Origin of the sequence: Pseudomonas sp. M47T1 (genome assembly GCF_000263855.1) — a bacterium.
In the GTDB taxonomy this organism is placed as follows: Bacteria; Pseudomonadota; Gammaproteobacteria; order Pseudomonadales; family Pseudomonadaceae; genus Aquipseudomonas.
In genome coordinates, this window is sequence record NZ_AJWX01000004.1 from 336057 (window position 1) to 377932 (window position 41876).

Here is a 41876-nt window from a genome sequence, read left to right on the forward strand (position 1 = left end):
TGCCGGTACTGGCCAAGATCGAGCGCCAGGGCGCATTGGTCGATGCCGCCTTGCTGGGCGTACAGAGCGGCGAGCTGGGCACTAAGCTGGCTGAGCTGGAGCGCCAGTCTTTTGAAATCGCCGGCGAGGCGTTCAACCTGGGTTCGCCCAAGCAGTTGGGCGCCATCCTCTACGAAAAACTGGGCATGCCGGTGCTCAACAAGACCGCCAAGGGCCAGGCTTCCACGGCTGAAGCGGTGCTGGCCGAGCTGGCCGAGCAGGACTTCCCGCTGCCCAAGGTACTGATGCAGTACCGTTCGCTGAGCAAACTGAAAAGCACCTACACCGATCGTCTGCCCGAGCAGATTAACCCGCGTACCGGCCGTATCCACACCTCGTATCACCAGGCCGTGGCGGCCACCGGGCGGTTGTCGTCCAGCGACCCGAACCTGCAGAACATCCCGATCCGCACCGCCGAAGGCCGGCGCATTCGCCAGGCGTTCGTGGCGCCCAAGGGCTACAAGCTGCTGGCCGCGGACTACTCGCAGATCGAGCTGCGCATCATGGCCCACCTGGCCAAGGACGAGGGCTTGCTGCACGCCTTCCAGAACAACCTGGACGTTCACCGGGCCACGGCCGCGGAAGTGTTCGGCGTGGAACTGGACCAGGTCACCACCGACCAGCGGCGCAGCGCCAAGGCCATCAACTTTGGCCTCATCTACGGCATGAGTGCCTTTGGCCTGGCCAAGCAGATTGGCGTGGACAACAAGCAGGCCAAGGAATACATCGATCGCTACTTCACCCGCTACCCCGGCGTGCTGGCCTACATGGAGCGCACCCGCGCCCAGGCGGCCGAGCAGGGTTACGTAGAGACGCTGTTTGGTCGCCGCCTGTACCTGGCCGACATCAACGCCAAGAACCCTGCCCTGCGCAAGGGCGCCGAGCGCACCGCCATCAACGCCCCGATGCAGGGCACTGCGGCCGACATCATTAAACGCGCCATGGTGGCCGTGGACAATTGGCTGAGCGAATCGGGCCTGGACGCCCGGGTGATCCTGCAGGTACACGATGAACTGGTGCTGGAAGTGCGCGAGGACCTGGTTGCTCAGGTGAGCGAGCAGATTCGTCCGCACATGAGCAGCGCGGCCGAGTTGGACGTACCGCTGCTGGTGGAAGTGGGCGTGGGCGATAACTGGGACGAGGCGCACTGACAGCAATACGCAGGCCCCGCAGGCGCTGCGGGGCGGCCATCCGTCGCCAGGCTGCGAAAAAGTCCGCAGGACCTTCCTGCGGTGTTCAGCCGATCGCGGGCCCGCGCCCCGCAGGTCCTGCAGCTCGCCCGGTACCAGACGGCCGCCATGCGGGATATGGCCTAACGCGACACCTGCTTAGGAGAATTAGTTTTGAGCAGTTCGGGAACTAAACCTGTCAAACACGACTCAGAGTAACTGAATGGCTGGTGAAGCCGTTCGATGCTCCTATGTTGTGTTAAGTGTTGGCAGATATCTGGACCCCGCCCTAGCGGTCCGGAACTTGAACCCCGAACTTCCCCCTCCCCATACGAAGTCCGGGGTTTTTTTTGCCCGCGATTTGACTGATTTAGCGGTAGCCGCTACCGCAAGGCTGCGGCTACAAAGGTCGCCAATCAGCTTAAGCGTCAACCTTGTCCGGCAACTCCATCCAGCGCGCCAGCACGGCGTAGGCGTCTTCAAGGCCCATGCGCTTGGGCGCGGAGAACAGCTGGATGCTCACGGCATCGCCCCAGCCCTTGCGGATTTCCGACTGAACCTTGAGCAGCGTGTTCTTGGCCGCGCCGTAGGTCAGCTTGTCGGCCTTGGTCAGCAGGATATGCATGGGCATGTGGCTGGCCACCGACCAATCGAGCATCAACAGGTCGAAATCGGTCATGGGATGGCGGATGTCCATCATCAGGATCAAGCCCTTGAGGCTTTCACGGCTGCCCAGGTACGCCTCCAGGTGGCGCTGCCAGTGCTGCTTGAGCGGGATAGGCACCTTGGCGTAACCGTAACCGGGCAAGTCCACCAGGCGGCGTTCTTCGTCCAGCTCGAAGAAGTTCAGCAGTTGTGTGCGCCCCGGGGTCTTGGATGTGCGCGCCAGGCTGGCGTGGGTCAGGGTATTCAGGGCACTGGACTTTCCGGCGTTGGAGCGGCCGGCAAAGGCCACTTCAAAGCCTTCGTCGTCGGGGCACTGGTCGACCTTGGCGGCGCTGAGCGAGAAGGTAGCCTGTTGGCACAGACCGAGGATGGGGTTTTTGACTTGCATGTGATTTCCGCTGTGGGGCGACGCCGGGCAAGGGCCCAGGCAGGCGGGTCGTTTCCGCTTCGCTGACGTCGGTAGTATATAATGCCGTAGATTTCGTGTGTGCTTTGTCCTGCCGCTGGGGGGACGCACACCGGGGGCATTTTCAGTTGTCATTGCGCATTAGACCGCAAATTCCCCCAACCCTGAACCTCTCGTTTCAGGACGAAATAGCGGCTTGCTGCTAGCGTCTCTGATGTAACCCAGGGTTTCAAGGCTATGCCGCCACGTGAATTGTGCACGGACAGCAGTGCCGAAGACTACAAGACCGTAATCCAATGGATGAGCGGCCCAAGCCTGCGGCACCAAACTTTCACCCTTAGCCGTAGTTGGATTAGCTGATGAAAAAAATAATAGTGAGTCTGCTGTTGGCAGTAGGAATCACAGGTGTGGCCCAAGCGGCGGGTGACCCGGCCGCCGGGCAGGCAAAGGCGGCGGTCTGTGGTGCCTGCCACGGCCCCGATGGCAACAGCATGGCGCCCAACTTTCCCAAGCTGGCCGGGCAAGGTGATCGCTACTTGGAAAAACAGTTGCACGACATCAAGTCGGGCAAGCGCCAGGTGCCTGAAATGACCGGCCTGCTGACCAACCTCAGCGATCAGGACCTGGCTGACCTCGCCGCTTATTTCAATAGCCAGAAAGGCAGCGTCGGCGCCGCCGACCCCAACCTGGTGGGCAGGGGCGAGGCGCTGTTTCGCGGCGGCAAGCTGGACACCGGCATGCCTGCCTGCACCGGCTGTCATTCGCCCAATGGCGTTGGCAACCCCATGGCCGGCTTCCCGCACCTGGGCGGGCAGCACGCCCAGTACGTGACCAAGCAACTTACCGACTTTCGTGAAGGCAACCGCACCAACGACGGTGACACCATGGTCATGCGCAGCATTGCCGCGAAACTCAGCAACAAGGATATCGAGGCTATCGCTTCCTACGTGCAGGGCCTGCACTGATCGCGTTGTCGCGTCTTGAAATGAAACAATTAAAAAGGGCGGCCTTGGCTGCCCTTTTTCATGAAGTCTGCCGTTACACTAGCGAACTGAACCCTTCGGCGCCGAGTCTCAACGCTCGTCGCTGCTCGGCGATCCCTTTTTGCTCAGGAGTAAAGCATGCGTAATCTGATCCTCGGCGCCGCTCTGGTTGCTGCCACGCTGTTCGGCATGACCGCTCAAGCCGCCGATGCCCCGCTGGAAGCGGGCAAGCAGTACGTCGAACTGACCAGCCCGGTGCCGGTGTCCCAGCCTGGCAAAATCGAAGTCGTCGAGATGTTCTGGTATGGCTGCCCGCACTGCTACGCCTTTGAGCCAACCATCAACCCGTGGATCGAGAAGCTGCCGGCTGACGTACACTTCGTGCGTATTCCTGCCATGTTCGGCGGCCCTTGGGATCTGCACGGCCAACTGTTCATTACCCTGGACATGATGGGTGTGGAGCACAAGGTTCACTCCGCCGTGTTCGACGCCATCCAGAAACAAGGCAAGCGCCTGACCGATCCTAACGAAATGGCTGATTTCGTAGCCACCCAAGGCGTTGACAAGAGCAAGTTCCTGGAGACCTACAACTCCTTCGCCGTCCAGGGCAAGGTCAAGCAGTACAAGGAGCTGGCCGTGGCTTACGGTGTGCAGGGCGTACCGACCATGATCGTCAACGGCAAATACCGTTTTGACCTCGGCACTGCAGGCGGCCCTGAAGAAACCCTGAAAGTGGCCGATGCACTGATTGCCAAAGAACGTGCAGCCGGCAAGAGCGCTGCCAACTAACCTCAGGTGACACCGTGCGCCGCTGGAGAACCGAACGTGTCGTTGGCCTGCGTGATCCGCGGGTCAACGAGCATCATGTACACACCAGCGGCCTTCCCGAGGATGGCCGGCTGCGGCTGCTCAGTTTCAATATCCAGGTGGGCATCAGCACTGAACGCTATCGCCATTACCTGACCCGCAGCTGGCAGCACCTGCTGCCGCACACTGGCAGGGCCAACAACCTGCAGAAGATCGGCGAACTGCTCGGCGACTTCGACCTGGTGGCCTTGCAGGAAGTGGACGGCGGCAGTATTCGCTCCGGTTACGTCAACCAGGTCGAATACCTCGCCCAACTGGGCGGCTTTCCGTACTGGTACCAGCAACTCAACCGTAACCTTGGCCGCCTGGCCCAGCACAGCAACGGTATCCTCAGCCGTCTGCGCCCCTGGAGCCTGGAGGATCACCCATTGCCCGGCCCTGCCGGCCGTGGTGCCATCCTGGCGCGCTTTGGCGAGGGTGAAGACGCACTGGTAGTGGTGATGATGCACCTGGCCCTGGGTACCCGTACCCGCGCCCGCCAGTTGGCCTACATTCGTGAACTGATTGGCGGCTACCGGCACCAGATCCTGATGGGTGACATGAACACCCACGCCAGCGACCTGCTGCTGCATTCGCCACTGCGTGATCTGGGCCTGCTGGCACCGCAGGCGGAAGCCACCTTCCCCAGCTGGCGCCCCCAGCGTTGCCTTGATCATATTTTGCTCAGCCCCGGCCTTACCCTGGAACGGGTGCGGGTGCTGGCCCAACCGATTTCCGATCATCTGCCCGTGGCGGTAGAGATCCGTTTGCCTGACTCCCTGGTAGCCGACTCGCTGCCGGCGCTCCTCCCCTCCTCTCGCAGACCCTTGGCATGACAGAAGAAGCCCAGCGCTGGAAAGAAAAGTACCTCAAGAGTATTGAACAGCAAGAGAAACTGGAGCGCCGCTGGAATGCCCGGCTCGACCTGTTGCGCCGCGGCCTGGTGCGCAGCACGCTGGCGGCCGAAGGTACCGACAAGGCAGTGGACCTGTGCATGAAGGAAATGCGCGAGGTGGTGCGCACCGATGACATGGACGCAGGCCTCGCCGCCCTGATCCCGCGCCTGGAGAAGGCCGTGCTCGATTCCGAGCAGCGCCGGGAAACACGGGTCACGCAGATCAGCACTGCGCTGACTGCGCTGGTGGACCAATTGCAGACATTGCCGCTGTCGCGAGATGTCAGCAAGCCATTGAAGAAATTTGCCAAGCAAGTGGAGGAACGTGCCGGCCAGGCGCGGGAGATCCCGTTGCTGCTCAGTGAGCTGAGTGGTTTGCAGGGACAGGCCATCGCTGGCATCGAAGCGAATTCGGAAGGCCATCGCCCGGGCCTGTTCCAGCGCCTGTTTGGTGGCCGTGATGTAGAGGGTGAGCCGCAAGCGCAGCCAGAGTCGCAGCCACCTGCCCCGGTACCTGCCCCGGAGCCGGCGCCAGCGGCAGTGCAAACCGCGCCCGAGCCGGCGCCGCAACCCGAGGTGCACCACGAAGTACCGGCCCAAGCACCGGTAGTGACTCACGCACCAGAACCTGCACCGCAGTCAGTGCCTGCGCCAGAGGTCAAGTCACCGGAGCCCAGGGCCGTGCCCGCGCCTCAGCCGGAACCGGAGCCGCCGGCCGTCGTCGAAGCGGCCGTCGAGCCACCGACCCCGATCCTGGAGCCGACAATCGAGGCCGTGGCCGATCAGCTCCGCGCGCCCGAGCCCCACCTGCCACCTGCGCTGGCGAAAGCGCCGACGGTCGGGGCTACTGCGCGGGTCGTTGTCGAAGCCGACGCCGCACCGCCGGTCTACATCGACCGCTTGCCCTTGCCTGCCGTCATGGCCGAAGCCATAGCCGCCATTGATCCCGAGGCACCCGGCGAGGACGTGCTCTACGCCCTGCCGCCTTCACCGGAGCCCTCCTACAGCTCGGTGGCCGCGCACATCGAAGAGACCCTGCTGGGCCTGCTCAACGACCTGGCGCTGCCCGAACGGCACCGCCCGCAGGCCGAGGCCATGCGTGACCGCTTGCAGCACGGCCTGAACTGGTACGAACTGCTGCCGATACTCGATGACCTGGCCACGCTGATGCTGGCGATCAACGACAGCGGCCAGCATGATTTCGAGTTGTACCTAAAGCAGCTCAATGAGCGCCTGGACACCTTCCAGAGCCACTTGCAGGCCGCCAGCGAGGGCCACGCCGACAGCCGTTCGGCGGCGCGCGACCTGGACAGCCAATTGCGCGAGCACGTGGGCGGTTTGCAAAGCAGCATGAAGGGCGCCACCGACGTGGCCAGCCTCAAGCAGATTCTGGAGCAGCGCCTGGAAGGCCTGATCGGCACCATCGATGCCCACCAGCAGCAGCGCGACCAGCGCGAGCAGGAAATTGCCACACGCCTGCAAGGCCTGGCCGAGCGGGTCGCCAGCATGGAAGGCGAAGCCCAGGGTTATCGAGAACACCTGGAAGAGCAGCGGCAGAAAGCGCTGATCGACCCATTGACCGGCCTGCCCAACCGCGCCGCTTGGTCCGAGCGCCTGGAGCAGGCCGTGGCCCTGCGCCAGGAAGACGGCAGCGAGTTGCTGCTGGCCATGCTTGACCTGGACCACTTCAAGTCCATCAACGACAGCTATGGCCACCTGGCCGGCGACAAAGTGCTGAAGATCATTGCCAATGAAATGCGCAAGCGCCTGCGGCCGTTGGACTTCATGGCCCGTTTTGGCGGTGAGGAGTTTGTTCTGCTGATGCCCCAGACGCCCATGGCCGAAGGCTTGCGTCTGGTGGAAGCCCTGCGCGCGGCGGTGGAGTCGTGCCCGTTCCACTTCAAGGGCCAGCGGGTAACCATCACCATCTCCATCGGCATTGCCGGTTTGCGCGGCAGCGAGCGCAGCGAACTGGCGCTCAAGCGCGCCGACGAAGCGCTATACCGCGCCAAGGACGCCGGCCGCAACCGCGTGCTGGGTGCGTGAGCGCAACGCATCTCGAAAAACCGCCAAACGCAAAAACGCCGAGCTATAGCCGCTGCCGCCCGGCTGCGGCGACAAGTGGCGCGTTTTGATGGCGCGTTTCACCGCAGTGGCCCAGCAATCCCTCGCAACGGACCGTTCAGCGAGGCGCGCAAGCGATGTGTTATACTATTGCATTACTGCCCACCAAGTTGTCGTCCCTCCTATGAAACTCCTCGGCTGCGCCCTGCTGTTGCTCGTCCTCACGGGCTGTACCAATGGCCTTCGCATTGATCGCAGTCACCCCTCGGTCAACCATGACAGCCGGATCCAGTTCGTGGTGCTGCACTACACCTCGGCATCCGACGAGCGCTCGCTGGCGCTGTTGACCCACGGTGAGGTCAGCGCCCACTACCTGGTGGGTCTCAACCCACCCAAGGTCTACCAACTGGTGGATGAAAGCCAGCGCGCCTGGCACGCCGGGGAAAGCCAATGGGAGGGCCGCACCTGGCTGAACTCCAGCTCCATCGGCATCGAGATCGTCAACCCCGGCTACACCGATACGCCCAACGGCAGGCTCTGGTACCCTTACAGCGAAGCGCAGATCAAAGCCGTGGAGGCCTTGGTCAAAGACATCGTCAAACGCTACAACATCGAGCCACGACACATCATCGGCCACAGTGACATCGCCCCATTGCGCAAGCAGGATCCGGGCCCGCTGTTCCCCTGGAAGCGCCTGGCCGACGATGGCCTTGGCATCTGGCCGGACGCAGGCGCGGTGGCACGCAACAAGGCCCGTTTCGACGTCAACCCGCCCAGCATGATCTGGTACCAGCAGCAGCTGGCGCATCTGGGCTACGCGATCGACCTGACCGGCGAGTTGGACGTCACCACTCGCCATGTCATCTCGGCCTTCCAGATGCACTTCCGCCCGGCCCGTTTCGACGGCGAGCCCGATGCGCAAACCGCAGCCATCCTGCAGGCCTTGAACAACCAGCGCTAACCCCCTCCGCCCAACGGCGAGGCTAAAACCCAGCCAGTTGCTATACCTCATGGTGAGCAACTGGATATTTACCCATGTCATCCGCCTACGTGCGACTTCGCAGCGCCCTTTATCGTCCGTGGTTATTGGCGACGATAGCGGCTGTGGGTTGCGCCGTGTTGCTGCTGAGCGCCAGCTTCGGCCTGGTGGTGCACCAGGTGCAGCAGACCGAAATCGAACAGATGAATGCTCGCGGCGAGCGCTTTCTCAACCGGCTGGAGCAGATATTCGGTCAGTTACGCGAAAGCGTGGACCTGCTCGACGAGCAGGCGTTGCGCGGCTGTAACCCGGCGATGATCACTGCCCTGCAGCAAGTGGGGTTCGATAACCGCTTCGTCTACGACGCGGCTTACAACGATGGCCAGCAACGTTGTTCCAGCCGTCCGGGCGAGTCGGATGGCAGTGAGCTGCGCGCGCCGGACATCAAGGGGCCCACCTACAGCTACTGGCTCAACACTACCACCCAGCCCGACGACAACCTGGCCGCGCTGCGCTTGGGTCGGGGGCCGTTCACGGTGTCTACCTCGCGCGGCCACCTTACCGACGTAGTGGACCTGGCGCCGGGCGGCAGCCTGCTGGTGGTGCTGGATCGCGGCAAGCGTGCCGTCCCGGTATTGGGGCCGGTGCAGCCGTGGCCGCCTACCCGCGATTGGCCGCCGCCGTCCCAGCAGCCTCTGGTGGTGACCCGCGATAACCTGGTGTACCGCATGTTCACCAAGTCGCCCGATTACCAGCTGGTGTTGATCGCGCCCCGTACCAGCCTGCTGCCAAAAATGAATGGCGCCTTGTGGGCGCTGTTTCCTGCGAGCCTGTTGCTGGCCTGGAGTGTGGGCTGGATGGTGCTGCAACTGGTGCGCGAGCGGCGTTCCTTGAGTGCCGAGCTACAGGGCGCGTTGCGCCGTAACGAATTGAAGGTGTTGTACCAGCCGATCTTCGACCTCACCAGCCGACGATGTGTGGGCGCCGAAGCGTTAGTGCGCTGGCGGCGTCCGGATGGAACCTTGACCAGCCCCGACCTGTTTATCCCCATGGCGGAAAACACCGGCCAGATCCGCGAGATAACCGATTTCGTCCTGCAGCAATTGCTTGAGCAACTGGGGCAATTGCTGCGCGCCAACCCCCACCTCTATATATCGGTGAACCTGGCTGCCTGCGATGTCATGGTGCCGCGCATCGGCCGCGTGGTTGCACGCCTGCTGGCCCAGCATCGGGTCGCGGCCCATCAGATTGCCTTCGAGGTGACCGAGCGCGGCCTGATCGATGTGGTGGTGGCCCGCGACAACCTCCAGGCCCTGCGCGATGTAGGGCATCAGGTATTGATCGATGATTTCGGCACGGGTTATTGCAGCCTCGCCTACTTGCAGACGTTGCCGGTGGATTGCCTGAAAATCGACAAGGCGTTCATCGACGCATTAGGGCACGACGCGGCCAGCAGTGGCGTGGCGCCCCACATCATCCGCATGGCGCACGCCTTGCAGCTTAGGGTGATTGCCGAGGGCATAGAACTGGAAGCCCAGGCGTTGCTGTTGACCAGCGAGGGCGTCAACTACGGCCAGGGCTGGTTGTTCGCCCACCCGCTCAATGCCCATCAGTTCACCGAGCTGGTGACCCGCGGCCGGCGCCTGGCCGGCCGGCGCATTGACGACGAGGCTTAACCTGGGTGGGGGCTGGCTTGCCAGCTCCCACATGCATCATCAAAGCGGGAGGGTCATGTAGAACTGGGTGCCCTGCCCCGGACGGGAATACACACCCATGCGCCCACCGTGCAACTGCACGATCTCCTTGCACAGCGCCAGCCCCAGGCCCGCGCCGCCCTTCTTGCGGCCAACCTGTACAAACGGCTCGAAAATGCGCCCCTGTTGCCCGTAGGCGATGCCTTCGCCATTGTCTTCCACGCTGATGATCACCCGCTCCGCATGGCGACGGGCTTGCAGGCGGATTCGTCCGCTGTGTGGGGTGTGGCGCAAGGCATTGTCCAGCAGGTTGTCGAGCACGCGATCCAGTTGAGCCTGGTCGGCATGCAGGTGGGGAAGCGCCTCAGGATGCTCGATGATCAGGTCGATCTGGTTTTCCCGGGCCAGTTCGTCGAAGCGCAGCCGCGCGCGGTCCAGCAGGTCGTCGATGGCGCACGGCACGCGGGTCAGTTTCTGCAGGCCGTTCTGGTAGCGCGAGAAGTTCAGCAGGTCGTTGATCAGTTGCATCAAGCGCTGCATTTCTTCCTTCACGGTTTCCAGCAGGTCCGCCTCGCGCGAATCGGCGGCAAAGTGCACCCGCTCCTGTAGCAAGCCGAAGGCCATGTGCATGCCGGTCACCGGCGTGCGCAGTTCGTGGGAGGCGCGCAGCACGAACTCACTGCGCACGCGCTCGAAGGCGCGCTGTTCGGTCACGTCGTGCAGCACCATCACGGCGCCGAGGATATGCCCTTCGGTATGGGTGACCGGGGTCAGGCTGTAGGCCAGCAATCGGGTTTCGCCATCCACCTCGAAACTCAGGTCTTCCAGTGCCCGCTCAAGGCTGCCACCGCGCAGGATCAAGGCCAGTTGCGTGTCCATTTCCGGGCGCTGCAAGGCCTCTCCCAAGCCCATGCCCACGCGGTCGTCCTCCCAGCCCAACTGGCGCTGCGCCACTGGATTGAGATGCTCCAGGTGGCCCTGGCGGTCGATCATCAGCAGGCCGTCATCAATGCTGTCGAGCACGGCTTGTAATCGTTGCTGCCCGGCCAGCAATTCATCCACGTTGGTTTCCTGGTGCTTGCGCAGCACCTGGGCCATGGTGCCGAAGCGCTGCGTCAACTGGGCCAGCTCTGCCGCGCTGGACTGGGGCAGCGCCACGTCGAAGTTGCCCTGGCTGATGTTGTCGGCCGCGGTGGCCAGTGCCTCGATCGGCTCACCGAAGCGCCGCGCAATGCTGTGCGCGGTGAAAAAGCCGATCACCAGTACCGCCAGCCCCACCAGCCCCAACAACAAGGACACCAGCACCGCGCGCTGATGCGTGCTTTCCTGGGCGGCATTGATGTTGTCCAAGGCATGCTTGTGGGCGTCTATCAGGCCATTGCGCAGCACATTGAAGGACTCGCTCAGCGCCTGGTTGTCGCTGAAGCTGGTGCCCGTGGCAGCGCTCTGCTGGTAGGCGGCGAGGAATTTCTGGTAATCGCTGGCGGTCTGGACGAAGCCGGCCGGGTCGTTGACCTCCTGCTCATGGGCCAGGCCCTGGCTGATCAAGTCCTGAAATTGCTGCTGTTCACCAGCCAAGGCGGCCTTGTCGCCATGCTCGTTGAGCATGATCACCAATTGGTCGCCCAGGTTCTGGCGCAGCTTCAAGCCCAGGTCCAGCGTCGCGAAGTTGGACTCGATCAGCCCTTCCTGGGTTTTGGCCAACTGCATGACGCTGACCAACCCCAGGGCAAGCCCCAGCAACGCCACGGTGATCAGGGCCGAGAAGCTGAGAAACAGCCGGGTCCGCAACTTCATCGGCAACCTCACAGGTTGTATTGTTTGCGTTTGCGGTACAGCGTCGATGCGTCGATGCCCAGGGTCTTGGCGGCCTGGTCGAGCGTGTCGCTGGTGGCCAGTACCGCGCCGATATGAGCTTTTTCCAGTTCGTCCAGGCTCAACGCCGCGCCGATGCGGGGTGCGTTGTTGGCAGGCTGCTCGGCCATGCCTAAGTGGCTGATTTCCACGCGCTCCTGAGCGCAGATGATGCTGGCGCGCTCCACCACGTTGCGCAACTCTCGGATATTACCCGGCCAGCGGTAATTGAGCAGCGCCGCCCGCGCCTCGTCGCTGAACGCTCGCGCGGGGCGTGCGTATTCCTTGACGAAGCGGGCCAGGAAGCGGTCGGCCAGGGTCAGGATGTCCTCACTGCGCTCGCGCAAGGGCGGCAGGTGCAGGGTGATGACGTTCAAGCGGTACAGCAGGTCTTCGCGAAAGCGCCCGTCGCGCACCATGTCTTCCAGGTTCAGGTTGGTGGCGGCCAGAATGCGCACGTCGGCGCGACGGGTCACCGGGTCCCCCACACGCTCATACTCCTTGTCCTGAATGAATCGCAGGAGTTTTGGCTGGAGTGTGAGTGGAAAATCGCCAATCTCGTCAAGAAACAGGGTGCCGGCGTCGGCCTGGTTGACCCGGCCCAGGGTACTCTCGCTGGCGCCGGTGAACGCGCCGCGGCTGTGGCCGAACAGTTCGCTTTCCATTAGTTCGGCCGTCAGTGACGGGCAGTTGATGGTGACGCAGGCTTTTTTCGCACGCTTGCTCCAGCCATGAATGGCCCGCGCCAGTTCGCCCTTGCCGGTGCCCGACTCGCCAAGGATAAGGATGTTGGCGTCGGTACCAGCCACCTGCCGCGCGGTTTCCAGCACCACCATCATCGCCGGGCTGTGGGAATCCAGGCCGTCCTTGGGTTTGCGAATTTCGCCTTCCAGGGCTTCAAGCCGTGCGGAAAGCTGACGCACTTCCAATTGCTTGGCGGTGGCCAGGCGCAACTGGTCGGGGCTGCAGGGTTTCACCAGGTAATCGGCGGCGCCAGCCTGAATGGCGTCCACCGCCGTGTCCACCGCCGAATGGGCGGTGACGATCACCACGCGCATCCAAGGCGCCTGAATGCGCATCTGCGCCAATACGTCCAGGCCGTTGTCTTCGCCCAGGCGCAAGTCCAGGAAGCACAGGTCGAACACCTGGCGCTGCATCAAGGCATCGGCCTGCGCCGCGCTGTTGGCGGTGGCCACGCTGTAGCCTTCGTCTTCCAGGCAATATCGGAAGGTGCGAAGGATGGCGGATTCATCATCCACCAAAAGGATTCGGCCTTGATGTTCCGTGCCAGCTTCCATTTTCCTACGCTCCTTAAAGAATGATCTTGGTTAGTGTCAGAATAATCGGGCAAGTTGCATGGTCAATTCTGATTGATTCGGCGACCTGCATGGTAACTATCTGTTGATAACTGCACTAACCAACTGGTTCCAAAACAAAAAATAGATAAAAACGCGCTGGCATGGCTGTTGCGGGGGTTTTCCGAATGTGTGCAACAAGGAGACCCGAGATGATTGCGTTCAAACGACTTACCCTCGCCTGCTCGCTGGCCGCAGCCCTGGCGCCAGCGCTCGGTCAGGCGGCGACAGCGCAAACCAGCCCAATCAGCAGCCAATTGCAGGCGGCCCGTCAGGAAGGTTCGATCTGGACCTCCTTTGCGCTGAACCGCCACCTCAGCCCATTCAAGATTGATGTCAGCGTCAGCCAGGGCGTAGCCACCCTCAAGGGACGGGTGGAGAACGACGTCGACCGTGACCTGGCCGAGCAAATCGCCCTGCAGACTTCGGGCATCGACAAGGTCGACAACCAGTTGGCCGTGGACCCGGCCCTGGCCGATCAGCCGCCCGTACAGAAGCAGATAGCCCAGCGTTTCGATGACGCGACGCTGACCGCCACCATCAAATCCAAGCTGCTGTGGAACAGCGCCACCCAGGCGCTGGACACCGAGGTGAGTACGCAGGGCGGCGTGGTGACGCTCAAGGGCCACGCACAGACCGCCGAGGCCAAGCAGTTGGCCGGCGACCTGGCCACCAATACCGAAGGCGTGACACAGGTCAACAACCTGATCAGCCTGAGCGCCGCCGATACCCAGACTACCAAGGCCGAAACCGAAGCCAAGGCCACCGAGGCATCGCTGAGCGACGCCTGGATCACCAGCAAGGTCAAGGCCAGCCTTCTATATAGCCGCAACCTCGACGGCCTGAACATCAACGTCGACACCAAGACCGGCATGGTCACTCTCACGGGGGTGGTTGCCAGTACTGACGAGAAGACTCAGGCCGTGGACATTGCGCGCAACATTCGTGGGGTGCGTGGCGTGGACGCCGACCTGCTGAAGGTGGCCGGTAAATCCGCCCTGTAAGCCGATCGTGCAAATCGCCCGAGCCACCGGTGGTCATCGTGCAGGTTGCTCGCCATACCCCTTCCGCCATAGTGCGCAACATACTGATTTTATTGGATTTTATTTGCAGTTAAAGCTGGCACGGTGTCTGCAATATCCCTCACAGGCAGAGTTGATCATCAGACCAAGAGGAGTTACCGGATGAGCCGCCAATGTTTAACCCACTTGTCGATCTCGTCCCAACAGGTCCAGCAGGGTCTGTCGGTGACCTTGGCGCTGATGATCACCCTGCTTGCCGGCCAGGCCTATCAACACTGGCATGACAGCCACGAGGCCCAATTGGCCCAGGCGCGGCCGGCAATCAGTTACCAGCATTTCAATGCCGTCAGTTCTAACGGCACGCATCTGTCGCAAGACCAGGCCATGTTGCGCCGGGCCGAAAGCAGCGACCAGATGGTGCGCCACCAGAGCTGGGTGTTCTAGATGACAGTCTCGCCACTGGCGGGCATCGCGGTAGGCAGCACCCACATTAAAAAACGGTAAGGAGAGTCACCATGTTGAGTTGGGCAGTCACATTCCTGATTATCGCCATCATCGCTGCAGTGCTGGGCTTCGGTGGTATCGCTGGCGCCGCGACCGGGATCGCCAAGATCCTGTTCATTGTTTTCCTGGTGCTGTTCGTGGCTTCCTTCTTCTTTGGCCGTCGTGGTCGAGGCTGACGCTAATGAATAGCACGACCTTCAAGGCTGCCACCGTGGCCCTGCTGTTGGGCTGCGGTGGCACGGCGATGGCGGCCAATGACGGCCAGGTGCAGGTCAACGGCTTGTTGAGCAGCGACCCGCAGTATCGCGAGACATGGCAAGGTGTCGTCAAGAAAGAGGAGCGAGTGCCCGACTGGGTACTCAACCTCACCGGCGAGTCCGAGCAACAGATGTCGGCCGTAGAAGAAGATGGAGATAAGTACCTTGTGGGCCCGCTGTGCGAAAGCCAGCAGGTCTGCAAGAACCACCGCTTGATCGTGGCGTTCAGCTGGAACAAGAAACATGCTTACGCCATGTTGGTGGACGTGCCCGAGGGCTTGCCCACGGACAAGTCACCTACCCGCCACGCCACGTATCGCTGGCTGGGCAAGCCGGACCAGGGCATGCAAACCCTGTTGATGGAAGAGTTGAAGAAGGACCCGAACTGGTACTGACCAGTGGTTTTGCCAGAAGCTGAACCTTTTCAAGGATTTAGCTTCTACTACCTGCGTGCGCTCGAGGAGGGCCAGCGCATGACCAAGGGGCCGGGACGTTCTGATTGCTTATGATTGGAGTGACCTAGGGGTACAGGGAGTGCCCCCGCCAAGGGCCAGGTCAGGAGAAAGCTGCGACGCAAGCCCGCGCGCCAGAAATGGCCGGGCTTGCGGCGAGCTTGAAGCCGGTGTGATGGTGAATCGGCTGTTGAAAGGAACCGCCCAGGCATGACTCGGCGGTTTTTTTGCATTTGGTCGCTGAACCGTTTCTTTCCGCAGGGACTTTTTGTCGCACTGGCGCTGACCGTATATCGTGATTTTTTCGCTTCTGCTTCCAAGCACCGGTGGCCGAAATGGCGTTCGGATTGTCGAACAAAGCCGCGTCGATGCCACGAATCAGTAGGCGCCGTGGGTTATCGGGCATCGCTTGCAGTGCTTTCGATAATCCGAACGGGTGTAGAGCAACCCGTTGTGACGTCCGTTCGACACAAAAAATATCATGCCGATTCGGCATAGGGTAGGCGTTTACGGCATTAGACGTCGCGAGCCCGCATCGGAATAGTTGCGCCTTTTTTCGCTGGCAAGCGCCTCCCAGGCTATGCCGCGAATACCTTCTACGGGGGCATCCGCAGACCTGGCACAAGAGCTTCCAAAGGCTCAAGCCTGCGGGTTCTGACGGATCAAACGCAGATGTCCCGGATTCAACCGAAGCAAGGGTAATAATATGAAGAAGGCAAAACTCAGCCTCGCCTGGCAGATCCTGATCGGTCTGGTACTGGGCATTGCACTAGGCGCACTGCTCAACCACTTCAGTGCCGAAAAGGCCTGGTGGATCAGTAATGTCTTGCAACCGGCTGGTGACATCTTCATTCGCCTGATCAAGATGATCGTTATCCCGATCGTGATTTCGTCACTGGTCGTGGGTATCGCCGGAGTGGGCGACGCGAAGAAGCTGGGCCGTATTGGCCTGAAGACCATCCTCTACTTCGAGGTGGTGACTACCATCGCGATCGTCGTGGGCCTGTTGCTGGCCAACGTGTTCCACCCTGGAACGGGCATCGACATGAGCACCCTGGGCACCGTGGACATCTCGCAATACGAGAAGACCACCTCCGAGGTGTCCCATGATCACGCCTTTATCGCCACCATTCTCAACCTGATCCCGTCGAATATCTTCGCGGCCATCGCCCGTGGCGACATGCTGCCGATCATCTTCTTCTCGGTGTTCTTCGGCCTGGGCTTGTCCAGCTTGCCAAACGAAACCCGCGAGCCGCTGGTGAAAGTGTTCCAGGGCGTGTCGGAGACCATGTTCAAGGTCACCCACATGATCATGAACTACGCGCCAATCGGTGTGTTCGCGCTGATCGCGGTGACAGTGGCCAACTTCGGTTTCGCCTCGCTGCTGCCGCTGGCCAAGCTGGTGATACTGGTTTACGTGGCAATCCTGTTCTTTGCCATCGGCGTGCTGGGCCTGGTGGCCCGCCTGTTCGGGTTCTCGGTGTTCAAGCTGTTCCGCATCTTCAAGGATGAGCTGGTACTGGCCTACTCCACCGCCAGTTCCGAAACCGTGCTGCCGCGCGTGATCGAGAAGATGGAAGCCTACGGCGCGCCGAAGGCCATCAGCAGCTTCGTGGTACCCACCGGCTACTCGTTCAACCTCGACGGCTCCACCCTGTACCAGAGCATTGCGGCCATTTTCATCGCCCAGCTGTACGGCATCGACCTGTCGATCAGCCAGCAGGTGATGCTGGTACTGACCCTGATGGTCACCTCCAAGGGCATCGCCGGTGTACCGGGCGTTTCCTTCGTGGTACTGCTGGCCACCCTGGGCAGCGTCGGCATTCCGCTGGAAGGCCTGGCGTTCATCGCCGGCGTGGATCGCATCATGGACATGGCCCGTACGGCCCTGAACGTGATCGGCAACGCCCTGGCCGTGCTGGTCATTTCCCGCTGGGAAGGCATGTACGACGACGCCAAGGGCGAGCGCTACTGGAACTCGCTGCCGCACCTGGGCCGCAAGCAGGCCCCTGCCGGCAAGCCAGTAGCCGAGTAATCGACAGCCCGCTTCCGCCACTCAAAAACCCCGGCCATCGCGCCGGGGTTTGTTGTTTCCGGACCCTGGCCGCTATCATTCGCGGCATCTTTCTGGGGGTGTGACTGATGCTCAACGGCCTTTGGCTCGGTTTTTTCGTGGTGGCGGCGGTTTCCGCACTGGCCCAGTGGTTGGTGGGCGGCAACGCCGGCATCTTCGCGGCCATGGTGGAAAGCATCTTCGCCATGGCCAAGCTGTCGGTAGAGGTCATGGTGCTGCTGTTCGGCACCTTGACCCTGTGGTTGGGCTTTTTGCGCATTGCCGAGAAGGCCGGCATCGTCGACTGGCTGGCCAAGGTGCTGGGCCCGCTGTTCGCCCGGCTGATGCCCGAGGTGCCGCGTGGGCACCCTGCGCTGGGCTTGATCACCCTGAACTTCGCCGCCAACGCCCTGGGCCTGGATAACGCCGCCACGCCCATCGGCCTCAAGGCCATGAAGTCGCTGCAAGAGTTGAACCCCAGCAGCACAACCGCCAGCAATGCGCAGATTCTGTTCCTGGTGCTCAACGCCTCGTCGCTGACGTTGTTGCCCGTGACCATCTTCATGTACCGCGCGCAGCAAGGCGCCATGGACCCGACCCTGGTGTTCCTGCCCATTCTGCTGGCCACCAGCGTGTCGACCCTGGTGGGCCTGCTGTCGGTGGCCGTTATGCAGCGCCTGCGGTTGTGGGACCCGGTAGTGCTGGCTTACCTGATTCCCGGCGCGCTGCTGCTGGGGGCGTTCATGGCCCTGCTGGCGGGCATGTCGGCGGCGGCGCTGGCCAGCCTGTCGTCAGTTCTCGGCAATCTCACGCTGTTCGGCCTGATCATGCTGTTCCTGGTGGTGGGCGCGCTGCGCAAGGTCAAGGTGTATGAAACCTTCGTGGAAGGTGCGAAAGAAGGCTTCGACGTGGCCAAGAACCTGCTGCCTTACCTGGTGGCCATGCTGTGCGCCATCGGTGTGCTGCGTGCCTCGGGGGCGCTGGAGTTCGGCCTGGACGGCATTCGCCACGTGGTGCAGTGGCTGGGCATGGACACGCGCTTTGTCGATGCCTTGCCCACCGCCATGGTCAAGCCGTTTTCCGGCAGCGCGGCACGCGCCATGTTGATCGAGACCATGCAGAGCAAAGGCGTGGACAGCTTCCCGGCGCTGGTGGCCGCGACCGTCCAGGGCAGCACCGAAACCACGTTCTATGTGCTGGCCGTGTACTTCGGCGCCGTGGGCATCCAGCGCGCCCGCCACGCGGTAGGCTGCGCTTTGCTGGCGGAGTTCTGCGGCGTGGTGGCGGCTATCTCCGTGTGCTACTGGTTCTTCGGCGCCACGGCGGCCTGAGCCAGGGTCCAGTCAATCACCTGCGCGGTCAGCCGGTCGCTGGCCTGACCGAAACCGGCCACCACGTTCGCCACGGACGTGCCGGACACCGGCTGGCTCACCTCGAAGCGGCGGCTGGCGACGATACGCTGGCTGCGGCCATCCACCAGCCGCGCATCCAGGCGCACACGCACGGTAACCCCACCGGCCGCGTATTCGCTCTGGAAGGCTTGCAGCTCGCCGCCCAGTTCCAGGTCCCCTTGCACGTTGGCGTCATCGTTGCTCACCCCGCGCAAGCGGCCGTCGCTGATGAAGCCATCGAGCAGGCGGTTGCGCAGCAGCACCGGCGCCGGATCGCTCCAGCGCGCGCCCTTGTAGCTGCTGATCAGGTCGCCCTGAGGCACCACAGCGATGCGTGGGCTGTTCAGGGCATCACTGGCCTGGGGTTTGCCTATTCGCAGCGTCCTGGCCAGGCTGGGGCCGTTGTGCGGGCTTGCCGCCTGGGTGGCCACGGGCAGGCGGTAGACATCGGCCGGCTCGGCCTTGGGCAATATCGAGCAGGCGGGCAGCAGCACACAGACCAGGCCCGCGGCCAGGCGGCGAAGGGCTGCACTCATGGTTCAAACTCCTTGTTCTGGTCGCGACCCAGCAAGTAACCGCCGGGGTTGGCCTGCAAGCGCTGCGTGATGATTTTAAGCGACGTCAGGGTTTCCCGCAGTTCGCGGATGGCCGGGGCCAATTGCCCCAGGCCCTGCAGGCCGCCGTCCACTGCGGTGCGGTTGCTGGCCAGCAGGCTGTTGAGGGTGGCGGCGCTCTGCTGCAGCGACAGCATGGCCTGCTGCGCGCTGCTCAGTGCCTGGCGGCCCTGCTTGTCGAGCAGGCCGTTGGCGTTGTGCATCAGCTCGTTGGTCTGCTTCAGGGCGCCGGACGCCTGGCTCATCACTACTGCAATGTTCTCACGTTGGTCGGCCAGGGCCGCAGTGATCTGGTCCACATGCTCAAGGGTGGCGCTGACGTGTTCGACATTCTGTGGCGAGATCAGCCGGTTGGCGTTGGATAGCAGTTGGTTGACGCTGGCCATCAGGTCATTGCTGTTGTTCAGCAGGCGGGCAATGGGCGAGGGCGAGGCGACAATAATCGGCAGTGCGCCCTTCTCGCCCTTCAGTGTGGGGCTTTGCGGTGTGCCGCCGCTGAGCTGGATGATCGAGGTGCCGGTAATGCCGTTCAGCGCCAGCTTGGCCATGGTGTCCTGCTTCACCGGGGTTTCGCCAGCCAGGCGGATGCGCGCCAGCACCCGGCGCGGGTCCTTCGGGTCGAGCCGCAGCTGCGTTACATCGCCAACCTTGATGCCGCTGTACTGCACCGAACTGCCCCTCGACAGCCCGGTCACGGCCTCGTTGAACACCACCTCGTAGTCGTTGAAGGCGCTGTCGACGCTGGATTTGGCCAGCCACAGGCCGAACAGCAGTGCCCCAACCACCACCAGCACGGTGAACAGGCCAATCAGCACATGATGGGCTCGGGTTTCCATGTCAGACCTCTTTTTGCACTGAAGCAGCCAGCCACGCTGCCCGGCCGCGGGGGCCGTGGAAGTATTCGTGAACCCACGGGTCTGGGGTGGCGGCGACCTGGGCGATCGGCGCCGCCACCAGCACGCGCTTCTGCGACAGCACCGCCACCCGGTCGGTGATGGTGTACAAGGTGTCCAGGTCGTGGGTGACCAGGAACACACTCAGGCCCAATGCATCGCGCAGGGTCAGGATCAGTTGGTCAAAGGCGGCGGCGCCAATGGGGTCGAGGCCGGCGGTGGGTTCGTCAAGGAACAGGATGTCGGGGTCCAGCGCCAGGGCGCGGGCCAGTGCGGCGCGCTTGATCATGCCGCCGGACAGCGACGCCGGGTATTTGTTGGCCGCCGACAGCGGCAGCCCGGCCAGTGCCAGCTTCACGCAGGCCAGGTGCTCGGCGTCGGCGCGGTCAAGGCCGGCGTGCTCTATCAGTGGCAGGGCAACGTTCTCGGTGACGGTCAGCGACGAGAACAGTGCGCCCTTCTGAAACAGCACGCCGAAGCGCCGTTCCACCTGCGAGCGAGCGTTGTCGTCGAGGTTTGCTAAGTCCTGGCCAAGCACCTGTATGGCCCCTTCATCCGGCCGGCGCAGGCCGACAATGCTGCGCAGCAGCACCGATTTACCACTGCCGGAGCCGCCTACCACGGCGAGGATTTCGCCGCGGTTGAGGTCCAGGTCAAGGTTCTGGTGCACCACCTGGCGGCCGAAGCGGTTACCCAACCCGCGAACCCTGATCACCGGAATATGGGGGGCTGTTATGCTCCAGTTCACCAGCGCATCTCCATGAAAAACAGGGCGGCCACAGCGTCCAGCACAATCACCACAAAAATCGACTGCACCACGCTTGAGGTGGTGTGGGCACCCACCGATTCGGCGCTGCCGCTGACCTTGAAGCCTTCCAGGCAGCCAATGGCCGCGATGATGAAGGCAAACACCGGGGCTTTCACCAGGCCCACCAGAAAGTGCTGCACGCTGATGTCGGCCTGTAGCTTGGACAGGAACATCGCTGGCGAAATCCCCAGCGACAAGGCACACAGGGGACCCCGCCGCCAATGATCCCGCACAACATGGCCAGGAACGTCAACGCTGGCAGCGCCACCAGCAAGGCCAGCACGCGTGGCACCACCAACAGTTCCATGGGGTCCAGGCCCAGGGTGCGGATGGCGTCGATCTCTTCGTTGGCTTTCATGGAGCCGATTTGTGCGGTGAAGGCGCTAGCGGTTCGCCCGGCCATGAGGATGGCGGTCAGCAGCACGCCGAATTCGCGCAGGAAGGAAAAGGCGACCAGGTTGACGGTGTAAATGCTGGCGCCGAAGTTGGACAGGATGGTTGCGCCGAGAAAGGCCACCACGGCGCCCACCAGGAAGGTCAACAAGGCCACGATGGGCGCGGCATCCAGCCCGGTCTGCTCTATGTGCGCGACCACGGCAGTGACGCGCCAGCGCTTGGGGCGCAGCAAGCCGCGCGCCAGGGTTTCAAGAATCAGGCCGACGAAGCCAAGCAGCTGCAAGGTGTCCTGCCACACGGTGCTGACGGCGGTGCCGATGCGACTGAGCAACTGAATACCGACGTTGAGTTCCGGCTCTTTGAGCGGCTCGCAGAAGTCCTGCATGGAGCAGTACACCGTTTGCAGCAAGGCGCGGCTGGAGCCGGGCAAGTGCACGGCGGTATCGGCCAGGCGGCCCAGCCGTTCCGCGCCCAGCAGCTCCACCAGTAGCGAGGCACCGGCAGTGTCGATGGCCCCCAGTTGGTCGAGGTCGATGGGGGTATTGTGGTCGTACCGGCCGGTCAGTTGCCGGGCCAGTTGGCGTAGCCGGGCATAGTGCGGGAGTGTCCAGTCACCGGCGATACGCAGTCGCGCGGGCTGTGTACTGGTGTCCAGGTGGGCTTGGCCGGCGCCGGCGGAAATAGTCATAGTTCCGAGCTTAGACGCTTTTTATCGACTTCCCGCAATCGGTATTTCACCACTGAAGGTCCTGCGCCCTTTTCGCTGCCTTGCGGCAGCGCCTGCATCGGAAGTGGTAGAGGCTGCCGCCAGGCGGCGGAGGCGCGCGCAGCCGGCCCACGATAGTCGCTACTGCGATGGGACGCTGTCGTCGGTCACCCTGAAACGCAGCACGCCGATCATCTGCCCGTCTTCGGTGAGGATCTGCACCTGCCACTTGCCCACCGGGTTGGCCGGCAGGTTCATCTTGTGGGTCCAGGCCCGGTAGCCTTCGTCGCGGCCGCCGTGGATGTCCAGCGGGATGCGATCGACTTCCTGGCCGTTGAATTTCCACACGTGATAAATGCGCTCTTCCAGGCCGCGCGGTGCGTTGATGGCGGTGTAGGCGTACAGGCCGTTGGCGCGTACCTGGCTGGCGGCGACGTTTTTGATGCTGTCGCCGTGGGTGCGGTTGGCGTTGTCCATTTCCAGCGTGACCGCCGATTCGGTGATCCACAGGGTGGCCGGCGGTACCCAGGAACGCATCATCCAGCCGCAACCACCGATGGCCAGGGTCGCCACCACCAAGGCTACCGCGCGGCGCCAGTGGGTGATGGGAAAACTGGCGGCCAGGCTGGGGAACGACAGCAGCATGGCCGTACCCAGGGCCCACTCGTAACTTTGCGAGGTGGTGAGGTGCAGGATGATCGGCAGCGCGGTGAGCATCGCCGCGAACAGCGTCAGGGTGTGCAGGGCCAGGAACAGCCAGCGCCGCGGCGCCACCAGTTTGTAGTACAGCGGGTCGGTGATGGACACCAGACCGGCGATGGTCAGCAGCCCGGTGAACACCAGCTGGCCGCTGTTCCACGTAGTGGTGGTGTAGAAGAACGGTAATACGAAGAACAGGCTTTCCTGGTGGATCATCTGCGTCGCGTAGCGCAGCAGAGGTTCAGGTATCTCGCGCTGGAAACGGCGACTGAACCAACGGGTGGCGCTTTGCTCCACCATCAGCCACACCCAGCTGACCAGCATCATTACCGCGATCCAGCTGGCCAGCTTGGCCTGGCGGTCTACCAGGATGAAGCTGCCGATACCCGATATGAAGCCGCCCAGGGCGATCACTCCCGGGTAGCGCTTGATGAGTTCGATGATGCGCAGGATCAGTGTGGGCATTTCGGCAATTCTTGGCAGCTGCTGGAAAAAGCGCCGCCAAGGATACGCCCTTGATTCCCCGAATGCGCGCGACTAATGGCGTTTGTGCCGCAATGCCCCCCAGCCCAGCAGGCTCAAGCCACACAACACCAGTAGGACAACGCCCAGGCTGTAGAGTTGGTCGACACTGAGCAACGGTTGTTCGATACGCACATAGCCGCGCCCGGAAAACACCTGGCGCATGGCGGCGTTGGCCTGGGCCAGGGTCACTTTCCTCAGGTCGCGGGCGGGGTCTTCGAAACGACCCTTGTCGTAGGTGGGCAACGCGTTCCAGTAGAAGTCAGCCAGTTGGCTGTTGCCCTGCACGCTCCAGCCCTGGCGGGAAATGGTGGCCTGGCGCAGCCGCTCGAAGGTGGCGGCGTCCAGGCCATCCTTTTTCAGCCGGCCAATCAGTTCGGCCATCAGCTCATGGGCCTGGTCCACGTCGTTACGGTCAAGGTCGGCATTCAGGCTCAGCAGGCCGGTGTCGCCAAAGGCTTCGCGCTGGCTCCAGGGGCCGTACGACAGCTCATGGTTGAGGCGCAGCTCCTTGTACAGCGCCCACTCCATGTACACCTGCACCATGTCCAGGGCCGCATCGGGCACGTCGTCATCCAGGGCCGGCTCGGGGAAGAACCAGTGCAGTTTGGCGCCGTCGCCCAGCCAGCCGTGGGTAAGGGTGCGCTCGTAGGCAGCGCTGTGCAGCGTGACGGGGATGTCTGGGTGGTCGGTGGGTTTCACTGCGTCCAGGCTGGCCCAGGTGCGCTCCAGGTAGGCGGGCAATACCTTGTCCAGCCCGCCCACCACAATCAGGGTCATGTTGTTGGGGGCGTACCAATTCTTGCGCACCGCTTCAACCTGGGCCAGGGTCATGTCGGCTACCGGCGAGCGCTCGATGCATTTGAGACCCAGCTCCGTGGCCAGTTGGTCACTGGCCGCGTGGCCCACGCCCTGCTTGTCCAGCCAGCGTTGCAGGTGCGAGTAGTGGCCGCCGTCCTCGCGCTCGACGATGCGCTTGGAAATATCCAGGGCCTTGGTGTCGATGGCGGTCTTGGTCACCACCTCCAGCAGTAGGTCCAGCACCTTGCGCTGGTTGGCGGCGGGGGCTTCGATGACGAAGGTGGTGTCGCTGTCACTGGTGAACGCGTTCCACTCCCCGCCCAGGGCCTGCATGCGTTCTTCCAGGCCGCCTTCGCCGCTGCCGTCGATGCCGCTGAACAGCAGGTGCTCCAGCAGGTGCGGCAGTTCACGTTCGTTGCAGGCAAAGTCATCGAAGCCTACGCCCACCACCAGGCGGATGGCGATGTGGCTGCGATCGTCACCCGGTTTCATCAGCACCTGCAGGCCATTGGGCAGCAGGTAGCCTTCTACCTTGTAGCGATCCAGCGCCTGGCTTTGGGTGCAGATGAACAATAGGCAAAGCAACAGCAGACAACGCATGGGTAGCTTCCTGCGGGAACCGGCTCAGACTGTGGAACAGACTGCCGGAGGCAGCGGACGTTCAAGGCGAATGCGCATCGTCGGGAACGGCATCGGTTTGCATGGCTCCGGTTTCGGTGTTTTCCAGCACCACGTAGGCACTGCCGCAGAACAGCGAGTTCAGGCGCTTCATGTCGGCTATCAGCTCCAGGTGCAACGAGCTGGTTTCAATGCTTTGTACCACCTTGCGCTGCAAGCGGCTCACATGGGCATGGGCCAGGCGACGCTCCTGGGCACGGAAGCGACGTTTTTCCCGCAACAACTGCCGCGCACTTTCCGGGTCGCCACTGAGGAACACCGACAGGCCCAGGCGCAGGTTGGCCATCAACTGGCTGTGCAGACCGGACAGCTCCTCCAGGCCCATCTCGGAGAACTCCCGGCGCTGGGCGGTTTTCTGCTGCTGCACCTTGCGCAGCATGCGCTCGATCACGTCACTGGCCAGCTTGAGGTTGATGGCCAGTTCGATGATCTCTGCCCAGCGGCGGCTGTCTTGCTCGCTGAGGTCTTCACGTGGCATCTGCGCCAAGTACAGCTTGATGGCACTGTAGAGCACCTCGACGTCTTCACCCTGGGTGCGTATCGCTTGGGTGACGGCAGTCTGGGTGCCACGCAGGGCGCCCAGCGTATTACCCAGCATGTTTTCCACCAGGTCGCCGATGCGCAGGGTTTCGCGCACGGCATTGGCCAGGGCCAGGCTGGGTGTTTCCAACGCGGTCAGGTCCAGGTGGCGAGGCTTGGCACCGCCGTTAATGTCTTCACGCTCTGGCAACAGCCAGGTGCACAGCCGCGACATGGGGCCTACCGTGCCCAGCATCAACAGGCTGCGAACCGTGTTGTAGAGCAGGTGGAAGCCGATCACCAGGCCCGTGGGGTCGTAGCTCAGGGTATCCATCCAATGCGCCAGCGGGTCCAGCACCGGCACAATCAGCACCAGGCCGATCAGCTTGTACAGCAGGCTGCCCAGCGCTACCTGGCGCCCGGCAGTGTTCTGCATACTGGTGGACAGGAACGCCAGCAGGCCGCTGCCGATGTTGGCGCCAATCACCAGGCCGATGGCCACGGGCAGGCTGATGACGCCTGCTTCGGCCAAGGTGGCGGTAAGCAGTACCGCCGCCAGGCTGGAATAGGAAATCATGGCAAACAGCGCGCCCACCAAGGCGTCGAGCAGGATGTCGCCGGTCAGCGAGGCAAACAGCACCTTCACGCCCTGGGCGTGGGTGATGGGCGCAGCGGCTTCGACGATCAGTTGCAGCGCCAGCACGATCAGGCCCAGGCCTATGCCTACACGGCCCATTTGCCCTGCGCGCGACTGTTTGCGCGACAGGAAGAAGATCACCCCAAGGAAAATAAGCAGCGGCGATAGCCACGACAGGTCGAATGTCAGCACCCGCGACATCAGCGCGGTACCCACGTCGGCACCCAGCATGATCGCCAGCGCCGGAATCAGGGTCATCAGGCCCTGGCCAACAAACGAGGTAGTGAGCATGGCGGTGGCGTTACTGCTCTGCACCACGGCCGTTACCAGGATGCCGGCGATGAACGCCAGCGGTCGCTTGGACATGTTCTGGCTGAGCAAGCGCCGCAGGTTGGAACCGTACACGCGCAGAATGCCCGTGCGCACGATGTGAGTGCCCCAGATCAGCAGTGCCACTGCCGATAGCAGATTGAGCAGGGTCAGCATAAGAAAGGCCCCCTGTAGAAGCTCCCCCAATGCGGGGGTGGATGGATGTGCAGCAGCGCCGCTGTTTGGAGAAATCTTTTATGCAGCGCTTACTTAAGCTTTAGTCGGCCATGGGCCAGGACGCCAGCATGGCACAGGAAATAGCCGACTGAAACAAAACTGTAACATTTTACTTGTGGTTGCCCTGTAGCCGCTGCCGCAGCCTGTCGGCAGCGGCTACACGCAAGAAAAAGGGGCCGATCACAGCCCCTTTTAGTTCGCAGCGTCCTGGGTTACTGACCCGGAACGTCCTTGCGAAGTTTCACCGGCCCGCTTTGTTTCCTCTTTTTGGCCATGGCCGTGCGCATCTTGATGTTGATGGCCTCCACCGCCAGCGAGAAGGCCATGGCGAAGTACACGTAGCCCTTGGGCACATGCACGTCGAAGGCTTCGGCAATCAGCACGGTGCCCACCACCAGCAGGAACGACAACGCCAGCATCTTCAGCGACGGGTGCTTGTCGATGAAATTGCTGATGGCGCCGGCGGCCAGCATCATCACCAGCACCGCCACGATGATTGCCGCCACCATCACCGGTACATTGGAGACCATGCCCACGGCGGTGATCACCGAATCCAGGGAGAACACGATGTCGATAATGGCGATCTGGATGATGGTGTAGAGGAAGTTGCCGCCCTTGCCTTTCGGCTCGTCGCCCTCCTCCTCTTCGCCTTCCAGGCCGTGGTAGATCTCCTGGGAGCTTTTCCACAACAGGAACAGGCCGCCGAAGAACAGGATCAGGTCGCGGCCCGATATGCCTTGGCCGAACACCACGAACAAGTCGGCGGTGAGGCGCATGACCCAGGTGATCGACAGCAGCAACAGGATGCGCGTGAACATCGCCAGCGCCAGGCCGAAGATTCGCGTGCGCGGCTGCATGTGCTTGGGCATGCGGCTGACCAGGATGGAGATCATGATGATGTTGTCGATGCCCAGCACGATCTCGAGTGCGGTCAGGGTGAAAAAGGCAACCCAGAGTTCCGGGTTGGTCAGCCATTCCATGTTTTTTCCTTCGAGCGTTGTGAGGCGCATCGTACGGTGCGATGCGTCTTCGGTAGTTGAATCGTCAAGCGGCCAGGCTGCCGAACAATGGGAAAGTGCCCAGCAGCAGCGCGGCGAGCATTATGCACAGGCACACCAGCACTGCCCACTTGAGGGTAAAGCGTTGGTGGTCACCGAAATCGATGCCTGCCAGGGCCACCAGCAAGTAGGTGGAGGGTACCAGCGGGCTCAGCAAATGCACGGGCTGGCCGACGATCGAGGCCCTGGCCATGTCCACTGCACTGATGCCGTAATGACTGGCTGCTTCAGCCAAAACCGGTAACACCCCGTAATAAAATGCATCGTTCGACATGAAAAAAGTGAACGGCATGCTGACCAGCGCCGTAATCACCGCCAGGTACGGCCCCAGTGCGTCCGGAATCACTGCCAGCAGGCTCTTGGACATGGCATCCACCATGCCGGTGCCGCTGAGGATGCCGGTGAAGATGCCCGCCGCGAAGATCAGCCCAACCACCGCCAGGACACTGCCCGAATGGGCGGCGATGCGCTCCTTCTGCATTTGCAGGCAAGGATAGTTGACGATCATGGCAATACTGAACGCGATCATGAACAGTACCGGCAGCGGCAGCAGGCCGGCGATCAGCGCCGCCATCAGCGCCAGGGTCAGCGCGCCGTTGAACCACAACAGCTTCGGCCGGCGGGCCTCGGGGTATTGCGACACGCTGATCTCACTGTGGTCCGGCCCATCGCCTGGCAGGTCCAGTTCACCCAGGCGGGCGCGCTCTTTCTTGCCGTAGCCATAGGCAATGGCCAGGATCGCCAGTACACCGGCCAGCATCGCCGGGATCATCGGCACGAAGATCGCCGACGGGTCCACGTGCAAGGCGCTGGCCGCGCGGGCGGTGGGCCCACCCCAGGGGGTCATGTTCATCACCCCGCCGGCCAGGATGATCAGCCCGGCCATGATCCGCGGGCTCATGCCCAGGCGGCTGTACAGCGGCAGCATGGCCGCCACGCAGATCATGTAGGTGGTGGCGCCATCGCCATCCAGCGACACCACCAGCGCCAGCACCGCGGTACCTACCGATACCTTTAGCGGGTCCCCCTTGACCAGCTTGAGGATCTTGCGCACGGCGGGGTCGAACAGCCCCGAGTCGATCATCAGGGCGAAATACAGGATGGCAAACATCAGCATCACGCCGGTGGGTGCCAGCTTGGTGATGCCGTCGAGCATCATTGGGCCGATTTTCGGGGCAAAGCCACCGAACAGGGCGAACAGGATAGGGATGATGATCAGCGCGATCAGCGCCGACAGGCGCTTGGTCATGATCAGGAACATGAACGCAATCACCATGGCAAAGCCAAGGAAGGTCAACATAGCGGTACTCCGGGCAGGCGCGACTTAGCGCAGGGCTTCGTGGCGGTGGAGTACGGGCGTGGGTATAGCGCGAACGGAAGGCATGCACGACATCTAAATCACCATTGTTGTTTTGTTAGCGCCGGTCTTTGCCGGTGGTGATGGCGATGCTAGCGGTCGAAGCTTTCAGCAACCTTTCGGAAATTTCTTACCGGGTTTTCAGAGGTATGGCGGCAAAATGGGCACGCTGTGCGAGCCTTCGCTGCCTGGCGGCAGCCTACGAGGTTCACAGACCTTCCTACGGCAGGATCAGCCCGCCCGCGGCCTTGTGCAGCGCACGCAGGTGGTCGGCAATCACCTTGATGTTGGCCTCGGTGGCCGAGATTTCTGCCTGGCGCTTGGGGTCGAGCAAGGCGCGCACTTCCTTGTCCAGGTCCACGCTCAGGGTTTGCAGCTGCTTCTGGCGCTCGGCGCTTTCCGATTCCAGGCGCTTGAACTCGTTCTTCTGTGGCAGCCCGTAGCCGCCACTGTCGAGCAACTCGGCCGGGCGGCTGAGGAAGCCACTGTTGGCCAGCATGGCCTGCAGGGTCTTGTTGGCGTTGACCAGGCTGGCGTCGTTGGCAGCGCGGCCATTGAGGTAGCGTTGCTTCACTTCGTCCTGGGCCAGCAGCAGTTGTCGGCGCAGGCTGGCCTGCTCCAGCAGCAACAGGGCGGCGCTGGTGCGCAGGTCGGCCTTGGCAAACCATGGCGCGCGTTCCTTGGGTTCCAGGGCCATCCAGTCTTCAACCTTTTCCTGCGGCACCGGCAGCTGCTTTTTCAGGATGTCGAACATGGCCTGGTAGCGGTCACGGTAGGAATCGAAGCGGTAGCCCAGGCGCAGGGCCTCGCGGGGGTCCTTGAGCACGCGGGTATCGGCGATGCCGCGCGCTTCCATCACTTGCAGCAGGCCGTTGGGCACAATGCTGTCCAGGTCATCGAAGCGCGGGTCATGGGTACCGGCGCGCAGCAGCTTGAGGGTTTCCACCGCGCAATTGTTGGACACGAAGTAATAGTTGCCGTCGTAGCTCCAGTGCATTTCCGCCGCGTGGCGCACCAGCGAGTCGATTTCGTTGCGGGTCAGTTTCAGCGGCACCGAAGCCAGGCTGCGCAGCTCGGTCTTGGTGTATTCGTCGATCACCTGCCCCAGGGGCAGCACGAACAGGCGCGATGGGTAGCCGCCGGTCAGGCCGCTCCAGGTCGATAGTTGAACATCGTTGACGAAGGCGCGGTACGACAGCACCAGGCTGCGATCCAGGTCCAAGCGGCAGTCCGGCCCGCGAGGGCGGCCGGGTGCGCAGATCACCAGGCGCAGCATGCTGTGGCCCCAACGGCTCACCCAGTTCTGGTTGGCCTCGGCCAACAGGTAGTCCACCTCGTAGACGCGCTCGGGGTCAATGCTGCCCAGGGGCGTGCGACCGAAGTCGTTGCCGGCGTTGAGGAACGGCAACGCGGTCTGGCAGCTGGCAGGGTTGGCCGGAGCCCAGCCGAAGTGGTTCTTCAGGTATTCGTAGAGTTCCGGGCGACGGCAACCGTACTCGGGGTCCAGCAGGAAGTACTCCATGTTCACCGCCACGAATTCCAGCGGGTTGGTCACCTCGTAGATGTCGGGGCTGCGCACGATCTGGCGGTTGGGGTCGTTGCGCTCGCCGCGCTTGCCCACCGACTGCGGCCAGCCGGCCAGGTCCAGCAGGCGTGGGTCGTCGCTCAGGGTGAAGCGGCGATCGGTTTGACCGCGGCATTCACCGGGCAGGCCCACGTCGCCCAGGCTGGTGTTGTAGCGCTTGCAGCGGTTGAACAGGATGCGATCGGCCTCGGGCCAGAGCCGGGCGCGATCATAAATATGGGTTAGTTCATGCAGCACGGTGGCCAGCAGTTCTTCACGCACGGTGCCGTGGGGGCGGTGCGTCTGCGTGGTGGCTGCGGTGCCGTCTGTCAGGCTGGCCAGCAGCTTGACGTTGAGGTCCAGGCTGGACACGGCAGAAGCTTGCCCGTAGGCGTTGTCGGGCATGTGAGACGACCAGTCGACGTCGATCTGGCGGTCCAGTCGCTGGACGAAGCTGGGCGGCAAGTCGCCCATGGCCTCGTCCAGCAGCGCCTGGCTGGCGTGTTGCTGTTGCGCTGTCAGTCCGTCGGTCTGCAAATGCAGACGCAACGCGGCCTGCGCACCGGTACCGGCCAGCAGCAGGGCAACGGTCAGCAGCCAGGCGCTCAGGTACCTCACAGAGCCAGGATGGCCTGGGCGAGTTCCTGGTCGCTGGCGTCCTTGGCTTCCGGCACCTGGGCGCGCACGGCCACGAAGGCCGCTTCCAGTTGTGCGCCACGGATGTTGCCGTTGCTGGCTACATAGCTGGCGGCATCGTCCTGGGCGTCGCGAACCACTTTCGAATCACGGATCGAGGTGGTGGTGTCGGAGGTGAAATTGATCGTGCGGTTGGAGGCGCGGACGATCATGTTGCTGGTTTGCTGCAGGGTATGCGCCGAGGCCACATCAGCCAGCAACAGCAGGCCGAGGGTGGCGGCAATCAACGGGGTACGCATGGGGGTGTCTCCAGGGACAGGGAGTAATTATTGGACGAGAATTGCCTGCGCCAGTTCAAGGTCGCTGGCATGCACGCCGGCGTGATGCTGGCGCAGATAGCTCAGCGCCGATTCCAGGCGGGCGCCTTGAATCTGACCGTCCGTGGCGACATAGGCGGCCGCATCATCCTGGGCGGCGCGCACGAGCTTGCGGTCGAACGGGGCCGCGGTCACCTGGCTGGTGATGTACCCGGTGGCGACAATGCTCTGGGTGGTGGTATCGAAGGCCAGCGCCTGGCAGGACCAGGCACACGCAATCAACGAGGCAACGGCAAACTTGCTGGGGAACGGAAAACGCATAGGTTGTTCAGGCTACCAGGTAACGGACTCGGTCAGATGGCGACAATGGCCTGGGCCAGTTGGGCATCCGAGGCGTGCAGAGTCGGGTTCTGTTGGCGAATGTAGGCAAAGGCGCATTCCAGGCGGGCACCGCGCACGGCGCCTTGGCTGGCGACAAAACTGGCCGCGTCATCACGGGCTTCCAGCACGACTTTCTTGTCGCGCAGCGAAGCGGTGGCATCGGAGGTAGCGTCACTGGTGGCCTTGGTGGCATCCACCAGGGTATCGGTGGTCACGATGAAGCTGGACGCCTGGGCGCCGCAGGAAAGGGCCAACAGCAAAGAGGCGCCAAGCAGACGGGAGCGGAACATGGTCATTCTCCTGAGCGGACTATGGTCAAAGCGCAACATTTTATATCAGACGCACGTTGTACCGGCCGCGTTACGTCGCGGGTCACGCGCATGTCAGACAATTGTTGCCCATTTAGTTCCTCGGGTGGAGAGCAGAAACAGGAAGTTTCATAAATACCAAACTGTACCGTACTAATATAGTTTCTAAGAAGCTGTACCTATTTTTGTGGAGGCTGGCTTGCCAGGAGCTTTTAAAGCCGCAAAGCTCGCTGGCAAGCCGGCGCCCACAGGGCTGCCCCCCTTCAAAAACGACAAAGCCCGTCATTGTTGCCAATGACGGGCTCTGTTCGAAATTCAGGTTGCTGGCAAAACGGGGGCCAGCGGGTGTTGCATTAACGCCAGAAAGGCTTGCTCAGCTCTTCGCAACGTTGGGCTTCGCTGATACCGGCGTCAGCCAGCAGGCGAGCGTCCAGACGGGCCAGTTGATGGCGGCTGGCAATGCGGCGCTGCCACAGCATCAGGTTGCTGATAACGCGCAGTGGAAACGAAGTGCTGTTGGCTTCGGAGCTGTTCTGGAAAAGCAGGTCGGAACTGATTGTACGTTCCATGGTTGACATCCTTCCGCTTGTGGCGGGCTTGGCTAGTTGGTTTCTACTGGTGCCAATGATCCTCCTGATCAGTCAACATTTGCAGGCACAGTTCATTTGTATTGTGAGGGTTCAGTTAACTGTTTAAGGGCACTGTTCGACCGAAAATGAGGCTAACTGTATTGGTCGGCACCTGAATGGTGCATTTTTGATCAATTTGGGTGTTTTGACAGGGTATAAGGCGGGGTTTTTACCGGTACAGCAGTACAGATTTAGGTTGGAACTTCGAACCGCTGGGCAACTGATACGCCGAACACTCGTATCAGCTGCCAGCGGTTGTGTTTTACACCGCCAGCATGCGACCGGTTTCTTCCAGGTTGCTGTGCCATTGCAGTGCATCGCGCAGGATGTGCGGAGTATGGCCGCCACGGGCGCAGGCTGCTTCGAAGTACTCGTTCAGCGCGGCGCGGTAGCTTGGGTGCACACAATTGTCGATGATCACCCGGGCCCGCTCGCGTGGCGCCAGGCCGCGCAGGTCGGCCAGGCCGATCTCGGTGACGAGGATGTCCACGTCATGCTCGGTGTGGTCCACGTGGCTGACCATGGGCACGACGCTGGAGATGGCGCCGCCCTTGGCAATGGACTTGGTGACGAAGATGGCCAGGTGCGCGTTGCGGGCGAAGTCGCCCGAGCCACCGATGCCGTTCATCATGCGGGTGCCACACACGTGGGTGGAGTTGACGTTGCCGTACAGGTCGAACTCAAGCGCGGTGTTGATACCGATGATGCCCAGGCGACGGATCACCTCGGGGTGGTTGGAGATTTCCTGTGGGCGCAGTACCAGGCGCGACTTGTAACGGTTGAAGTCATTGAACACTTCTTCGTGCTTCTTGGCCGACAGGGTCATGGAGCTGCCCGAGGCGAAGTCCAGCTTACCGGCGTCGAACAGGTCGAAGGTGGAGTCCTGCAGTACTTCGGAGTACATGGTCAGGTTCTCGAACGGCGAGTCCACCAGGCCGCACATCACTGCGTTGGCAATGGTGCCGATACCGGCTTGCAGCGGCATCAGGCTGTTGGTCAAGCGACCTTCGGCCACTTCGCTCTTGAAGAAGTCCACCAGGTGGTCCGCGATGGCCTGGGTGTCATCATCGGGCGGCAACACGGTGGACGGCGAGTCGGGCTGATTGCTGATGACGATGCCGACGATCTTGGCGGGGTCGATCTTCACCGCACCGCTCCCAATGCGAGTATCGGACTTGAGCACCGGGATGGGCAGGCGTGTAGGGCGGTAGCTGGGGATATAGACGTCGTGCAGGCCTTCAAGCTCCAGTGGCTGCGACAGGTTGATCTCGACGATCACTTCCTTGGCGAGGATGGCGAAGCTGGCCGAGTTGCCCACGGAGGTGCTGAGCACCAGGTGGCCTTCCTCGGTAATGGCCACGCACTCGATCACGGCCAGGTCCACTGCCTTGATCTGGCGGTTGCGCAGCTGCTCGACAGTGTCGGACAGGTGCTGGTCGATGAACATTACCCTGCCATCGTTGATGGCCTTGCGCAGGGTGCTGTCGACCTGGAACGGCATGCGCCGGGCCAGAACACCGGCCTCGGTCAATTGCTTGTCCAGGTCGTTGCCCAGGCTTGCGCCGGTCATCAGGGTGATCTGCAGCGGCGTCTGCTTGGCGCGTTCGGCCAGCGCATGGGGTACGGCCTTGGCTTCGCCGGCGCGGGTGAAGCCGCTCATGCCGACGGTCATGCCGTCCTTGATCAGGGCAGCGGCATCAGCCGCACTCATCACCTTGCTTTGCAAGGCGTCCAAGCGGATACGGTCACGGTACATGTTGTGTTATCTCGGGTAGCGGATGCTGTGCGCAGTCTAGTGATTTCAAAAAAATTCGGCGCCCGACTTAGGTCGTATGCGGGGGCTGGCTTGCCAGCGAGCTTTTAGGCCCCCTAAAACTCGCTGGCAAGCCAGCTCCCACGCCAATAAAAAACCCCAGCCTAACCAGCGCCGGGGTTTTGGGTATTGCCGTGGATCAAGCTGTCAGTCGACAGCCTTGACCATGTCTTCGATGACTTTCTTCGCGTCGCCGAACACCATCATGGTCTTGTCCAGGTAGAATAGTTCGTTGTCCAGGCCGGCGTAACCGCTGGCCATCGAGCGCTTGTTGACGATGATGGTCTTGGCCTTGAAGGCTTCCAGGATCGGCATGCCGGCGATCGGCGACTTCGGGTCGTTCTTGGCGGCCGGGTTGACCACGTCGTTCGCGCCCAGTACCAGCACCACGTCGGCCTGGCCGAACTCGGAGTTGATGTCGTCCATCTCGAACACCTGGTCGTACGGCACTTCGGCCTCGGCCAGCAGTACGTTCATGTGGCCAGGCATACGGCCAGCAACCGGGTGAATCGCGTACTTCACGGTCACGCCGTTGTGGGTCAGCTTCTCGGTCAGCTCTTTCAGCGCGTGCTGGGCACGGGCCACGGCCAGGCCGTAGCCGGGAACGATGATCACGGTGTCGGCGTTGTTCAGCAGGAAGGTGGCGTCGTCAGCTGAACCGGATTTCACCGGCCGAGCCTCTTTCGCACCGGCCGGGCCGCTAACGTCGGTAGCGCCGCCGAAGCCGCCGCCAATCACGTTGAAGAACGAACGGTTCATGGCCTTGCACATGATGTACGACAGGATCGCACCCGACGAACCCACCAGGGAACCGGCGATGATCAGCATCGAGTTGTTCAGCGAGAAGCCGATACCGGCCGCCGCCCAACCCGAGTAGCTGTTAAGCATCGACACAACCACTGGCATGTCGGCGCCGCCGATCGGGATGATGATCAGCACGCCCATCACGAACGCCAGTGCCAGCATCAGCGCGAAAGCGCCGTAGCTGCCGGTGAACATGAAGGTCAGGCCCAGGGCCAGGGTGGCCAGGCCCAGCACCAGGTTCAGCTTGTGCTGGCCGGCAAACTGTACAGGCGCGCCCTGGAACAGGCGGAACTTGTATTTGCCCGACAGCTTGCCAAAGGCAATCACGGAACCGGAGAAGGTGATGGCACCGATGGCCGCGCCCAGGAACAGCTCCAGGCGGTTACCGGTAGGAATGGCATCGCCCAGGGCCGGGACGATACCCAGCGACTGAGGCTCGACCACTGCGGCAATGGCGATGAACACTGCGGCCAGGCCGATCATGCTGTGCATGAAGGCGACCAGCTCAGGCATCTTGGTCATTTCCACGCGCTTGGCCATGATCGAACCGGCAGTGCCGCCGGCCAGCAGGCCGACGATCACGTAGGCGATGCCGCCGGTGGCCAGTTCGGAACCAAGCTTGTAAATCAGGCCTACCGTGGTCAGCACGGCCAGGGCCATGCCCAGCATGCCGAACAGGTTGCCGCGACGCGACGTGGTCGGGTGCGACAGGCCCTTGAGCGCCTGGATAAAGCAGATCGAGGCAACAAGATACAGAAGAGTGACGAGGTTCATGCTCATGTTACTTTTTCACCTCGGCGGACGCTTTCGGCGCCTTCTTCTTGAACATTTCCAGCATGCGGCGCGTCACCAGGAAGCCACCGAATACGTTCACCGCAGCCAGGGCCACGGCCAGGGTGCCCATGATCTTGCCCAGCGGGGTCACGGTCAGGGCGGCAGCCAGCATGGCGCCGACGATGACAATGGCGGAAATGGCGTTGGTCACGGCCATCAGCGGGGTGTGCAGCGCAGGCGTAACGTTCCAGACCACGTGGTAACCGACATAGATAGCCAGTACGAAGATGATCAGGTTATAGACGCCGTGGGAGATCAGCATGTCTTCCATTGTTATTGTCCTCAGCCGTTCTTGCGGATGACTTGGCCGTCGCGGCACATCAGGCACGCGGCGACGATGTCGTCTTCAAGGTTGATCGTGAACTGGCCTTCCTTGTCGAACACCAGCTTCATGAAGTCCAGCAGGTTGCGTGCGTACAGTGCCGAGGCATCGGCACCGACCATGGCGGCCAGGTTGGTTGGCCCGCAAATGATCACGCCATTCTCGACCACTACCTGGTCGGCCACGGTCAGCGGGCAGTTGCCGCCTTGTGCAGCGGCCAGGTCGATGACCACCGAGCCAGGCTTCATCTGCGCCACGGTTTCGGCGCTGAGCAGCGTTGGCGCCTTACGGCCCGGGATCAGGGCGGTAGTGATGACAATGTCCGAAGCCTTGGCGCGTTCGTGAACGGCCTGGGCCTGGCGCGCCATCCAACTGGCGGGCATGGGGCGGGCGTAACCGCCAACACCTACGGCGCACTCGCGCTCTTCGTCAGTTTCGTACGGCACATCGATGAACTTGGCGCCCAACGACTCGATCTGCTCCTTCACCGCCGGACGCACGTCCGAGGCCTCGATCACCGCACCCAGGCGCTTGGCCGTGGCGATGGCCTGCAGGCCGGCAACGCCAGCACCCAGGATCAGCACGCGGGCGGCCTTCACGGTACCAGCGGCAGTCATCAGCATAGGCATGAAGCGCGGGTAGTGATGGGCTGCCAGCAGCACAGCCTTGTAGCCGGCAATGTTGGCTTGCGAGCTGAGCACGTCCAGGCTCTGTGCACGGGAAGTACGAGGGGCAGCTTCCAGGGCAAAGGCGGTAATGCCGCGTTCGGCCATCTTGGCGATGGTTTCGTTGTTGAACGGGTTGAGCATGCCGACCAGAACGGTACCGCTCTTGATCTGCGCGAGCTCTGCGTCGTTGGGGGCAACCACCTTCAGAATCAGCTCGGCACCGTAGGCATCGCTTGCGCTGCCAATGGTGGCGCCAACGGCCTCATAGGCGCTGTCGGTCACGCTGGCATTGATGCCGGCGCCACTCTGGACAGTGACCTTGTGGCCTTGGCCGATCAGTTTCTTGATGGTTTCCGGGGTTGCAGCAACCCGTGTTTCGCCCGTCTGCGTTTCGAGAGGAACACCAATGTGCACGTCAAATCTCCTGCTTGATCTTATTGAGTTAACCAGCGCACTACGGATGGCGCAGCTGGGGCGGCCGATCAGCACGATCCCGCCTGAAAACAGCGGGGCGCGGCATTTTGCAGGCGTTGTGGCAGGCCTTCAACCAGTTATGAAGGGTGACGGCACAATCACTACAAGTCACCCTGTGACCGATTGCCGCAACATACCCCTTCAAGCCCCGGTGGCTCGGGCTTTCCAGCTTTTTTGTAGGGTTTTAATATTTTTTTACATTAGCCCGATGAATGGGCCACGACAGGCCGCTGAACTGGCTGTAGGCCATGTAGAACGGGGTGTTCAGCAAATTTTACAGAATGGCGTAACAGTCTGCGCAAATACGACATTTACTTATATCTGTAGGCGTATTGCAAGGCTCACTACATTGTTACCTAGGTCAGTTTCCCTTCGTGATCAGTGACATAGCGAATCGATTCAGCCATTAGCCAGTCACGAAATGCCTTAAGTGATGCCGATTCCACTTTGCGCTCCGGAATCATCAGGTAATAAGCCTTGGCGCTGGCCATGGCATGAGCGTTGGCAATCACCAGCCTGCCCTCCTCCAGTTCTCGCTGGATCAGGAACGGCGGAATCAACGCAATGCCCATCTCATGCATGGCTGCCTGGGAAAGCATGGAGAATAGTTCATAGCGCGGGCCTGTCATGTCGCGGCTCACATTCATGCCCAGGCTGTTGAACCACTGCCGCCATGCATAGGGGCGCGTGGTCTGTTGCAGCAACGGCAGATTGGCGATGGTGGCGGCGTCCAGTTGACTGTACTGGTGCAGCAATGCGGGGCTGCACACTGGCACCGGGTTCTCCCCCATCAGCCGATGGGACTGGGTACCGGACCAGTCGGCGTCGCCAAAGTAGATGGCGGCGTCGAAAGCCGTGTCGGCAAACAAGAACGGCCGGGTGCGGTTGGTGAGGTTGACCGTGACTTCGGGATGTTGCTGCTGGAAGGCTTTCAGGCGCGGCAACAGCCATTGGGTGCCGAAGGTCGGCACCACGGCCAGTTCGATCACATTGGCACCCTGCTGGCCCATGACCGACAAGGTGTCGCGCTCTACTGCATCCAGTTGCGCAGCCACCCGACGGCTGTAGGACAAGCCGGCTTCGGTCAGTTTCACGCCGCGCCGCGAGCGCTGGAACAGTTCCACGTTGAGGAACTCCTCCAGCCCGCCTATCTGTCGGCAAACGGCGCCCTGGGTCAGGGAAAGCTCCTGTGCTGCCTTGGTGAAACTCTCGTGGCGGGCGGCGGCTTCGAAGCAGATCAGGGCGGTAGTGCTGGGTATCTTGCGGCGCATGTACGGCAACCTCACTCATGGAGGCGCTTATTGGGCTTTTTTCGCCCCTCGGAGTGAGAAATTAGCACAACGGCATGCAAAATCCTCGTTTGTCCCTTGCCCCGGTCGCGCCTAGGATCAAGGTAATCCCTATCCACAAGAACATGAGGAAACACCATGGGCGCCAAGGCCAGCTTCAACTGGATCGATCCGCTGCTGCTCGACCAGCAGCTCACCGAAGAAGAACGCATGGTGCGCACCAGCGCCGAGCAGTTCGCCCAGGACAAACTGGCGCCACGTGTGCTCGAAGCTTTTCGCCATGAAAAGACTGACCCGGCAATCTTTCGTGAGATGGGCGAAGTCGGCCTGTTGGGTGCAACCATTCCCGAGCAGTACGGCGGCAGTGGCCTCAATTATGTGTGCTACGGCCTGATTGCCCGTGAAGTGGAGCGTGTGGACTCCGGCTACCGCTCGATGATGAGCGTGCAAAGCTCGCTGGTGATGGTGCCGATCAATGAGTTCGGTACCCAAGCTCAGAAACAGAAATACCTGCCCAAGCTGGCCAGCGGCGAATGGATTGGCTGTTTCGGCCTGACCGAACCCAATCACGGCTCCGACCCGGGTGCCATGATCACCCGTGCTCGTTCGGTGGAGGGTGGCTACCGCCTGACCGGCAGCAAGATGTGGATCACCAACAGCCCCATCGCCGACGTGTTCGTGGTGTGGGCCAAGGACGATGCTGGCGACATTCGCGGCTTTGTCCTGGAAAAAGGCTGGCAGGGCCTGAGCGCGCCGGCCATCCATGGCAAGGTCGGCCTGCGCGCGTCCATCACGGGTGAGATCGTCATGGACAACGTGTTCGTTCCCGAAGAGAACATCTTCCCGGACGTGCGTGGCCTCAAGGGGCCGTTCACCTGCCTCAACTCGGCCCGCTATGGCATCTCCTGGGGCGCCTTGGGTGCGGCCGAGTTCTGCTGGCACACCGCTCGCCAGTACACCCTGGACCGTCAGCAGTTCGGCCGTCCGCTGGCCGCCAACCAACTGATCCAGAAGAAACTCGCCGACATGCAGACCGAGATCACCTTGGCACTGCAAGGCTGCCTGCGCCTGGGGCGCATGAAGGACGAAGGTACTGCTGCGGTAGAAATCACTTCCATCATGAAGCGCAACTCGTGCGGCAAGTCGCTGGACATCGCACGCATGGCGCGCGACATGCTGGGCGGCAATGGCATCTGCGATGAATTCGGCGTGGCGCGCCACCTGGTCAACCTTGAGGTGGTCAACACCTACGAGGGCACCCACGACGTGCACGCGCTGATCCTTGGGCGTGCGCAAACCGGCATCCAGGCGTTCTATTAATAGAAGGGAGCCGGACCATGGGTGCGCTGTCACATCTGCGGGTGCTGGATTTATCGCGAGTACTGGCCGGCCCGTGGGCCGGGCAGATCCTTGCCGACCTGGGTGCCGAGGTCATCAAGGTCGAGCGCCCGGGCAATGGCGACGACACGCGGGCCTGGGGCCCGCCCTTCCTCAGGGATATAGAAGGCGAGAACACCAGCGAGGCGGCCTACTACCTGTCGGCCAACCGCAACAAGCAATCAGTGACCATCGACTTCACCCAGCCCGAGGGCCAGCGCCTGGTGCGCGAACTGGCGGCCAAGTCCGATATCGTCATCGAGAACTTCAAAGTGGGTGGGCTGGCTGCATATGGGCTGGACTACGTTTCCTTGAAGGCCATCAACCCGCACCTTATCTATTGCTCGATCACCGGTTTCGGCCAGACCGGCCCCTACGCCAAGCGCGCGGGTTATGACTTCATGATCCAGGGGCTGGGCGGGCTGATGAGCCTCACCGGTCGGCCAGAGGCCGCCGAAGGCGCTGGTCCGGTCAAGGTGGGCGTTGCCTTGACCGACATCCTCACCGGCCTCTATTCCACCGTGGCGATACTCGCCGCCCTCGCCTACCGTGACCAGAACGGCGGCGGGCAACATATCGACATGGCGTTACTGGATGTCCAGGTGGCCTGCCTGGCTAACCAGGCCATGAACTACCTCACCACTGGGGTAGCGCCAAAACGCCTGGGCAACGCGCACCCTAATATAGTGCCGTACCAGGACTTCCCTACCGCCGATGGGGATTTCATCCTTACCGTGGGCAATGACAGTCAGTTCCGCAGGTTTACCGAGGTGGCTGGGCAGCCACAGTGGGCGGATGATCCGCGCTTCCTGACCAACAAGCTGCGGGTGGCCAACCGTGCCGAGCTTATTCCGCTTATTCGCCAGGCCACGGTATTCAAGACCACCACCGAGTGGGTTACGCAACTGGAGGCAGTTGGCGTGCCGTGCGGCCCCATCAATGACCTGGCGCAGGTGTTTGCCGATCCGCAGGTAAAGGCTCGTGGGTTGGCTGTGGAATTGCCCCATGCCTTGGCAGGCATTGTTCCGCAGGTGGCCTCGCCTATTCGGCTGTCGGAGACGCCAGTGGAGTACAGGCGTGCTCCGCCGTTGTTGGGGGAGCATACGCAAGAGGTGTTGGCTTCGTTGCTGGGCGTGGATGGCGAGTGGTTTGCCAAGTTGCGGGGGGATGGGGTGGTTTGAGGGGGGCTTCTATATATAGGTGGGGGATTGGGGGATGGCCGCAAGGTGCATGTCTTGAGATTGCATTAAGGGCGCCAAGTGCCAGGCGTTGTTTCTCTAGCGCCCTTGAAATCGAGACCCATCCCCAGTGGGGCACGTTGCAACCAACGTGGGAGCGGCCTCTGGCCGCGAAGCGCCGCGCGGGCGGCGCTCGCTGTTGTGAGGTTTGAAGATCGCCAGGCATGCACCTGGTGGCCTTTATAGGGTCCCCTTTGGGATGCTTTTGATCTTTATGGCAATTTGTTGAAATCAAAGCTTGACGCCCCCTCAAATCTATCTATAATTCGCCCCACTTCCGGCGCAACCGAAACGGAAAACTCCTTGAGTTTCAAAGAGTTAACCGAAGTAAGCAGTTCTGGAAGGTTTCGATCTTAACG

36 protein-coding genes and 2 pseudogenes (1 of these 38 only partly in view) are annotated in these 41876 nt (G+C 62.1%); 16 read left to right on the plus strand and 22 right to left on the minus strand.

What is annotated here, in order from left to right:
* Positions 1-1190, plus strand: partial view of a DNA polymerase I gene (gene polA / locus PMM47T1_RS07330; RefSeq protein ID WP_008367236.1) — the 3' portion only. Its footprint begins 1576 nt before the window's first position; the window shows 1190 of its 2766 coding nt (coding positions 1577-2766); its start codon lies beyond the left edge, outside the window; it ends in the stop codon at positions 1188-1190.
* 439 nt (positions 1191-1629) lie between these two features.
* On the opposite strand, the gene yihA is transcribed toward polA, so the two are convergent.
* On the minus strand, positions 1630-2262 hold the full coding sequence (gene yihA, locus PMM47T1_RS07335; protein WP_008367238.1) for a ribosome biogenesis GTP-binding protein YihA/YsxC: 633 nt from the start codon (positions 2260-2262) through the stop codon (positions 1630-1632).
* A 225-nt stretch (positions 2263-2487) separates the two neighbouring features.
* Here yihA and PMM47T1_RS30785 point away from each other — a divergent pair.
* The 7 genes and pseudogenes from PMM47T1_RS30785 to PMM47T1_RS07365 form a co-directional block, all read left to right on the plus strand.
* Positions 2488-2640 (plus strand): annotated as a pseudogene (locus PMM47T1_RS30785) (hypothetical protein); the annotation flags it as partial.
* The gene (locus PMM47T1_RS07340) at positions 2640-3245 is read left to right on the plus strand and encodes a c-type cytochrome (protein WP_043300819.1); all 606 of its coding nucleotides are present in this window, start codon (positions 2640-2642) and stop codon (positions 3243-3245) included. The pseudogene PMM47T1_RS30785 and the gene PMM47T1_RS07340, both read left to right, overlap by 1 nt.
* A gap of 156 nt (positions 3246-3401) precedes the next feature.
* A complete protein-coding gene (locus tag PMM47T1_RS07345; protein ID WP_008367243.1) occupies positions 3402-4052 on the plus strand; it encodes a thiol:disulfide interchange protein DsbA/DsbL in 651 nt (216 codons plus the stop codon).
* Between the two features lie 14 nt (positions 4053-4066).
* Positions 4067-4945 carry an endonuclease/exonuclease/phosphatase family protein gene (locus tag PMM47T1_RS07350; protein ID WP_008367245.1) on the plus strand — a complete coding sequence of 293 codons (879 nt, stop codon included), beginning with the start codon at positions 4067-4069 and terminating at the stop codon, positions 4943-4945.
* Positions 4942-7050 (plus strand): diguanylate cyclase, encoded by a 2109-nt coding sequence (locus PMM47T1_RS07355; RefSeq protein ID WP_008367247.1) that lies wholly within the window; start codon positions 4942-4944, stop codon positions 7048-7050. Before PMM47T1_RS07350 ends, PMM47T1_RS07355 begins: the two co-directional genes overlap by 4 nt.
* A gap of 202 nt (positions 7051-7252) precedes the next feature.
* Positions 7253-8029: an N-acetylmuramoyl-L-alanine amidase gene (locus PMM47T1_RS07360; RefSeq protein ID WP_008367249.1), complete on the plus strand. Its 777-nt coding sequence runs from the start codon at positions 7253-7255 to the stop codon at positions 8027-8029.
* Positions 8030-8103: 74 nt separating this feature from the next.
* Complete coding sequence (locus PMM47T1_RS07365) at positions 8104-9723, plus strand: EAL domain-containing protein (RefSeq protein ID WP_043300820.1); 1620 nt, start codon at positions 8104-8106, stop codon at positions 9721-9723.
* Between the two features lie 39 nt (positions 9724-9762).
* Here PMM47T1_RS07365 and PMM47T1_RS07370 read toward each other — a convergent pair whose 3' ends face one another.
* The gene (locus PMM47T1_RS07370; RefSeq protein WP_008367253.1) at positions 9763-11550 is read right to left on the minus strand and encodes a KinB sensor domain-containing domain; all 1788 of its coding nucleotides are present in this window, start codon (positions 11548-11550) and stop codon (positions 9763-9765) included.
* Entirely contained in the window at positions 11547-12893 is a 1347-nt protein-coding gene (gene algB / locus PMM47T1_RS07375; protein WP_008367255.1) for a sigma-54-dependent response regulator transcription factor AlgB, read from the minus strand. The genes PMM47T1_RS07370 and algB overlap by 4 nt, the downstream gene beginning before the upstream one ends.
* A gap of 209 nt (positions 12894-13102) precedes the next feature.
* Between algB and PMM47T1_RS07380 the strand changes: the two genes are divergently transcribed.
* The 6 genes from PMM47T1_RS07380 to PMM47T1_RS07405 all read left to right on the plus strand — a co-directional run bounded on the left by PMM47T1_RS07380 (position 13103) and on the right by PMM47T1_RS07405 (position 18569).
* Positions 13103-13954 carry a BON domain-containing protein gene (locus PMM47T1_RS07380; RefSeq protein WP_008367257.1) on the plus strand — a complete coding sequence of 284 codons (852 nt, stop codon included), beginning with the start codon at positions 13103-13105 and terminating at the stop codon, positions 13952-13954.
* A 180-nt stretch (positions 13955-14134) separates the two neighbouring features.
* Positions 14135-14416, plus strand: coding sequence for a hypothetical protein (locus PMM47T1_RS07385; RefSeq protein ID WP_008367260.1), 282 nt, complete (start codon positions 14135-14137; stop codon positions 14414-14416).
* Positions 14417-14487: 71 nt separating this feature from the next.
* Positions 14488-14652, plus strand: coding sequence for a DUF1328 domain-containing protein (locus PMM47T1_RS28950; protein ID WP_008367262.1), 165 nt, complete (start codon positions 14488-14490; stop codon positions 14650-14652).
* A gap of 5 nt (positions 14653-14657) precedes the next feature.
* Positions 14658-15128 carry an inhibitor of vertebrate lysozyme family protein gene (locus tag PMM47T1_RS07395; RefSeq protein ID WP_008367264.1) on the plus strand — a complete coding sequence of 157 codons (471 nt, stop codon included), beginning with the start codon at positions 14658-14660 and terminating at the stop codon, positions 15126-15128.
* Positions 15129-15891: 763 nt separating this feature from the next.
* Positions 15892-17220 (plus strand): glutamate/aspartate:proton symporter GltP, encoded by a 1329-nt coding sequence (gene gltP / locus PMM47T1_RS07400; RefSeq protein WP_008367266.1) that lies wholly within the window; start codon positions 15892-15894, stop codon positions 17218-17220.
* Between the two features lie 107 nt (positions 17221-17327).
* Positions 17328-18569, plus strand: coding sequence for a nucleoside recognition domain-containing protein (locus PMM47T1_RS07405; RefSeq protein WP_008367267.1), 1242 nt, complete (start codon positions 17328-17330; stop codon positions 18567-18569).
* On the opposite strand, the gene PMM47T1_RS07410 is transcribed toward PMM47T1_RS07405, so the two are convergent.
* The 19 genes and pseudogenes from PMM47T1_RS07410 to PMM47T1_RS07500 form a co-directional block, all read right to left on the minus strand.
* Positions 18539-19165, minus strand: a complete 627-nt coding sequence (locus tag PMM47T1_RS07410) for an ABC-type transport auxiliary lipoprotein family protein (RefSeq protein ID WP_008367268.1) — start codon at positions 19163-19165, stop codon at positions 18539-18541. The two genes, PMM47T1_RS07405 and PMM47T1_RS07410, sit on opposite strands and share 31 nt — an antisense overlap.
* Positions 19162-20079, minus strand: a complete 918-nt coding sequence (locus PMM47T1_RS07415; protein WP_008367269.1) for an MlaD family protein — start codon at positions 20077-20079, stop codon at positions 19162-19164. Before PMM47T1_RS07415 ends, PMM47T1_RS07410 begins: the two co-directional genes overlap by 4 nt.
* Position 20080: 1 nt before the next feature.
* Entirely contained in the window at positions 20081-20872 is a 792-nt protein-coding gene (locus tag PMM47T1_RS07420; RefSeq protein ID WP_081492625.1) for an ABC transporter ATP-binding protein, read from the minus strand.
* 8 nt (positions 20873-20880) lie between these two features.
* Positions 20881-22028, minus strand: a pseudogene (locus PMM47T1_RS07425) (MlaE family lipid ABC transporter permease subunit).
* Positions 22029-22187: 159 nt separating this feature from the next.
* Entirely contained in the window at positions 22188-23210 is a 1023-nt protein-coding gene (locus PMM47T1_RS07430; protein ID WP_008367271.1) for a DUF5924 family protein, read from the minus strand.
* 72 nt (positions 23211-23282) lie between these two features.
* Positions 23283-24668, minus strand: a complete 1386-nt coding sequence (locus PMM47T1_RS07435) for a M16 family metallopeptidase (protein WP_008367272.1) — start codon at positions 24666-24668, stop codon at positions 23283-23285.
* A gap of 61 nt (positions 24669-24729) precedes the next feature.
* Positions 24730-26388 (minus strand): Na/Pi cotransporter family protein, encoded by a 1659-nt coding sequence (locus tag PMM47T1_RS07440; protein WP_008367273.1) that lies wholly within the window; start codon positions 26386-26388, stop codon positions 24730-24732.
* 272 nt (positions 26389-26660) lie between these two features.
* On the minus strand, positions 26661-27428 hold the full coding sequence (locus PMM47T1_RS07445; protein WP_008367275.1) for a TerC family protein: 768 nt from the start codon (positions 27426-27428) through the stop codon (positions 26661-26663).
* Between the two features lie 64 nt (positions 27429-27492).
* Positions 27493-28806: a CitMHS family transporter gene (locus tag PMM47T1_RS07450; protein ID WP_008367277.1), complete on the minus strand. Its 1314-nt coding sequence runs from the start codon at positions 28804-28806 to the stop codon at positions 27493-27495.
* Between the two features lie 277 nt (positions 28807-29083).
* Positions 29084-31045: an Lnb N-terminal periplasmic domain-containing protein gene (locus PMM47T1_RS07455; protein WP_008367279.1), complete on the minus strand. Its 1962-nt coding sequence runs from the start codon at positions 31043-31045 to the stop codon at positions 29084-29086.
* On the minus strand, positions 31042-31362 hold the full coding sequence (locus PMM47T1_RS07460) for a DUF2388 domain-containing protein (protein ID WP_008367281.1): 321 nt from the start codon (positions 31360-31362) through the stop codon (positions 31042-31044). Before PMM47T1_RS07460 ends, PMM47T1_RS07455 begins: the two co-directional genes overlap by 4 nt.
* A gap of 27 nt (positions 31363-31389) precedes the next feature.
* Positions 31390-31701, minus strand: a complete 312-nt coding sequence (locus PMM47T1_RS07465; protein ID WP_008367282.1) for a DUF2388 domain-containing protein — start codon at positions 31699-31701, stop codon at positions 31390-31392.
* Positions 31702-31733: 32 nt separating this feature from the next.
* Entirely contained in the window at positions 31734-32051 is a 318-nt protein-coding gene (locus tag PMM47T1_RS07470; RefSeq protein ID WP_008367284.1) for a DUF2388 domain-containing protein, read from the minus strand.
* A 371-nt stretch (positions 32052-32422) separates the two neighbouring features.
* Positions 32423-32638, minus strand: coding sequence for a DUF1127 domain-containing protein (locus tag PMM47T1_RS07475; protein ID WP_008367286.1), 216 nt, complete (start codon positions 32636-32638; stop codon positions 32423-32425).
* 322 nt (positions 32639-32960) lie between these two features.
* A complete protein-coding gene (locus tag PMM47T1_RS07480; RefSeq protein ID WP_008367288.1) occupies positions 32961-34454 on the minus strand; it encodes an acetyl-CoA hydrolase/transferase family protein in 1494 nt (497 codons plus the stop codon).
* 204 nt (positions 34455-34658) lie between these two features.
* On the minus strand, positions 34659-36095 hold the full coding sequence (locus PMM47T1_RS07485; RefSeq protein ID WP_008367289.1) for an NAD(P)(+) transhydrogenase (Re/Si-specific) subunit beta: 1437 nt from the start codon (positions 36093-36095) through the stop codon (positions 34659-34661).
* A 1-nt stretch (position 36096) separates the two neighbouring features.
* Positions 36097-36420 (minus strand): NAD(P) transhydrogenase subunit alpha, encoded by a 324-nt coding sequence (locus PMM47T1_RS07490; protein WP_008367291.1) that lies wholly within the window; start codon positions 36418-36420, stop codon positions 36097-36099.
* An 11-nt stretch (positions 36421-36431) separates the two neighbouring features.
* Positions 36432-37553 carry a Re/Si-specific NAD(P)(+) transhydrogenase subunit alpha gene (locus tag PMM47T1_RS07495; RefSeq protein ID WP_008367293.1) on the minus strand — a complete coding sequence of 374 codons (1122 nt, stop codon included), beginning with the start codon at positions 37551-37553 and terminating at the stop codon, positions 36432-36434.
* 416 nt (positions 37554-37969) lie between these two features.
* Entirely contained in the window at positions 37970-38884 is a 915-nt protein-coding gene (locus tag PMM47T1_RS07500; RefSeq protein ID WP_008367294.1) for a LysR substrate-binding domain-containing protein, read from the minus strand.
* Positions 38885-39040: 156 nt separating this feature from the next.
* Between PMM47T1_RS07500 and PMM47T1_RS07505 the strand changes: the two genes are divergently transcribed.
* Together PMM47T1_RS07505 and PMM47T1_RS07510 are read left to right on the plus strand one after the other, a co-directional pair.
* The gene (locus PMM47T1_RS07505) at positions 39041-40222 is read left to right on the plus strand and encodes an acyl-CoA dehydrogenase (protein WP_008367295.1); all 1182 of its coding nucleotides are present in this window, start codon (positions 39041-39043) and stop codon (positions 40220-40222) included.
* Between the two features lie 17 nt (positions 40223-40239).
* On the plus strand, positions 40240-41460 hold the full coding sequence (locus PMM47T1_RS07510) for a CaiB/BaiF CoA transferase family protein (protein ID WP_008367296.1): 1221 nt from the start codon (positions 40240-40242) through the stop codon (positions 41458-41460).
* The last annotated feature ends 416 nt before the right edge of the window (positions 41461-41876 follow it).

What these genes read in the sequence shown, in the direction of transcription:
- PMM47T1_RS28950 (WP_008367262.1), top strand. Translation starts at nt 14,488, where the DNA reads ATGTTGAGTTGGGCAGTCACATTCCTGATTATCGCCATCATCGCTGCA.
- PMM47T1_RS07510 (WP_008367296.1), top strand. Translation starts at nt 40,240, where the DNA reads ATGGGTGCGCTGTCACATCTGCGGGTGCTGGATTTATCGCGAGTACTG.
- PMM47T1_RS07385 (WP_008367260.1), top strand. Translation starts at nt 14,135, where the DNA reads ATGAGCCGCCAATGTTTAACCCACTTGTCGATCTCGTCCCAACAGGTC.
- PMM47T1_RS07460 (WP_008367281.1), bottom strand. Translation starts at nt 31,362, where the DNA reads ATGCGTACCCCGTTGATTGCCGCCACCCTCGGCCTGCTGTTGCTGGCT.
- PMM47T1_RS07415 (WP_008367269.1), bottom strand. Translation starts at nt 20,079, where the DNA reads ATGGAAACCCGAGCCCATCATGTGCTGATTGGCCTGTTCACCGTGCTG.
- PMM47T1_RS07435 (WP_008367272.1), bottom strand. Translation starts at nt 24,668, where the DNA reads ATGCGTTGTCTGCTGTTGCTTTGCCTATTGTTCATCTGCACCCAAAGC.
- PMM47T1_RS07490 (WP_008367291.1), bottom strand. Translation starts at nt 36,420, where the DNA reads ATGGAAGACATGCTGATCTCCCACGGCGTCTATAACCTGATCATCTTC.
- PMM47T1_RS07505 (WP_008367295.1), top strand. Translation starts at nt 39,041, where the DNA reads ATGGGCGCCAAGGCCAGCTTCAACTGGATCGATCCGCTGCTGCTCGAC.
- PMM47T1_RS07450 (WP_008367277.1), bottom strand. Translation starts at nt 28,806, where the DNA reads ATGTTGACCTTCCTTGGCTTTGCCATGGTGATTGCGTTCATGTTCCTG.
- algB (WP_008367255.1), bottom strand. Translation starts at nt 12,893, where the DNA reads ATGGAAGCTGGCACGGAACATCAAGGCCGAATCCTTTTGGTGGATGAT.
- gltP (WP_008367266.1), top strand. Translation starts at nt 15,892, where the DNA reads ATGAAGAAGGCAAAACTCAGCCTCGCCTGGCAGATCCTGATCGGTCTG.
- PMM47T1_RS07500 (WP_008367294.1), bottom strand. Translation starts at nt 38,884, where the DNA reads ATGCGCCGCAAGATACCCAGCACTACCGCCCTGATCTGCTTCGAAGCC.
- yihA (WP_008367238.1), bottom strand. Translation starts at nt 2,262, where the DNA reads ATGCAAGTCAAAAACCCCATCCTCGGTCTGTGCCAACAGGCTACCTTC.
- PMM47T1_RS07410 (WP_008367268.1), bottom strand. Translation starts at nt 19,165, where the DNA reads ATGAGTGCAGCCCTTCGCCGCCTGGCCGCGGGCCTGGTCTGTGTGCTG.
- PMM47T1_RS07355 (WP_008367247.1), top strand. Translation starts at nt 4,942, where the DNA reads ATGACAGAAGAAGCCCAGCGCTGGAAAGAAAAGTACCTCAAGAGTATT.
- PMM47T1_RS07395 (WP_008367264.1), top strand. Translation starts at nt 14,658, where the DNA reads ATGAATAGCACGACCTTCAAGGCTGCCACCGTGGCCCTGCTGTTGGGC.
- PMM47T1_RS07360 (WP_008367249.1), top strand. Translation starts at nt 7,253, where the DNA reads ATGAAACTCCTCGGCTGCGCCCTGCTGTTGCTCGTCCTCACGGGCTGT.
- PMM47T1_RS07430 (WP_008367271.1), bottom strand. Translation starts at nt 23,210, where the DNA reads ATGCCCACACTGATCCTGCGCATCATCGAACTCATCAAGCGCTACCCG.
- PMM47T1_RS07485 (WP_008367289.1), bottom strand. Translation starts at nt 36,095, where the DNA reads ATGAGCATGAACCTCGTCACTCTTCTGTATCTTGTTGCCTCGATCTGC.
- PMM47T1_RS07380 (WP_008367257.1), top strand. Translation starts at nt 13,103, where the DNA reads ATGATTGCGTTCAAACGACTTACCCTCGCCTGCTCGCTGGCCGCAGCC.
- PMM47T1_RS07470 (WP_008367284.1), bottom strand. Translation starts at nt 32,051, where the DNA reads ATGTTCCGCTCCCGTCTGCTTGGCGCCTCTTTGCTGTTGGCCCTTTCC.
- PMM47T1_RS07445 (WP_008367275.1), bottom strand. Translation starts at nt 27,428, where the DNA reads ATGGAATGGCTGACCAACCCGGAACTCTGGGTTGCCTTTTTCACCCTG.
- PMM47T1_RS07365 (WP_043300820.1), top strand. Translation starts at nt 8,104, where the DNA reads ATGTCATCCGCCTACGTGCGACTTCGCAGCGCCCTTTATCGTCCGTGG.
- PMM47T1_RS07440 (WP_008367273.1), bottom strand. Translation starts at nt 26,388, where the DNA reads ATGCTGACCCTGCTCAATCTGCTATCGGCAGTGGCACTGCTGATCTGG.
- PMM47T1_RS07480 (WP_008367288.1), bottom strand. Translation starts at nt 34,454, where the DNA reads ATGTACCGTGACCGTATCCGCTTGGACGCCTTGCAAAGCAAGGTGATG.
- PMM47T1_RS07465 (WP_008367282.1), bottom strand. Translation starts at nt 31,701, where the DNA reads ATGCGTTTTCCGTTCCCCAGCAAGTTTGCCGTTGCCTCGTTGATTGCG.
- PMM47T1_RS07345 (WP_008367243.1), top strand. Translation starts at nt 3,402, where the DNA reads ATGCGTAATCTGATCCTCGGCGCCGCTCTGGTTGCTGCCACGCTGTTC.
- PMM47T1_RS07405 (WP_008367267.1), top strand. Translation starts at nt 17,328, where the DNA reads ATGCTCAACGGCCTTTGGCTCGGTTTTTTCGTGGTGGCGGCGGTTTCC.
- PMM47T1_RS07475 (WP_008367286.1), bottom strand. Translation starts at nt 32,638, where the DNA reads ATGGAACGTACAATCAGTTCCGACCTGCTTTTCCAGAACAGCTCCGAA.
- PMM47T1_RS07340 (WP_043300819.1), top strand. Translation starts at nt 2,640, where the DNA reads ATGAAAAAAATAATAGTGAGTCTGCTGTTGGCAGTAGGAATCACAGGT.